We start from the raw sequence: 57,671 nt of genomic DNA on the forward strand, positions 1-57,671 counted from the left end.
TCCGTTGCTATCCATGAGTAAAGTCATGGATAGATCATTTCTGGGAGAGCGGCATTATGAAGTTGCCTCTGCAGTTCGGGAACATCTGGCACGATACCATGAGCTTGAAGACATCATAGCCATGCTCGGTGTGGAATCACTATCTGAAGAAGATCACCGAATTGTATTGCGAGCACGCAGACTTCAACGCTATTTAACCCAGCCTTTTCATGTGGTGACAGAGCACACGGGAATCAAGGGCGTATCCGTACCCTTGGCCGATACGCTGACAGACTGCGAGGCTTTCTTGCGTGGTGATTACGATAATACACCTGAAGAAAAATGCTACATGCGCGGCACAATGAAGAATTCTGGTCAATGACCTCATTTGTTATCCATTTGCAAAGTCCTACTCAATCACAGCAGATTGAAGATGTAGCAAGTTTCGTAGGACAAGATGAATCAGGCAGCTTCGGGATTCAGGCCGGGCACGAGCGTATGATGACTATACTGTCCTATGGTTTAGCACGTTATCGCACGCGGGAAGAAAAGTGGATATATCTTGCTTTGCCAGGTGCTGTGGTCTACTTCGTTGGCAATGGGCTGTATATCACTACACGCCATTACTACTTGGACACAGACTACCAGCGAATCAGCAATGCGCTCCTGAAGGAATTAATGGACGAGGAAGAATTACTGCACACTGTAAAAGAAAGCATTACGCGGCTTGAGCAGGAAATGTTGCGGCGTATGTGGCAGATGCAACGCGTAGCCAGTTGAGCTATGCTGAAGAAGCAAATTGGATAAGATGATGGGAAGCAACGATAAACTCAGGCACAAGGTGGAGCAGCAAGCCAAACGGATGCAACAGGCAGAAAGCGAACAAGATTCTTTAGTTGCCCAGACAATCTATCTGGGTACCCTTGCTTTACTCTTTGTGTTACCCGTCATTGGCGGCGCATACCTGGGTAACTGGCTGGACAATATGGATGCGGGTTATTCATACAAATGGACAGTCGGACTCATCGCGTTAGGTATAGGGGTGGGGATATTTAATGTCTATATGTTCGTTCGGGAGCACGAATAATGGAAAAGGCAGTGATACTGTTCCATATCGGACCATTTGGCATCTCAAATATTATCGTCGTTACCTGGGGAATCATGGTTGGGCTGGGTCTTTTCTCGTGGCTTGCCACTCGAAACATGGTACTTGATCCCGGCCCCTTGCAAACAGTACTGGAAGGCATTGTTTCTGCAATAGAAGATGCTATTCAGGCCGTATTGCCGCATAAAGCGCAAATGTTGCTGCCTTTCATCGGTACGTTATGGATTTATATTCTGATAGCCAACCTGATCGGCTTAATCCCCGGCATTCCCTTTCCTACCAGTAATCTGTCTGTCACTGCTGCACTCGCCACATTAGTGTTTCTTTCTGTGCCCTGGTACGGTATCCGCAGTGATGGATTCAGTACTTATATGCGACACTACATGAGTCCCAGCCCGCTTTTGCTGCCATTCCATATCATTAGCGAGATTTCACGTACAGTTGCCCTCGCAGTTCGGCTATTTGGCAATATGATGAGCCTTGAGATGGCTGCCTTGCTGGTACTTCTGGTAGCTGGCCCACTTGTACCCATACCACTACTAATGCTGCATATTGTGGAAGCGCTGGTACAGGCTTATATATTTGGTATGCTTGCGTTAATCTATGTTTCCGGCGCAATACAATCGCAAGAACTCACTAAAACTAAAAGTATTGCTACTTAGTGTGGCTTAGCCGTTAACTAAAATGAACCTTGCTAAGCTATTCTAGTAAATATAAAATGACTAGACTGACTAGTTTGTTTAAAGGAAATATCATGCAAATATGGCAACTTCAAGAAGCTAAAGCCCGTTTGAGCGAAGTAATTAAGAAAGCGCTTAATGAAGGGCCTCAGGATATTTCCCTGCGAGGTCACCCAACTGCAGTTGTGCTGTCCCACTCGGATTATGAACGACTGATCCAACCCAAACCCGGGTTCATCGCTTTTCTTAGCGAATCCCCATTACATGTTGTGGAACTTGAGTTGGACAGGGATAGCTCCCTTACACGCGAGGCTGGTCTTTGAGTTATCTGATTGACACTCATGTCATTTATGAACTTGTACGCGCGAAACCCGAAGCGCGTGTAGTGGAATGGTTTGACGGAATGCCTGATTCGGCACTTTACATTAGCGTATTGACGTTGGGGGAGTTACGCAAAGGCGTGGAAAAGCTGCCAGACATTGCTCGTCGTGAAAAACTACGCTTGTGGCTTGAGAATGACTTGCATAAATGGTTTGGCAACAATTTACTTCCCATAGATGCAGCCGTGGCAGACAGATGGGGACGGATGCTAGCCGAAGCGGATCGGCCTCTGCCCGCTGTAGATAGCCTGCTAGCTGCAACTGCGCTACAACATGACTTGAGGCTGGTAACGCGTAACGAAAAAGACTTTAAGTTTCCAGGATTGGTAGTAGTTAATCCGTGGAATATGTAAATTGAGTCATCTCACACTGAACTTACAGAACCAAAATTGCCCTTCGGCAATCTCTAGCGAACGAAAAGCTGATTCGCTCGCTTCAATTCTAACCAAAGAAACTAAATCGTAACGGAATGATTCATGAACGCACCAGATAAAATAATGACAGATGCACCCAAGGCTATTTATTTAAAAAATTACACAGCACCAGCTTACCTGATTGATACAGTTGATCTGCATTTTGATCTCTTTGAAGATCACGCCCGCGTTACTTCTCGCCTCGCCATGATTTGTAACCACGACCGCTCACAAGGTGCTAAACCGCTGGTGCTCCATGGCGAAAAAGTGAAACTGATTTCAGTGAAACTAAATGATCAGCTATTGCCAGCTGCGGGTTATCAGGTTACGAATGAAAATCTGACTGTTTCCGATCTGCCGGAATCATTCACACTGGAAGTTGTGACCGAGATCAAACCCCAGGAAAATAAAGCTCTGGAAGGGTTATATAAATCCGGTGGGCACTTCTGTACACAATGTGAAGCTGAAGGTTTCCGCAAGATTACTTATTTCCTCGACCGACCAGACGTTATGGCCAAATACACCACAACCATTGTCGCCGATACCAAGTATCCACAACTACTTTCCAACGGCAATTTAGTAGACCATGGAAAACTGGAAGGAAACAGGCATTGGGCAAAGTGGGAAGACCCATTTAAAAAGCCCAGCTACCTGTTTGCGCTGGTGGCCGGTGACCTGTCTTTTTTGGAAGATACATTTGTTACATGCTCCGGTCGTAGTGTTACGTTGCGCATATATGTAGAACATCACAATCTGGATAAAACCGAACACGCCATGCATTCCCTTAAAGCAGCCATGCGCTGGGACGAGGAAACTTTTGGACTGGAATACGATCTGGATATTTACATGATCGTAGCAGTAGATGACTTCAACATGGGGGCAATGGAGAACAAAGGCCTCAATCTGTTCAACTCCAAATACGTGCTAGCTAAACCAGAAACCGCTACTGATGCAGATTTTGACGGGATTGAAAGCGTAATAGGCCATGAGTATTTTCATAACTGGACAGGCAACCGCGTGACATGCCGAGACTGGTTTCAACTCAGCCTGAAAGAGGGTCTCACCGTATTTCGGGATCAGGAGTTTTCTGCAGATATGTCATCCCGTGCGGTAAAGCGCATCAACGATGTACGTTCGTTACGCACCATTCAGTTTCCGGAAGATGGGGGCCCTATGGCGCACTCTGTCCGCCCGGATTCTTATATTGAAATCGGTAATTTCTACACCAGCACCATCTACAACAAAGGTGCGGAAGTCATACGCATGATGCACACGCTACTGGGGCAAGAGGGCTTCCGCAAGGGTATGGATTTGTATTTTGAACGCCACGATGGCCAGGCTGTTACCACCGATGACTTTGTTAAAGCCATGGAAAGTGCTAACAACAGGGATCTCACCCAGTTCAGACGTTGGTATACTCAGGCAGGTACACCTGAAATAACCACAGAAGGACAATACGACCAAGAAAAACAAGTGTATACGCTGACAATTAAACAAACCTGCCCTGCCACACCGGGTCAGCCACACAAAGAACCCTTTCATCTGCCAATCGCAATGGGTTTGCTGGATGATCAGGGTAATGATGTGCCATTGCAACTGGAAGGCGAGACACAAGCTGCAGGAACATCCCGCGTACTGGAATTATGTCAGGCAGAACAGGACTATCGTTTTATCAATGTCGCTCAGCAGCCCCTGCCATCATTACTCCGAGGTTTTTCAGCACCGGTAAAGTTACACTCAAAAACCAGCCACGAAGCATTAGCCTTTTTGCTTGCCAACGACAGTGATGCCTTTAACCGCTGGGAAGCAGGCCAACGACTAGCGGGGGAAATTATTTTAGGATTTGTCGCTGCATATCGAAACGGTAAAGAAATGACCTTGGACGATACTTTTGTGCAAGCCGTAGCCAAATCCCTCGAAAGCAACCTTGATCCGGCACTGGTAGCGCAATTACTTACCTTGCCCAGTGAACTTTACCTGGCCGAATTAATGACCACAGTAGATGTAGAGGGCATCCATCTAGCAAGAGAATTTGTTCGCAAAACACTGGCAGAGCGCCTTAAAGGCGCTTTTGAGAAAACCTATAAAACCAACAGTGATTCTGGTGCATATCGCTTTGAATCAGAAAGTGTAGCTAAGCGTAGCCTGAAAAACCTTGCTCTCAGTTATCTGATGACACTGAATGACACCGCATCTCGCAGGCTGTGCATGCAACAGTTTGAAACTGCCAACAACATGACTGACAGCATAGCAGCACTTATTACACTGGCTAATCAGGATTGTGCAGAACGGGTGCCTGCCCTTGCGGCATTTTATGAAAAATGGCGCCATGACCCGCTGGTACTGGATAAATGGTTCGGACTTCAAGCAATGTCTCAACTACATGGAACGCTGGCAGAGGTGCAAGCATTGACGCTTCATCCGGCATTTGAAATCAAGAACCCAAACAAGGTTTACTCGTTAATCGGTGCACTTACGCGCTCTAACCCGGTACGATTCCATGATGCTTCCGGTGATGGTTACCTCTTTCTGGCAGATAAAGTACTACAGATCGACGCTTTCAATCCATCCGTTGCAGCACGCATGTTGGGTGCGCTCAGTCGCTGGCGCAAGTTTGATGAAAAACGCCAGATATTAATGAAAGCACAACTGCAACGCATTTTGGCTCAACCTGGTTTATCTAAGGATGCCTATGAGGTTGTGTCTAAAAGTCTTGCATAGTACATTGTTAAGTAATAACTAATTAGTATTATTTGTGGGGCTTTTTGACTTGGGAAATGGATTGAATTTAGAAAGTTATTGGGCTGATGGTTATAATCACCCTTTGATTAATATGAATCAGGTTTATATGAAGTACTCTAGCCAAAATATATGAATATTTTTTAAAGTACAGTCTGTAACATATTGTTATTAAATTATTAACTTTAAGTTTAAAAGAAAAAATTTACGCCCTCTCCCCTAGTGGGAGAGGGCTGGGGATAGGGGTACATAATACCTAACCACCTCTCCCGCATTTCCCATTACGTTTTAGAGATAACCATATGATTCCAGACAAGAATAAAATCGGCAATAAATCGGGAGTAATACATGAGTGATATGACCTTGTTTACAGTACTTTCCACGTTGGGTGCATTGCTTGCCATTGCGATTGGCGTCATGTTTCCGGCCATTGCAATGGGGCGCGCCATCAGTCAGGCGTTAGATGCTTTGGCGCGGCAGCCCGAGGCAGAAAAAGCCATCACCCGGACCCTTTTCATCGGGTTAGCCATGATCGAATCACTGGCAATTTACGTGCTGGTAATCGTGTTGCTAGTACTCTTCAGGAACCCGCTATTGCAATACCTGCTTCCTAAATAGCCCATTAAATCAGGATGTAATCTGTGGAACTGGATTGGACAACATTTTTTCTGGAAATACTTAACTTCCTGGTCCTGGTATGGATCCTGAAGCATTTTTTTTATCGCCCGGTACTGGCCGCTATCAATCGACGACGATCGTACATTGAGGAAACACTGGCAAATTCAACAAAAATTCAGGAAGAAGCCTTAACCCTGAAGGCAGCAAATGAAACGGAGCGTGCAGCGTGGGATAAAGAGCGTGATGCTCTTCATATCAAGCTAACCGAGGAAATAAATGCCAAACGCGAGCATATGATGGCTGAACTGACAGAAGAAGCCGAACAGATACGTGAAAAAAATCGCGCTTTAGACGATAAACGACAACAAGAATGGCAACGCGCAACTGAAGAAAGAGCACTGACCCAGGCTACTCAATTTACCGCCACACTTCTATCACGCCTGGCTTCACCAGAACTGGAAGCCAAGCTGTACGCTTTACTGATTGAGGATTTACAAGAATTAACACCAGCGGAAGCGTCATCACTCTTATCCACTTCCAAACTTTCAGATTTACTCATTAAAGTAGAAAGTGCCTACCCTTTGAGCCAATTACATCGCACAGAATTAAGCGAACTTCTAACTGAGCTAATCGGCCAAACATTACCAGTTAATTTCAGCGAGAACCCCACGCTTCTCTGTGGTTTGCAAGTCAGCATAGGCCCATGGATATTGCATGCCAACCTGCGTGATGAGCTCGCTTTATTCAAGGACTCCAGGCACAGTGCTTCCTGAAAAAAAACTATCCGAAAACTCGCATTCTCCACTTGATATCCGTAAAGAGTGGCTAAAGAGCTATCAATTCCGCACACGTATTTCAGAGCAAGGCACGGTTATTTCGGTAGGTGATGGGATTGCCTGGATAATCGGTTTACCTTCAGCCAAAATGGATGAGATCATTAATCTGGCAGATGGTAGTCAAGCATTGGTCTTTCACCTGGCGAAAGAGCGAATTGGCGCTATATTGTTAAAGCAGACAGAACAGCTTACAGCAGGTACAACCGCCTATCTTTCAGAGAAAAAACTCAGCATAGGCGTGGGGGATGGGTTGCTGGGGCGCGTCGTTGATTCCCTCGGCACCCCGCTGGATGGTAAACCTGCGCCAGACCTTGATTGCCAGAGGGAGTTAGATACCCTCTCCCCCCCCATCATCAGCCGTGATTTTGTCAATACACCCTTGTATACCGGATCGAAAATTGTCGATACGCTGGTACCTATTGGCAAAGGGCAGCGCCAGCTGATCATCGGCGATAATGGAACCGGCAAAAGCGCACTGGCGCTAGATACGGTAATTAACCAAAAAGATAAAAACGTACTCTGTGTCTACGTACTCATTGGGCAAAAGCGCTCTTCAGTGGTAAGCACTATTGAAACCCTTCGCCAGGCAGGGGCGCTGGAGTACGCCACAGTGGTGGTTGCCGAAGCTACTGCTATGCCGGGGCTAAAATACCTTGCCCCTTTTGCAGGTTGCGCGATAGCAGAGGCATGGATGTGGCAAGGTAAAGATACGCTTATTATCTATGACGACCTCACTACCCACGCGCGCAGTTATCGGGAACTCTCACTGTTACTGCGCAGGCCACCAGGCAGGGAAGCCTATCCGGGCGATATTTTCTATCTTCATGCGCGGCTTCTGGAGCGTTCAACCTGCCTTGCATCGCACCACGGTGGCGGTAGCATGACAGCTTTGCCTATCGTTGAAACAGAGCAAGGGGAAATTGCAGCTTATATCCCTACTAATCTCATTTCCATCACCGATGGACAGATTTACCTGGACACACAACTATTTGCTCAGGGTTTTTTACCGGCCATTGATGTAACCAAATCTGTTTCCCGCATTGGCGGCAAAGCACAGCATCCCATTATCAAAAACGAAGCTGGCCGAATGAAGTTGGATTATTTGCAGTTTCTTGAGCTGGAAGTGTTTACCCGATTCGGGTCAAGACTGGAGGCAAGCATGGCCGCAAGAATAAAACGCGGACAAACCCTCAGGGAACTGCTTAAGCAAGAGCGGCTTGCCCCGCTATCAATTGAATTTCAAATGGCCTGGCTTGTTGCCCATAACGAAGGATTATTTGATAACCTCGATCGCGCTCAAATCGTAAAACAACTTAAACGATTGCAGCAAGATGTAGAAACATCCGGGATGAAGCTCGCGGACGGCAAAGAGCAATGGCACAGCGCAGTCCATCTATGGCTGACTGAGAATACCCATGAGCAGACGGCGTAACCTTCAACAGCGGGTAGAAAGCCTGGGGGAAATTCAGAGCATTATGGGTGCCATGAAAAACCTGGCATTTATGGAAACCAGAAAACTCGCTCAATTTTTAACGTCCCAGCAACAATCAGTTGCTTCAATTGAACTGGCCGCAAACGATTTTGTCAGTTTTTATGGCAATACCTTGCCCCAGCATAAAGCAATAAACGAAGTGTATTTAGTCATTGGATCAGAACGTGGATTCTGTGGTGACTTCAATGAAAAACTGGTTGAAGTGGTATTCTCATACCAGCCAGATATGACGATCCAACCTCCTATTGTTGCAATTGGCAACCGGCTTGAGTCCAAGCTTCGCAACCAACCTTCTTTGGTAACAATCATTGAAGGTGCCAGCGTAACGGAAGAAGTAGAGCCCATCATCACCCAAATAGCTAACCGTCTGGTAGAAATGCAAAAGGCGCTGACACAAGGCACTGTACTGGGGGTTACAGCTTTTTATCATAGCGACGAAGCAAACGGTATTAAAGTTCGGCGCCTGTTGCCATTACCCAAAACCACACAACCTGATCTGCATTATTCTCACCCACCGCTACTCAACCTTGCACCGTTGGAGTTTTACGCAGGGCTCACAGAACACTACCTCTATGCAGCCCTCCACGAAACCATATACAGCTCGCTCATGGTAGAAAACCGCTACCGGCTTGAACACATGGATAACGCCATTCGCCAGATGGATAAAAAACTCAGCCAACTTAAATTAAAATACAACGCCCTGCGACAGGAAGAAATCATAGAAGAAATTGAAATCATTATGCTCAGTGTAGAAACGCTGACGTCTTCAACAACTTGAAACTATTTGAGAGCTCAACTCAAGATACGAGCGTAAAATTCTTCTATTTCTTCAAATTATTTCTATAGTTAAATAAATCAGGTTAAAGTCAGCCAATTCCTTGCTGCTTGGAAAATTGTGACAATCAATGTAAATTACGGGTATATATTTATGCCTTTACTGCAAGCTCCCTGACGAAAAAGTAAAGAATGCCTCAGTCTGATACACCAAGGAAAAGTTTTTGACACCAACTACCATTCAACTGATTGGCGCAACGTTATTTGCAGTTGCTCTCATACACACCTTCTCCACCAAGTTCTTTGAGCACTTGGCACATACGCAGCCGGCCCATGCCGGAATATGGCATTTGTTAGGTGAAGTCGAAGTGGTTTTTGGCTTCTGGGCAATGATATTAATGGTGTTCATGTTTGCCACCATTGGCACAACAGAAGCCATACAGTATATAGACTCGCGCAATTTCACAGAACCCATGTTTGTTTTCGCCATTATGGTAATCGCTGGCACTCGTGCAGTCCTTCAGGTAGCTATGGCTGGCGTGCGTATGGTAGCTCGGGCTATCCCATGGCCTGGCAGCATGAGTTACTATTTTACCGTTTTAGCGGTAGTGCCCTTGCTGGGGTCGTTCATTACAGAGCCTGCTGCCATGACACTGGCTGCCATGATTCTGGCGGACCGTTTTTATTCCAACGGCATCTCATCGCGCCTCATGTACGCGACTTTGGGTGTGTTGTTCGTTAATATATCCATCGGCGGTACGCTTACATCGTTTGCCGCACCACCTGTACTCATGGTTGCCAGCACATGGGGTTGGGACGTGGGCTTCATGATGACCATGTTTGGATGGAAAGCTGCCATTGCAGTGGTTATCAATGCATTAGGTGTTACTTTGCTGTTTCGCAAAGAACTGACCGGACTTTCCATGAATGCCAAAGTCAGCAATGATCCTCCGGTTCCTTTGCCTCTGGTACTGGTTCATCTTGCTTTTCTCACAGGAGTGGTTGTTTTTGCTCATCACCCCGCCATTTTTATGGGCATGTTTCTCTTCTTTTTGGGTGTTTCCAGCGCCTACCAACGTCATCAAGAGCGCCTTATTCTGCGCGAAGGGTTGCTGGTAGCCTTTTTTCTGGCGGGTTTGATTGTATTGGGTGGGCAGCAGCAATGGTGGCTACATCCTGTACTGATGAACATGAGCAGTGATGCGGTATTTTTAGGCGCAACTGTACTGACCGCTGTCACCGATAATGCGGCACTCACATACCTCGGCTCACTGGTTGATGGGTTATCAGATGGTTTTAAATATGCGCTGGTTGCTGGTGCAGTAACAGGTGGAGGCTTGACGATTATTGCTAACGCCCCTAATCCCGCAGGGATCGCCATATTGCGCAAATACTTTGAAGACGAAACAGTACATCCGATTGGGTTATTGCTCTCTGCAATACCACCTACCATTGTTGCAGCACTGGCATTCAAATTTTTGTAATGGGTAGATAACAGCTAGCGGTTGTAAGTGCTGTTTGAATGTATGACTTATGGCTTTATGCATACAGTGAAGCTAATAGTGTAAGCTAGCTGGCGCTAATTACCGGTTTGTATTCCACTTCAGGTTATAAGCCTTTCTACGGTTTTCGGCGTTAAGTAGAAAATCACGGCGTTCTTCATCTGTCGCCTGGCTCCATTGCATGATCTCATTCAGTGATCTAAAGCACCCCAGACAATCATCGTCATCATTCAGACAACAGTTACGAACACATGGGGATTCCACCCGATTTTCAAAATCATTCATGATTTATCCGGAAGTTACACATTCTATATTGGCTTCGGCTCAATTGAGTCGGCATTCAAGTCCTCAGTATAAGGCGCAGCAGCATATTGAAAGGCCACTGGGCCATCCGGCTCAGCATGCACAAACTGATGCACAAACTGATCTTTAGAAGTGATCATATCAGCGGCATTTCCTTCCGCCACCACCACCCCTTCATGAATAAAGTAAGCATAATCCGCAATCTTTAGTGATTCAGACACATCATAGGTTACAACAATTGAAGTCACGCCTAGCGCATCATTCAGTTGTCTAATCAGGTTAGCAATCACATTAAGCGAAATCGGGTCCAACCCGGCAAAAGGTTCATCATACATAATCAGCATCGGATCGAGCGCAATAGCACGAGCCAGAGCCACGCGGCGTTCCATTCCGCCGGAAAGTTCACTCGGCATCAAATCATGAGCCCCGCGTAAGCCAACAGCGTTAAGCTTCATCAACACCAGATCACGAATCAGACTATCAGGCAAATCAGTTTGCTCACGCATCGGAAACGCAATATTCTCAAAAACCGACATATCGCCGAACAAACCACTCACCTGAAACATCATTCCCATATCACGGCGCAACGCGTAAAGATCATCGTTATCCAGTTCATGAACAATCTTATCCTGGAATTTCACGCTGCCTTTAGCTGGACGCACTTGCCCGCCAATATGGCGCAACAAGGTAGATTTCCCGCTGCCACTTACCCCTAAAATGGCAACCACTTTACCTTTAGGAATAGAAAGATTAAGCCCCTTAAGCACCTCACGAGGGCCATAAGCAAAATGGAGATCTCTAATCTCAACCAAATTTTCTGGTATCTCGCCCAAACTCATCACCTTTGATTTTCAAATTTTAACAACCAGTCTGTACTGGGTGAACTAACCACATGAATAAAATACAATTTCAGCTTCATTTCACAGCGTTTTCAGATATAGCCTATTGATTTATTTAAGCCTATTCAAACAAAAAAATGAACAAAAATGCTAATCTGAAACGCCAAATTCATCGCAAAATGTTTGAAACTGATCCCGTGGCAATGCTGGGCTAACAAGGTAACCCTGAATTTTGTCACACCCAATTTCATTGAGCCGATCGGCTGTTTCCTGGTTTTCTACGCCTTCAGCAATGACTTCTAAATCAAAGTTGTGCCCCAGTTCAATGATGGCGCGGACAATTTTTTCATCGTCTTTATGTTGCAGCATATTTTTAATGAATGATAAATCAATCTTGATTTCATCCAGCGGCAACATGCGTAAATGAGACATTGAAGAGTATCCGGTACCAAAATCATCCAGTGAAAGTTTCACCCCTATTTCTTTCAGACGCTTTAGCGTATCAATGGATTTTTCATAATCATCCATGACAGCACTTTCGGTAATTTCAACAACGATCTTATCCGCGGGTACATTCCATGTTCGCAATGCTTGATCAACAAACTCAGGCAGTTCACGTTCTTGCAAATTGCTTACTGAAAAATTAATGGACATTGTTAAATCCAGCCCGGCTGCACGATTTTCAGACCATTGCCTGAGTGCAGTATTCACAACCCAAGTTGAAAGAGATGAAATTAATCCGGATTTTTCCGCAACAGAGACAATAATCCCTGGCGAAACATAGCCTTTTGCACCATTTGTCCAGCGCAATAATGATTCTGAGCTAACAATCCGTCCCGTTCTCAAGTCGACTTGAGGTTGGTACCACAAGCTTAATTCATTTTCCGCCAAGGCCTTGCGTAAATCCATTTCCAGCTCAAACATAAATCGATTTAACTGTTCATGAGCCGGATCAAAGATTACAAATGATTCCTTACGGACAATCGCTTCCTGAGTTGCTAACATGGATTGTTTCAGCAACTGCTCTGCTTTGCTCCCATGTTCAGGGAACAGTGCAATACCTACTCGAGATAACGGATAAACTTGGTGGCCATCAATTTCAATGGGTAATTCCAGCATACGCTGAATTTTATTTGCAGCCAAAACCGCTTGCCCTTCGCCAAAAATACCCGGCAAAATCATGCAAAACTCATCCCGCCCAAGCTTGCCAAGAATGTCTTTGTCGCGGAGCACGTCCTGCAGGCGAAATCCCAGTTTATGGGCAAACATGTCAACTGCACGATATCCCAGCAAACTATCCAGCTTGTACATGCCATCAATTTTCAAAATCAGCAGCGCAAGGCGCATATCGGAAAGTGCGTTTGACGCAATTTCAGACTCCAGGCAATCCAGCAATTGAGTGTGGTTACTAATCATGGAATTCTGCAAAAAAAATTCTTAGGAATAATATTCTCTGGGATCAACACCATACATGCCGTACTCCAGAGTCCGAATAATTTGATAAGGAATCTCTTCTACGGTTTTTGGCTGGTTAATTAAATCAAGCGCAGCAGGATAACTGTAAGGTTTTTTATTGCCATCAAGGATAACCAGCACCCTGGGTAAAAGGCGACGCACACGATTCTGCGCAATCACGATAGCCACTTCACCTGAGTTTAATTCCACCAGGCTACCAACAGGGTATATACCTATGCACTGGATAAATTGCTCTACCAAGGCACCATGAAAAAACTTGTCTTTCCAATCATATAATCTTTGCAGCGCATCTGACGGAGAAATAGGCGCTGCATAAGGTCTTGAGCCGGTAATTGCCTGATAGCAATCCACAATGCCAGCCATACTGGCATACATACTGATTTCATCGCCTTCCAACCCCTCTGGGTAACCACTTCCATCTTGTCTTTCATGATGATTAGCAATGATATCCAGCACATCAGGAGAAATCTCATGAGAAGATTTAACCACCTCTAAACCATATTCCACATGGCGCTTAACCAGCGCATACTCTTCCAAACTTAAACTGCCTTTTTTGGCTAACAAACCATCCGGCAGTTTGATTTTGCCAACATCCAGCAGTAACCCACCCATTCCCAAAAAACAAAGTTGAGGTTTAGGCAATCCCAGACTTCGTCCAAAAGCAATCATGTAAATCGAGACATCGATTGCATGACCATAAGAATAAGTGTCTTTTTCTCGCAGTTTAGTCAGTAAAAGCATTGCGTCCGGATTGCGAGAAATACTATCTACCATGCTTGTGATGTTTTCTTTGACCTTCTCAGCATCCAATGCCCGGCCATTATGGACATCCTGGATTATGCTTCGGACAAACTCACTGGACCTGAAATGAATTTCCTTTGCAACAACCAACTCTTCTTCAACAGCGGCCTTATCTTCGTAAACAACCGTATCAAATTGCCAAATATCACTGACAGCTGTCTTGCTATTAGTTGCCTCAGCCTTCTTTACAGGCACTTTTGCATCCACATGAGGTGGCTGAGAACGAGTGCTGTTTTGCGTTACATATTGAATGGATGATGAAGCATTAACAGCCCCTTGCCTGGGAACAGGGGTAAAATCTGCGCCAATGATCGGGTCAATAAAAACAAATTCACATAGACGTTTAAGCTGCTCAATATCTTCTTCTGATTCGATTTGAATGCCCTCTAATAAAAAAGGCGAATCAAGCCAAGGGCGGTCAAGCTCACACACATACATGCCTGGAGCCAAATCAGAAACGAACACTTTCTTTTTCAATATACCTTCCTAAAATAGAATTGTTCCATACATTGGATAATTTAAGAAACTGTCCAAATAAAGAGTATACCCAAAGGGTTCATTCAGGAGTAGCAGATAAGAACCACAATCAAGACCCAGTTTAAAATCCACCCGCCTCGGCTTTCGGCCGAAAGGAAAATATAAAAATGATTTTAATAGAAAAAAGGCGCATTTTTAATAACAAACAATCTGTATTGTTACACGCAAATATATGAAACTATGGGGTTTTATTAAATAACCTCACATATCCAGCGGACTGGTCACGCCACGTCCCCCCTTGTTTAACACGTGGGTATAGATCATAGTGGTCTGCACATCCTTGTGTCCAAGCAGTTCCTGAACAGTTCGAATATCGTAACCCGACTGCAAAAGATGCGTTGCAAAGCTATGGCGCAGAGTATGGGGTGTAGCCGGCTTTACAATACCTGCCTTCTGCGTGGCAATCTTCATACTGCGCTGAACCCCTTTTTCATCGATGTGATGCCGGCGTTTCAATCCAGAGCGAGGGTCTACTGAAATCTTGATGGAAGGAAACACATATTGCCACCCCCATTCCTTTGCTGCATGAGGGTATTTTTTGGCAAGCGCATATGGCAGGTAAACCTCACCATAGCCCTCAGCCAAATCTTCTTCATGCAAGCTGCGAACCTTGAGCAAATGTACTTTTAGCGGTTCAGCCAAAGATTCAGGCAACATCGTGATTCGGTCTTTAAACCCTTTGCCTTCACGAACAATGATTTCACGTCGATCAAGATCAAGATCTTTCACCCTTAACCGAACACACTCCATTAATCGCATACCGCTGCCGTAAAGTAATTTACCTAATAAGCCATAAGTTCGAGGCATGTGAGCTAAAATAGCTTTGGTCTCAATAGGTGATAACACAACAGGCAATCTGCTTGGTGTTTTAGCACTTTCGATACTGTCCAGCCAGGGAAGCTCTATATCCAGAACTTCTCTATATAGAAAAAGAATAGCGCTCTTAGCCTGATTTTGTGTTGAGGCTGCAACTTTACCGTTTACAGCCAGGTAAGTTAGAAATGCTTCAATCTCATTTTTACCCATATCTTTTGGATGGCGCTTTTTGTGAAACAGGATAAAACGCCTCACCCAATCGGCATAAGTATCTTCAGTTCTTATACTATAGTGCTTAAGCCGTATTTTATTCCTAAGCTGGTCAATAAGCTTTGGCTGAACAACAAGATGGTCCATAATGATTTACTAAAAAGTGGTGTATAAAACGGCATAAAAATACCAAGTGATTAAATAATAACATTATATTATTGACGACGGCATTTTTATACACCACAATGGTGCAATAAAAGGCATTTTAGGGTGTATAAATCGACATGACAAATTCAATCTATTGAAAATAATAAGGAAAAAATTGAAAAGATTTTTTATACACCTTCATGTCGCAGAAAAGTACACCTTTAGGGTGTCTACATTACGTTAGAAGTTTGCAAAACCTGGTCAGTTGAAATTAATTTTCGTGCTGGGTTCGGTTCAGTTTTGTAGTGTTACTCTTCGATGATTCTGCCTCATCCGTTTGCGCCACGCTGACAGTACTTTTTTGCAGTTTGGTGTCAACGTAGCTTCATCAAAGTGCGTAGCGTGGTGCAAGCCGGTCACGAAGTTGAGGGTTTTGCGAGTTTATACAAGTTATTGATTTTATTGAATATATTTTACATTGGTTCAACGGTTTGTTGAGCGTGTGGTGTAGGCTCTTCTAACCCGTCGTTCAAGCGGGACTGCCGAAAAGCGCGGCAGCCCCTTAACTTTACGTTAGACCTAATCATTTAATGACAATAAAACCCCGCACAATTTGGTTGCTTATCGCGAATCACTTTCTGTCGTGGTTATTAGTTTTCTTTTTGTTGGTTGGTTTCGATTTTTATCTTGTCCCAAGTTATTTTTATATGGGCTGGTCTTTTTCCGGTGGCGAGCTTCCTTCGCTAGTTTGGTTTTATAGTTGGGCCATTTTCTTTTGCTTAATGTTGGTGTACTTTGTGCTCCTGCGTATAGTTTCAGGTCTAACTTTACGTTCAAGAGGGACGCCGCAGAAGCGCGGCGCCCCTTAACTTCACGTTATACCGCTTAGGAAATTACTACAGTGCTACATCTACCTAAAAGCCCTACCCGCCAAGAAGTCCTGAGGTTTATTTCGGATTCCGCCAGCTATGGCAATCTGGGAGCTTTCATCGGTGCAGGTTTTTCAAAAGCAGTTCTAAACGACGAGTTCAATGAAATAGCATTGTCATGGGGCGAACTTTTAGAGAAAGCATCAGTGAAGCTTGAGGTTGATTACGATGCAATATGGAAAACAGGGGTAAGTTACCCAGAAATCGCATCTTCTATCTGCAAGCTACATGCAGAGCAAACTGAATGCGACTACGCGCAGGCCTTAAGCCGACTAAAGCGAGAAATAGCAGCACTAACCAGCTGGTATCCTGACAAAGAGAAGAGAGAAGAATTCTCGAAGTATCTTGAATGCCTTTCTCCGTCATGGATTATTACAACGAATTACGACATGGTAATTGAAAGCCTATTGACTGGCAGGTCAATTCCTCTTGGGCCGAATGACTCCCTATCATCACCAAATGGGGTGATTCCGGTTTTTCATCTTCATGGCTTAAGAACGAACCCTGAAGAGATTATTATTTCGCAGGAAGATTATGTTTCACTTTTCAGGCCAAGTGAATATAGACAAATCAAGCTGGCGTTAACAATTCGAGAGTCGACAACATTGCTCATAGGCTATGGCCTTGGTGATGTAAACGTACTCACAGCACTTGATTGGTCGAAAAACGTATTCAAGGGCGGCGAAGCCACTTACCCCAATGATGCCATACAGCTGCTTCGAAAAGACAACCCGAATGAAAAACCATATAGGGACAAGAACGGCATCGTCATTGTAGAGACGGAAGATATTGCTGAATTCTTCGAAGAATTCATCGATGTCCGAGAAAAAGAATTGGAGGACAAGAAAAAGGAGCAGAAGGCTTTGACGGATCTTGCAGGCCAGCTTGACGAGCCTGACGGCGCAATGATCGAAAAATTTATTGATGACGACAAATTCAGGTTAGAAATACTAAATGTTCTCTCAAAGTTCTCAATTCACCTTATTTCTGGCTTTGTCTCTTTTTTGAATAAATGCATTGATGAGACATGGGCACGTTCTGAGCCACAAGGTGCATTCGAGGGGTACAACCAAAATCTAATAATTATTTTAGATATTTTGACTTCCTTTCCGATCAACCGCTTTCCACCCGCACTGTTTCAGACGGCGGCTTATGGTCTTCAACGAGTTGGGTATTTCGTCGGCAATGATGGGGGCAAATCCTGGTCAGCGAAGAAAACGTGGGACAACCGCAAGAATGAGTTATCAATGGAGGTCGTTGCTGAGCTAAAAAGCATTGCCGACCAACATGGCTACAACTATGTCAAGCGGCTAGTGAAGACTATCAATGTATAACATTTCGTTCGAGCGGGACTGCCGCGAAGCAGCCCGCGTCAGCCCCTCAACTTTACGTTGAGGCTGTAGAAAAACCCCCTTTCCTGCAAAAACCCCTGCAAATTTCCACGCAATATGCAATAATGACATTGTCCTATTGCATGCAAGGCAGACAAAGTCATGGCACGGTTCAAACCCATCCACAAAGGCCTGAAACTCCTGCCGGTCGATTTTGACCGGCAACTCATTCCCGGCAGTTTTGAATACGCGCTGTGTCATCTGGTGGATCATGAACTCAATCTCTCCGACTTTCATGCCCGTTATAAGAATAATGACGAAGGCGCCTCTGCCTATGACCCTGCCGTGCTGATCAAGATCATCCTGCTGGCCTATAGCCGTGGCCTCATCCACAGTCGCAAGATCGAAGCGGCCTGCCGTGAGAATGTGCTGTTTATGGCGGTATCCGGCGACAGCCAACCCCACTTCACTACCCTGGCGGCTTTTGTATCTGGCATGGGTGACACCATCGCCAAACTGTTTGGGCAAGTCCTGCTGATCTGCGACCGCCAGGGGTTGATCGGGCGGGAGATGTTTGCCATTGATGGCGTTAAACTGCCGGCCAATGCCAGCAAAGCGAAGTCAGGGACCCGTGCTGACTATCAACGTCAGGTGGACCGGATGGAGCGTGCAGCTAAGCAGATCGTGGCAAAACACCAATGCACCGATGCGGCCCCAACCGATGAGGCGATCATGCTGCGCGATGCCCGCAAGCTGGAACGCCTGCACAAAGAAGCGCAGCAACTGCGCGACTGGCTTGTAAAGAACCCCCATGATCGCAAGGGCAGTAAGAACAAAGTGCGGCTGTCGAATCTCACTGACAATGAATCTGCCAAGATAGCCACGAACAAAGGCGTCGTCCAAGGTTATACCGGGGTGGCGACTGTGGATGAGCAGTCTCAATTAACAGCATAAATAGGACTGAACCGGGGTATAAAGTGACTTTAAATAGCGTGGTAAGTTGTTCAGTAAATTGCATAAAGGTTCCGGTTAATATCGCTATCTAAGTGCTTATGATACTTGAGCTGGTGCATGAAGAAACTCTACTGGAGCCAACTGAATAGTTTGGTACGGCATATCAATGCCTGATTTGCGAAATGCTTCAAAAAGACGCTCTCTTAATTCAAACCGGCGTGAAATATGTTGCGTTTCATCATCAATCCACACTCTGAACTGGGTGGTAACATTGTAATCGCCAATCGCAGTCACCACCATTACCGGCTCGGGTGTATTCATAAAGCGTGGATCATCTTTGATCACATCCAGAAAAACTTTACGAACATGGTCGAATTGTTCTCGTGGACCAATTGTCAGTTCAACATCAATTCGCAAATGGGGAAAATTTGTGTACGAGGCTACGGCAGAATTTGCCATCACCGAATTGGGAATCGCCAGCATTTTTCCGTCAGGCGTAACAATCCGTGTCGAGCGCATAGTGATATTGGTTACCTTGCCGTATTTGCCGTCGATTTCGATTAAATCACCCAATACAAACGGCCGATCCCAAAAAATGAAGATGCCGGATATCAGATTGGATAACGTATCTTTAGCTGCAAAGCCCAACGTTAAACCCAACACACCCAGACTGGTTAGAATGGAGGTCACATTAAATCCGATTTCATTTAATGCAGTAATCGCACCTACCGTCAGAATGCCAATTTTAAGCACAGATTGAATAAAACCAGCCAGGGTTTCATCCAGTTTGGCGCGGGTTCGGAAGAGCCGAAAAGCATTGGAAAGGCCTTTCCAGACAATATAAAACACCAAGAATGTCACTACAGCAGTAATCAACTCCGGTAAAACACGCGACAAATAGGAACCGATAGCCTCAGGACTAAACCTGTCTGCCAAGTGCTGGAAAATCTGTTCCATGTATGCTTTCCTCACCGTTTAATAATTGTAAAGTCGTTTTATTTATTCAGGAACTAAAGCCCGCCCATTGTACCCCGAGCACAAAAGTAGCTGAAACTGAGTTTTCTATTCAAACACGGTATTTTTTTCTTTGCCAACCCAGCGCAGTATTACTCAACACTGAGTTCTGCATCTGAGCCATGGCCGACTTATTGCCAATAATATGCTGTGTTACTATCACACAGGAAGTAGATACATATGCACGCACCCATTTTCTGATTTTTCATGAAACTGCTTTATTCTCAATAAAGGAACAATTATGGCCATTCCATGGCTTATTGTACTCAAAAGCGTTCCTTGGACTGATGTCATCAGCAATGCTCCCAAGATTGCAGATGGCGCAAAGAAACTCTGGGGTGCTATCGGTAAAAAACCTCCAATTTCTGAGATGGACACCTCAAACGAGAGCCCTGTTCTTACACCCGAAGCGCATGAACTTATATTGCTCAAAAAACAGCTAAAGGTTATAGAATCGGCAACAGCTGATCTGCATGATCAAATGCTTGCCTCAACCGAACTGATTAAAGCGCTTGCAGAACAAAATGCCCAGCTAATAAAACGCATAGAGGAAAACCGGATTCGGATTCTATGGCTGGCAAGCATTGTTGTTGCCTTCGGCATTATGACAGTTATCAATTTGGTACTTACGCTACGCTAATGATGTGGATTATTTCTTCAGCTCAGCGAAATGTTTATAGCGCTCGCTACGCATAATTAAAATGATGGGAATTGCGATGGATATTAAGAATGGACTGGTTTTATTCTTATATTTTAAAAGATGGTGCTGGCCAACCTATCGGCTGGGAACAAATTAATAACTGGACTTCTGCGCAAGGTATTTTGTGGCTTCACCTGGATTATGCAAGAGACAGGACTGCGATTACTCAGGAAGAACTCAACAGTCATCTTTCTGAACAAATGAATAAGACAATGTATATACTCTCAATTGTTGCTGCAATATTTCTTCCGTTAGGCCTCAGTACTGGTCTGTTAGGAATTAATGTTGGTGCGATTCCCGGCACGGATAATAAATTTGCCTTCGTGTTTGGCAGTATGTTTCTTGTGGCATTTGCCTTTGTTCAGATATTTATTTTTAAACGCAAAAAATGGCTTTAAGTTAAATTGTAAAAGTTTTGTACTGTGAAATGCTCAGGTGAAAAATTATAATAAATTTTTTTAAAGGTTAGGTAATGAAAACAGCCTCTCAAAACAACGTCTCGCCTCGACACTTTTTGATTTTATTTGCTCTGACCATTGCACTCCTGATAGTAATGAGCCACTCGCCTCAAAGGCATTTTAATATTATCAATGTGAACGTTAATGAAGCCAAAGCCCTTATTGACAGTGGTGCCCTGGTCATTGATGTGAGAGAAAAGAAACAATTTGATTACCGCCATATTCCCGGTGCCATTTTGATACCTGTAGCAGTTCTGCGCAGCGGTATACCAGCATCTATCGCCTACGCTAAAGATAAACCCATTGTTGTTTACTGTGGCGATGGTGTGACACATGGACCGGAAGGTACAGAACTGCTGAATAAGGCAGGCTTTAATAAAGCAGTTAATATCCAGCCTGGTATTGAAGGTTGGGCAGGTGCCGGTCTGCCGGTTAAGAAGTAGTCAACCCTATACTTATCGTAGATTATCAAATCCACCGATCGCGCTTGGCATTCGGTGGATCAATGCAATTACAAACTCTTCTTTATCTTCAAAATATTCATTAACTTCAATCCACTACACATCTCTGAAAGCATAATTATCAATTTATCCTATACTGAAGATCGTCACAAGATATCGGCTGCTACTTCAGATAATGACGTATTTCTCAAGCTGCTTATGTCTCAGGCGAAGTTCACGCAATACTTCACTTGAGACGCTGACTGTTAGGCACTGATGCTCTGAGTAAATTGCCTAACCGTCTCTGTGATAGTTGTTCTTTGTAAGGCATTGATTGCTTTTAACTTAATCAATATAAATTCATATATTTAATGGGAGTAGACTTTATGGCTGTAACACTTTATGAACGGCTGGGTGGTTCTGATGGTATTGCAAAACTTGTTGATGATGCTGTTGATGCACACCTTAATAATCCCCTTGTACAGACCCGCTTTGCAAATACAAAAGACATTGAACATGCAAAAATGATGTCTCGGGAGTTTTTTTGTGCAGGTGCCGGCGGCCCAGAGTCCTATACAGGGAGAGACATGCTCACTACACACAAGGGCATGAATATCTCTGAACAGGAGTTCATAGCAGTAGTTGACGATATTCTCGGTGCCATGGATAAGAATAAAGTGGGCGATGTTGAGAAAAAAGATGTGCTTGCGATTCTCTATTCTCTTAAGGGTATGATAATTCGCGTGTAATAAAATATGACATGTAATTTTTATAAACACCTTAACACTTGATGACACTAGAGCCACTTTCCGTGAACCGACAGGCTTTTACCAATCGGCCAGGTTGAAATTTGATGCTTGACTAACTATCGCTAGTGCGACTATGAGCAGAAAATCACTTCCTTTATCCAAGGTATATGGCTTACTCGAACCCGGGCCGGTGGTTTTAGTCACTACTTTTCATCGTGGACGTTCAAATATCATGACCATGTCGTGGCACACCATGATGGAGTTTGAGCCACCGCTGGTAGGTTGTGTTATCAGCAACCGTAACTATTCATTCGGTTTGTTGAAAGCATCCAGGGAATGTGTCATTAACATTCCAACTGTAGAAATAGCTGAGAAAGTTGTAGGATGTGGCAATACGTCCGGTGAAAATATAGATAAATTTAAGTTATTTAACCTCACACCAAAATCTGCTGCACATGTCGGTGCACCAATCATAATCGAATGTTATGCAAATCTGGAATGCCGGGTAATAGATACTAAGATGGTTACAAAGTATTGCTTCTTTGTAGTTGAAGTCATCAAGGCCTGGATTGACCCCGCTGTAAAAAACCCGCATACGATTCATCACCTTGGAGACGGTAATTTCATGGTTGCCGGTGAAAAAATCAAGCTAAAGTCGAAAATGAAGTAGCGCCACGGCTAACTCTGATTGATTAAAAAACCTGTTACGGCTTAATTTACCCCGCCTATTTACATCACAATCATCTCGTAACATATTGTAAGTTAAGTATTTAGTTTCCGATATGGGATATCTGATTCTTGACACATATATTTAAACTGCATACAATAATAACATTGTCATTTTTGGCATTTGGTGTGTTTGATATAGCGGTTGATGTTATGGGTTTTCTTAATCTGTTTTGCTAAACAAAATAGTCGAATGGCCCGTGTTGCTCAAACGATGTTATTCAACAAATCGTATTATTAAAATCAATGATGCAGAAATATATATCATAAGGAAAGTAAATGAACATCTCTAAAAAGGTCATGTTTGCTGCAATCGCCATAGCTGTGATGCTATCAGGCTGTGCAACACCACCTCCAAAAGAAGCAATCAAAAAAACGTATGCTGTTCAGGGGCAAAAACTGGAACTTGGTGGCACATATCAACCCAAGTCAAAAGAATTGATTATTACAATCAATAACGAACCCATTATGAAAGGGACCTTCCCACCCTTCACACCAACCATGAAATTAAATGGCAAATACAAGAATTTTCAAATTTCGGGTGATTGCTATTTTGGCTCTGTTTTGGGTTCCCAGAAAGGCTTGGTGGGTATCATTGCTGGCGCAGTTCAAAGTGGAAACAGCAAGACTTCTGATAAATGCGATATGTTGGTTGATTCAAAAGCTGCGGATTCTCTGTATTTCTAACCCGTCTCTTGCCCTGCACTGGCGCAAAAATCCAGTGCAGGGCACCCTATTTGGCTTTACCTTAGCCATGATCACTTTAACACAGTCATCATGGGGCAATTTGGAAGCAAATAGCCTTATACTCCTCCGGTTTTTTTCTGTTGCACCCTTCCAACTTTATTGAAACATAGGTATTGGATTGCCACAGCAATTTTTCGCATACGTATTAAGCGGTTCCAACCTCAGCTCCTATATAATTAATAGCCAGCGGTTGATCAAACTATAACCATATATTGATGAAGATAGCCGCTTGTGACAAGATACATAGATGTTTTCAAACTGAATTCAGTTAATTATAAGCATTACTCGGAATCCTGAAGAATGTTCTCGGCAATTAAAAAATCAGTTCAACATGAACTATCTCTGGTCAAAATACAGTCAAATATTCTGGCTGGTTTAACTGTCGGTGTCATCGCGCTGCCCCTTTCCATGGCTCTGGCCATTGCGAGTGGCGTTCCTCCTCAACATGGGCTTTACACGGCAATTGTCGCAGGCATTGTCATTGCATTGACAGGCGGCTCCCAAGTGAATATTTCGGGTCCGACTGCTGCTTTTGTTGTGGTCCTGTTACCGATTGTTCAGCTTTACGGTTTTGGGGGGTTGCTGGTCAGTGGATTTCTGGCGGGGGTTATTCTAGTGCTGATGGGTGTTGCCCGCCTAGGCCAGTTAATTGAAATCGTTCCTTATCCAGTAACTGTTGGATTTACAGCAGGAATTGCTGTTGTCATTGCGACGTTTCAGATAAAAGATTTTTTTGGTTTAGATATTTTATCTTTGGATGGTCATTACGTGGATAAGCTTATTTTGCTTATCAAATCGTTGCCGACAATGCATTGGCAGGAAACGCTGATTGGTATGATTACTTTAGGTATTCTGATAGTTTGGCCAAAGATGCGCTCAAGAATACCAGGACATTTGGTCGGCTTGATTGCCGGGTCGGTCATTGCCTGGATTTTCAGTCTGATCATCAGCGATTTTTCGGTTGCCACAATCGGCAGTCGCTTTCATTACGAGATTAATGGCGTTACAGGCAGCGGGATACCCTCTGTCCTTCCATCATTTGAATGGCCTTGGAATTTGTCTGGTGCGGATGGCAAACCGATTGGTTTCAGTTTTGGCTTATTAAACACACTCGTCGCGTCAGCCTTTACCATTGCGGTACTTGGCGCCCTTGAATCATTGCTCTGTGCGGTAGTGGCGGATGGCATGTCCGGAAAAAAACATGATCCCAATGATGAACTGATCGGACAAGGCATTGGTAATATGATTGCACCATTATTTGGCGGAATACCGGCAACTGCTGCAATTGCCAGGACAGCCGCCAGCATCCGGGCCGGGGGTTCTTCACCAATTTCTGCTGTAGTACACAGCCTGTTTATTATACTGGCTATCATTTTGCTTGCCCCTCTGCTTGCTTACATACCCATGGCCTCCATGGCGGCACTGCTGCTTATGGTTGCGTGGAATATGAGCGAAACAAAGCATTTTATCCGGACTCTCAAAATTGCCCCGAAAGATGACATTGTTACTTTGCTTACCTGTTTTCTGCTAACGGTTCTCTTTGACATGACCATTGCTGTGGCAGTCGGGATGGGGCTGGCAGCGATGCTATTTATACGCAGAAGTATTGATCTGGCTGAATACAACGTTATTCATTCAGAACATGAGAAAGATGTTGATTTGCCAAAAGAAATAGTCATTTATGACATAAACGGACCGTTATTTTTCGGATCTGCCCAGAAGGCAATGAAAAATATTATCAAGATTTCGCCGGAAGTCAGGGTAGTTATTCTGGATATGTCTGAAGTAACCATGATTGATATGAGTGCAATTGTCGCGATGGAGTCAATACTAGCCAATTTATCAGCCAGTAATGTAGGGCTGGTGATTAACAATTTACAGCCTCGTATGATTCTGAAGCTGAGACGTGCCGGCGTTAGAACCCAGACCGGAAAACTGCACTTTTCAAGATCAATGGTAGACGCGCTGGAAAAGGCAAAAGAAATACGCAAAGAATTATTGTTATGACAATAAGGTGGAGATCGCTGTCGCATTCATTTGCCTTTATGCGTGTTTGCACCTTGTTCAGTGCAATAAAACAGCACACACAGTGGTATATTTAATCTGGATAAAGCAGAAAGCCATGTTATTTCAAATCTCCCTCAACTAGCTGCACTTCCACTTGAAGCTTCAATCAAATTGGGTGCTCCGGGGTAAACTGTCAGATGCGGGAAGGGAATTTCGATGCCCTTCTGGTCGAAAGCATATTTCAGGCGGCGCAGATATGCTCGCCGGATTCCCCATTGTTCCAATGGTTTAACTTTAAAGCGACACTTTAACATCACGGCGGAGTCGGCTAATTGGTCAACACCAGCCATTTCAAGATCATCCAGAATTTTTTCCTGATATTCGGGGTCTACACAGTGATGCGCCAACTTCACGCATAATGCTGATAGCACTATCAATATCTTCCTTGTAAGCAATGCCGACATCAATGACGGAGTTGGAAAACTGACGGCTCATATTGGTTACCGTAGTAATTACGCCGTTTGGAATGTAATGGACATTACCTGAGCAGTCTCTGAGACGGACATAGCGCAATGTGACTTTCTCTACCAGGCCTGATTTTCCAGCGGCTTCGATGACATCACCCTGGCTGATCTGATTCTCAAGTAGTAAAAATAATCCGTTAAAATAATCTTTGACCAGACTTTGCGCTCCAAAGTCTATAGCAAGGCCCACTACTCCAGCTGTCGCTAAAATGGGCGCAATAGAGATGCCAAACTCTGAAAGCATCAGCATACCGGCGACAACCGAAATAAGGACCGAGGCGATATAGCGAAACACGCGTCCCAAGGTTTCTAATCGTTTGTTCTCTTCCGGGCTGTCTGTTCGATTGCACATATAGGAACGGAATGAGCGGATTACCCGATTAGCAAGCCGCAACAGCAATGATGCCATAATCAGAATCAACAGCACATGAATCAAAGATTGCACTAAGCCAGCGTATTCTTTTAAGCCGATAACGTTAAGTATTTCCTGCATTGTTTGTGATTACCTCTAAGCTAAATTTTCCCCATGCAATTGCGCTGCAAGGGGGCGGAACTGGAGTTGGTAGAACATATGCAAATAACGCGATGTTTCTTCTCTTTCGAGATCACTGATATATTTCCAGAAACCGTAAATTCGGGAAAGCGTCATCATGCGTTCTGCGTATTTTTTCCAGGTATAACGGGACTCGACCCTTACCAAAGCACCATCTGATATACGCTGCCATTCCTGAGGGTTTTTACTGCATTTTTCGAAGAAATCCGCCATTAAATCTGCGCTGGCAGCGCCTTCATTTGGATCAATATGAAAACCGGATTTGTTATTTTGAATGATTCCAGCGGACCACCATAACGCGTGGCAAAAGTTGGCAAACCTGATGCCATGGATTCAATAATGGTCAAACCAAATGCCTCGAACAACGCAGGCTGGACGAAAATACCCTTATGGTCAGCAACAAAACGGTATATTTCACCGGACAGATTTTTTTCAAGGCGTATCCCCAGCCAGCGCATTTGCCCATCAAGCTGGTGCCGATCCATCAGTTTGTGCATGTTGCGTATTTGTGCTTGCTCTTCGTGGTCACGAGATTCTTCGGGTGTGACATAGCCACCTATCACGACAAGATTTGCGAGTTCACGTAGCCGAGGTGAGCTGCCATACCAGTCCACAAGGCCGGTAAGATTCTTGATTCGGTCTAGTCGCGCCATGGTAAAAATAATGGGTTTGTCTTTGTTTGTCAGCACGCCGCGAGTATGGTCGCGTGAACTGCCGAAAATGTATTCTTCAATTTCGGGATGCAGGGATGTGAGGCGACGCTGTTTTTCTGTGTAAGGAAAATAAACATCTGCATCTGCGCCAGGAGAAACAATATTGAATTTAGGGTCAAACAGATTGATACCATCAATAACCCGGTACAGTCCCGGCATGGTAAAAGAGCGATAGCTTTCGTACTGCCCGACAGAATCTGCAGTCCCTGCAATCTCCTGATACGTGCTGGTTATAATGAAATCAGCCTTGTTCATGGCAATCAGATCGGCGGTGTATTGGCATGAAAAGTGATATTGGGGATCGTTTTCCTGCCAGTACAGGTCAGAGTGAAGATACTTGGTTTTTTCAAGTGCATGGGCGATATTGCATTGAGTGACACCCAGACGCTGGCTTAAAAGTGATGCCACCAGATTACCATCAGAGTAATTACCAATAATGAGATCAGGACGACCACCAAGTTCTGCCAACGCTTCCCGTTCTACATTACGGGAAAAGTCCTCCAGATGAGGCCATATTTCAAACCGTGAAATCCAGTGACGTATAATTTCGCCGTTCTGTTTGTGAAACGGCACACGTAAAATCCAGGTGTTGTCACAGCCGTTCACTTTTTCCATGCGCTGGTTGCAGGTTGTGCCTTCTGAATCCGGAATTAGTCGGGTAACTATCAGGATTTTTGGCTCAACAAAGACGCCTTGCACAGCCAGACGCTCGCGCATTTCACTCTCAAGCGCACGCACCTGATCCAGAATGTAAACGACCTGTCCGCCAGTATCTGGCAAACCAAGGACATTATCTTGCCCAAAATAGCCGTGTGGCGACATTATAAGTAACCGCGAGATCATTGGTATGCGCGAAAGGAATGCTTCCAGTGCTACAGGTGAAGGCGCTTCCAGTATATCCACCAGTAAATTCATGGTATCAACGACACGGCCTGCACTATTGCCCCAACCGGGCGCAAAACCCATTTTGTGCAGGCTGTCTTCAAATTCAGCCAGGGGGGTTCCACCGTCCATACGTTCTATTTTTGATATAGATTTACGCAACGCCTCTCGCAAGGCTGAAACAGAATCAAATTCTCCGTTAATCATCAGCGGTTTGCCGTCTATAGAATGCACTTTAAGAAAATAAAGCAATCGCGCTTCACCTTCATGTACACGCTGGAACATGGTGCTGGAAAGTTGCCGATTAAGAAACATCACACCCTGCCCGATGGACTTTGCCTCTTTTAAATGGGGAAAATTGCGACCGAATGGCCCAAAATCAATTTCAAGCACAGGATCCGGGTTTTCAGAAGAATGGACTTGTGATTCTTTAAACTGCAAAAATTCTGCACTACTGATTTCCTCGGCCACCATATGATCGAGGTGAATACGCAGATAACGCCATTGAGCAATCCGCTCGCGCAGGGCAAAATAGGCCCAAGGCTGTTTGAAAACGCCTTCCTGCAAGTGCTGTACCAATTCATGCAACGTTGTATCACACAGCGCTTTTTTGTCTGGTTCTGCACACATCTGCGAGAATTCATGGCGCAAATCTGATTGCAGCAAAAAAGGTCTGTTTTGTCCGAAGTAGCGACGTAGCAGCGTATAAACTGCATCCCGGTTTTCTTTAGTGTAAAGAATCAAATCATCAATCATGCTTCAGTTGCCTGTCATGCTTGCCTGAGAAATTGCCAAACTGGTAGTTTCCGATCCCTTCCATAATGCCCAATGCGTTACCTGCTTCAGCAAAATAGACCTGATGCTCGCCCCTGAGTGGTTTGAGTTCCGGGCTGTGATTGCCAACGATTACGGCAAGGGTGTCTCCGATCATCATTTCTGCGTCATTTCCTGAATCTCCGGCTACCAGGAAGGCATTCAACGGCAATCCCCATTTGTAAGCAAGATAGCGTATAGCCTGTCCTTTTGAAGCGCGAGCCGGCAAAACATCCAGGTAAGCCTGGTGCGAGTAAATCAGATTGGCGTGTAAATTCAATGCGCGCAGATGGGCATAAATCTTTTTAAGTGGCGGCAGCATATCGGGAATGACGTTATAACTTATTTTGTATTCACGCTGATTTTCACGGGTTTGAAGTTTGATTCCCGGGATGGCTTCAAGGGCGATCATCAAGGCATCTCGCCGCCATTGGTGACGGATATGTTTTTCCCATCCTGTATCAGGACGCAGATCAGGGCCATAATTGATTTCTGACCCTACAGAGGTAATCAGTACATCCGGCAAGGGTACACGCCATTCCTTCAGTACTTTTACTGCGCTATCCAGATTACGCCCGGTTGCGATCCCAAATGCAATTTTTTCAGCATTTTCTCTTAACCATGCAATCAGCTGGTTCAATCCGTTCTGATTGCCGATGAGAGTATTATCAATATCACTGACGAGCGCTTGCTTGACCAAGGGTAGGGGCGATTTTCCCTCGTGCAGGATTGCAGCATGTTCCCGTCGCACGCGTTTGCGCTCTTTATGTATTAATCGACTTACAGACTTGAGATATTTTGTAACATGGGCATCCCAACTATAATGCCGCTTCACCCCGTTTACGCCATTTCGCGCCCAGCTGCGCCAGATTTTCGGGTTTCCCAGCGCTGTTTTCAGGGCGCTGGCAATGGATTCGGTATCGAGGGGATTAATTAACAAACCATTCCGACAGTTACTGATAATATCGCGGGGGCCACCATCTTCCGTGGCGACGATCGGCAGCCCGCTTGCTGCAGACTCGATTAAAGTCAGCCCAAACGGCTCGGTCAACGCCGGGTTAACAAACAGGCCCCGCCTGCGAGCTGCCAGACGATATAACTCAGGCACATCATCCATCTGGTGATGCTTGGGCAAGGCAACCTTGCCCCACAAGTCATACCGGTCCAGTGCGAATAATAAATCTGAAAGTTCTTTCTTCTGTGACTCTTCCATAGTCTGAATATCATCTCGATTTCCAGCCACAATCACCAGATTTGCTTTTGACTGGAGTTCCTCATCCTCTCCATAAGCAGCTATCAGACGTTGCAGGTTTTTGCGTGCATCTGGACGGCATATAGTAAGGATCATCGGCTTTTCAGGCTCTTCCAGAAAACGATCTATCATTTGCACAACCGAATCTTGAATTTTACGTCGACCAGGTGGAGAAAAACGTGATGCATCTGTGCCAGGTGGAATAACGATAGAACGTTGCATATCAAAATTCTTGTATATGCCATATTGTTCAACGGCTTCCTGTCGTGTACTGGTGACAATCATGGAGGCATGGCTCAATACTTCTTCTTCGGCGGAAATACGCTGCGCAAAGTTAAACTGACGTTCCAGAGATTGTTCCTTACGGCCTGTATCAAGCATGCGTTGCAGCTTGCATCTTCCCAAAGAATGCCCGGTGTGTACCTGCGGAATGCCCAGCAATTGCGAGAGTTGGCGTCCTACATAACCCGCGTCAGCATAATGCGTGTGAATGACATCCGGCAGTTTTTCCTTGCCACGCAGATAGTGGAGGCAACGGTCAACCAGATGATCCAGATGTTTCCATAAAAGTTCTTTGCGAAGATAACGTTTTGGCCCAAACGGCAACCGGACTATACGGACCTTGGGCCCGAGTTTTTCTTCAAGCAACGCATAATCAGAAGACACTTCCGGATCACTGATCATACGGGTAAGCAGGTCCACGCGTTCGACCCCGGGATTGCGCCCCAGGGCACGTGCCAGTTCAACGACATAGGTAATCTGACCGCCGGTGTCTGCGTCACGTCCCAATTCCAGATCATGACTACGAATTAAACCGTGCAAGCTAAGCATCAGAATGTAAATTGGCTGTTCATTCATGAATGGTCTTCCTTTTTTAAACTCCATGCCGTTCGGAATGGGGCGTAAAATTGATCGTCTTGTGGTATGGCACCACGAATCCCGCATATTGCTCGTGCGAATTGATCAGCTCGCTGCAGAGATTGCTCTGGAGTCCACTTTTTGAATAAACCAAGAATAAAGACAGAAGCAAAACCATCTCCTGCACCAACAGTATCGGCAATATGTATATCGGGTTGTGTGGCATCAGGTTGCAAATCAGTAATAGCGCCTGATTCATTACGTAACCAGGCGCCCTGCTCCCCTTTTGTTACCAAGACTTGGCTTATATTAAATTGCTCTGCCAATAATGCAGCTTTCGTGGTTTCATCTGTTCCACCAATACGTAGCAGTTTTGAAATGTGCAGTAACTCCTCATTATTCAGTTTGATTATATTAGCCTGGTTAAGAGAGCGTTTCAGGGTTTTAAGGTCGTACCACGGCTCGCGCAGATTAATATCCAGAAAACGGGGAGCGATTGCACTTTTGAGTAAGGAACCCAGCGCGCGTCGAGATGTAGGATGGCGTTGTGCAAGCGTACCGAAATATACAAGTTCCGGCTGCACTGCCAGTGCAATCATGCGTGTCACTCCGGCATGAATATAGTCATAGGCCTGTTCGGATAAAATTTCAAACCGATGTCCACCATTTTCCATATGGACCATCACCTGACCAGTGGGGTGAACAGGGTCAGGCTGTACTCCACGAATGTCCATCCCACGCTCTGTCATGGCCCCTAGCAGTTCATCGCGTAACTTGTCATTACCAGTACGCGTGATCAACACAGGATGAAGGCAAAATGCTTGCAAATGTCGTGCTACATTAAATGGTGCCCCACCTAGTACATTTCTGTCAGGAAATTTATCAACTAACACTTCACCAAATAATGCAACGGTTCCGGTATGGGGGGAAGGTATTGCTACGTTATTATTTTGTATCTCTTTCTGAGATGAATCTTGCATGTCAGTGTGTTACACCTCGACTTAGATTAAATATGTAATTTTGTACATAACCTTTACAGTCTCTCACAAAACAGAGTCATTAATCAAATTTGCTAATATCGCATAATATTGATTTATAACAAATAATTTGTTTTTATGAATTAACTGACGATAGAATCAAGCAATTTTTTGGGTATAATAAAGGCAAAAAAACTTGGTAGTTTTTTCTGTCTGAAATATATGTAGTGATAACATCAAATGCGCTCTTAACACCCACACAACGCTATTTACGCACTGATTGTTCAAAGCGCTAATTATCATCAGTCGCTATTACATAACGAGAGATTACACATTTAAGATTAGATGGATTTAACGTCTTTTCAAGTAACATTTATTAATACATCACAGCATAAAACAATGATATCTTTCTGAAAAATATAATTAATTCAGCAATAAATTTTGAGAATAACATGAATAACCCGTGCCGGTCGGCACGGGTAGGAAGTACAGCTTTACTTATTTTGCTTCTTCGATTTTTGTGACCGTCAGGTCTCCGTTTATGCTCTCTGCGACAAAATTTACTTTGTTACCTGACTTAACTTGTTCCAGCATGGCAGGGTCTTTCACCTTAAATACCATAGTCATCGCCCCCATACCCAAATTATTCAAGGGACCATGCTTAATCGTAATTTTCTTACTGGATTTATTTACTTTTCTAATTATACCGTTAGACATGCTTGTTGATGCCATTTCGGGCATATTAGCAGCACCTGGCATACTACTTTTTCCCATATCCATGGTTTCTGGCGTCATACCTTGATGCGGAATGGTACCGGGTTTCACTGACGTTTGTTCTGCCGCGTTAACAATTAAAGGTAAAGCAAATACCAGCGTTAATGCGATTGAATGAATTTTTTTCATGTATTTCTCCTAAGGGTTGATTTATTTTCCGTTGTAATTCTGATAAACGCTGGCATTACCATCAGTTTTAACCAGCAAAACTTGATAAGGGTCGCTACGCGGACCTTCCATACCAGGTGACCCAGCTACCATGGCAGGAACGGCAAGGCCCGTTGCTTTGGGTTTTTCTTTAAGCAATCGCTTGATTTCCCTCGCTGGGACGTGACCTTCAATGGTGTAACCGTTAATGCTGGCAGTGTGGCATGAACCATATTTCATAGGCATACCGAGCTTTTCACGGTAAACGGATGTATCCTGCACGTTGTGCACATCCACAGCGAAACCATTCTGCTTCAAGTGCTCCACCCATTTTTCACAGCAACCGCAAGTGGGAGATTTGAAAACCGAAATTGTCTCACCCGCAAACGCTGCTGAAGGAAGCAATACCGCCGCCACAAGCAACACGCTGACCAAAAGTTTGTTAACAGTCTTTAAAATAGTATTCATCATGCTTTTCCTCCTTTAGGTGCTTTTACTGGATCAGGTACCGGGCCGTTCCATTCTGAAGCCACGGTACCCTTCGGATGCTTGTACCAGCCTGGATCTTTGAAATCGCCACGTTTGATGCCTTCATGAACTTTCACTACGCTGAACATACCGCCCATTTCTACCGGTCCAAATGGTCCCTGTCCGGTCATCATGGGTAAGGTATTATCTGGCAAGGGCATAGACATCACTGCCATGTCGGCCATACCATCCTGCCCCATTGCCATATAGTCTGGTACGAGCTTGGTGATCTTCTCCACTACATCCTTGGTTTCAACATTGATGGAAGTCGGTACCGAATGCCCCATAGCATTCATCGTGTGGTGAGATTTGTGGCAATGAATAGCCCAATCACCTGGATAAATTGCATCAAACTCAAAAGCGCGCATTTGTCCTACCGCGCAATCTACAGTCACCTCCGGCCAACGTGCTGCTTTGGGAACCCATCCGCCGTCAGTGCAAGTCACTTCGAAGTCATAGCCATGCATATGTATCGGATGATTGGTCATGGTGAGATTACCAAAGCGAATCCTGGCGCGATCGCCTTGATTGATTACAAATGGATCGATACCTGGAAATACGCGGCTGTTCCAGGTCCACATATTAAAATCTGTCATGGTGTTGATTCGAGGTGTGTAGCTTCCAGGATCAATATCATAGGCCGTCATGATGAAGATGAAATCCCGGTCAACCCGATGATGATTCGGATTTTTGGGATGCACAACCAGTGAGCCGTACATACCCATGGCCATTTGCACCATTTCATCGGCATGAGGATGGTACATGAACGTGCCGGATTTTTTCATCTCAAATTCATACACAAAAGTCTTGCCTGGCGGTATTTGCGGCTGGCTGAGACCCCCTACTCCATCCATCCCGGCAGGCAGGATAATGCCATGCCAGTGGGTGGTGGTATGTTCTTTGAGTTTGTTAGTGACAAAAATACGTACTTTGTCGCCCTCTACACATTCAATGGTCGGTCCCGGGCTTTGCCCGTTGTATCCCCAAAGGTGCGCATTCATTCCCTCGGCCATTTCGCGGACGACCGGTTCAGCTATCAGATGGAACTCCTTCCACCCATTATTCATGCGCCACGGTAATGTCCATCCGTTAAGGGTGACAACCGGATTATAGGGACGGCCATTTGGAGGAATGAGTGGTGGCTGTGTTGTTGCGACAGTTTGCATGGGTGCTTCAGGCACTGAAGCGGCACCTACTTTACTGACTATGCCAGCACCTAGTATGGTTGCACCTGCGGTGCGAATAAAATTTCTACGAGAGTTCATGTCATTTATCCTTGTTAATTAATGGCCGCCGGATGATTCGCCAGGCATGGCTGTATCGCCTGATGTGCTCATGCCGGAATCTGTTCCTGCCCCCAATAAAGCCATTTTCAGATTTGTGTCAGCCAACCAGAATTCGCGCAATGTGCTTATGTACGCATTAACGCTCAACACCTGTTCCCGCGCATCAGCAAGCAATTCAAATGTGCCGATCAGCATGCCGTTGTAACGCAGCAGGTTTTCCTCCGAAATTCTTTTGCGCAACGGCACCAGATCGTCACGGTAATGTCGGGAAATATCGTAAGCGGTTCTGTAGGCTGAATAAGCACCTCGGGTTTGCGAACGGGCATTCACAGCTATCTCAGCAACTCGGTTAACCGCTTGCATGTACATGGCTTCTGCTTTCGCCACCTTGGCATCACCCCAATCAAAAATCGGAATTTGAAGCTCTACTTCATACCCGGTCTGATTAGGCTCGCCTGCGGTGCTTTTATTAAGGTAACTGACATCCAGCACATTGATAAAACGGGTGGCTTTAGTTAAGCCCAGTGATTTGGCCAAGCCTTCCACTTCCTGTTTTGCCATTTGAACGTCCATTCGCTGGGACATCGCAGTTTGTTCCAGATTGTTAATTTCTCTTGGTGCGGCAGGCAGATCAGGTAACCGCTCAGAAAGGGTAAACTGTGCGCCTGCTCCCCATAGCCCCATCAACCGGGTCAGCTTTTCTCTTTCTGATCTGGCGGCTTGATGAGAACGTGCAACTTGCGACATCACCTCCACATAAAAAACTTGCTGTCTTGCCTGGTCCAGCTTGCTCCAGTTTCCCACTTTGGCCATCCTGTCTGCCAGTTGCGCGCTCGCTTCTGCCGCATCCCTGACATCATCCATGTAACGAGCGGTTTGCTGTGCTGCTACCGCATCCAGATAAGCTCGTCGCGTATCTGCTGCTATGCGCATAACTTCACCAGTAACACGCCGTTTAGTCTGATCAAATCGACGTTGCTCAAGTGCAGTTCGGGTTGGCATCGTTAACAAACCAAAAACATCAAAGATGAACTTTCTTTCGTATTCGAAAACGTTTGCTTTTTCAAGGCGCTGAAAAGAAAAGCCAGGATTATGCAAGCGTCCAGCCTGCACCAGATCAGCCTCAGCGATTCCAAGATTTGAATAAGTCGCTTGCAAACCTGCATTGTTGAGCAATGCTACTTGAACTGCATCGTCTGCTGTCAGGGGTTTGGCTAAAATTGCAGTGACTTGAGCATAGACCTTCTGCCTGTCTTCATCGGTCTTGACCCATTTTACTTCCTTGCCAAGATGCTCCTTGGCGACTGATTCAACGCTATTGAACCCGCCATCAGGCGAAAACGTGGCGCATCCACCCAGTAGCGCAACCAGTGTGATGCCTGCCAGCAATCTGAGTTTCGTAGACGGTTGTTTTTTATTCGTTATCATTTCTGACTCCTACATGTTGTGCATGTTATGCATTTGGTGTCCGGCTTTTCCGCCGTTTTGTTTTGGTGTGTCCTTTGTGGCCGGCATTTTCATATTGCCCATATCCATAGGCTCACCATTTTGCTTAGTTGCATTTTGGGTCTTAGTCCAGTCTTGAACATCACTCTCTTGATAGGAAAAGAACTGACTGAAACTGGATTTGTAGACATATGGCGGCACAGCCGCATTGGCATCGGCCGGGTCTGGAGTTTGGGCCCACACTATGGAAACTGGCAAGGCCAGAGTAGCTGTAGCTAAAAGCTTAAGCAGGAACTTCATGGAATACCTCATTCATTGTTGAAATCTGTGTGCGAAACAGTGCTATATATTCACTTGTAACGCACGGAATAACAGCAAGTTCAGCTATAAAAACAGCAAACACGTGCTATAGCGAACAAGCTTTCAATGAAATGAGGTTTGAGGAGGGCGTTCAGGGCCGTCCGGGAAAAAACTGGGATAGGGGTGATTCAGAAAAGCAACAGGCTGTGATGCGGTAAAGTGGTTCGCAAAAACGTGATTATTGAATATGTTGGACAGTGCACCTGTACAGCAGGCACCGCATGTGCTGCAAGTATCAGCTTTTTTATCGTGATTGCTGTCATGGCGCTTGCCATGGTCATGGTGATGTTTCATCGTTGATGCATCATCCATCTGATACATTACAGCATTCGCATCATGATTATGACCCTGGCCGTGCACAAGCATCACTGATGCGAAACTGCGCAGCGGCAGTGTCAGCAACAATGTTACGAGTAAAAAGGCTTTAAAGGTTTTCGTCATGTACTTGCTTAGTATTGCGTATCGTTTTTAATATACCACTATTCTTAAGTTCGTCCAATAAATCCCCAAAAAGTTCATTTTGGCACGTATGTCGAGTTATTTTTTACTTAATATCCCGATTTAAGTTCAGCTTAATCAGTAGCATCACGTGATGATGGCATAGTTAAACTCGTTTACTTACCACAAAGACATTCTCAATATCAAAACGTGTTTTAAGCCAGTTTTTTATACGAATTTTAGTGGCATTACGTACAGTGACACGCGCTTCAAGATATACAATCAAAGTATCGTCAGTTTTAGATTCAATAGCCGATTTATCAGCTGCCTTTGTGTTTTCTGGCATGTTTTTACCGTGAGTGATCAGCACATTTTTTATTTCTGGATATTGGGCCTTTAACTCTTCACGTACTTGAACATACTCACTGACTTGTTCAGCCTGTTTACTACGGGTGTCTTTTTCATTCCGTATAACATCTTCAAGTTGCTGTATTTTAGCATTTTTCGTTTCAAGCAAATGCAGGCTGTTACGATAAAGATCCTGTTGCACTTCATTTTTCACCATACTTAAATCAACGCTATTTTCTTGTTGCAATGGATGCACTATCAGTTTTGTGTTTGCTAGCTGAAATTCAGAAAGCTGAGCGTTTAAACGCTCTAGCGTCGCTTTATCAAGTTCTTTACCGGCAATTGTCAGGGTGATTTCATGGCTTTTAGGGTCGATGTTTTTTTCCAGAATAAACAGATTTTTTTCTGAATGCGTCATCATTTTCAGATAACGGTTAGCATCTGTTTTAAAAACTTCCTCCTGCACAAGATTGAAAGCTAGATAAACACTAGGGACAATCGTGACGATAATGGCTGTGTAAATAATTAACCGTGCCTGTCTCTGGCTTGCAGGCGATGGGAAACTTAGCCTAGGCAAACGTAATAATTTAGTAAACAGCAATGCGGATAACGCAATATAAACAGCATTAATAGTAAACAGATAAAATGCACCAAGAAAAAATATAGGCTGGCGAGTTGCGATACCGTACCCGGCTGTACAAAGCGGCGGCATTAGCGCTGTTGCAATGGCCACACCGGGAATCACTGTGCTTTTTTCTTTGCGTGTTACACCTATGATACCCGCCATTCCGCCAAACAAGGCAATCAGCACATCCCATAGATTAGGTGCGGTGCGCGCCAATATTTCAGATTGTGCCTGAGTGAGAGGCGTTAACGCAAAATAGAGTGTAGAGGTCAGCAGGCTGAGAAATATAAATATGCCCAAACTACGGGCTGATTGCCTGATAAGCTGGAAGTCGTCTACCCCTGCTCCGTATCCAATGCCCATGATCGGGCCCATTAGGGGGGAGATCAACATGGCACCAATAATGACGGCTGTAGAGTTAACGTTAAGGCCGATAGAGGCTACCAGAATGGCAAACATCAAAATCCACAGATTGGTTCCCCGTGTTTTGACACCATGTCGGATACTGGCCTCGATATCCGCAGGTTCATCCATGTCCGAGCGCAAATCAAATAATTTGCGTAATTCGCGTAAAAAAAGGTGCTGACGGGTCATGGCTGAAATATATATTCAAAAATAAAAGTCGAAGATTATATGTTAAACGAGATCGTAATTGGGTACTAAGGTATCAGTATTTTACATCATGCTAAACAATTATGATCAGCAAATAAATAAGCATAATAATGCAACCAATCAATGATTTGTTTGTTATAGTAAAAAGGCAATACTTTGTAATATGAACAGAAAAATATTTATATAATAATTGGAGGTTTCATGAAAGCATCACATTTTGTACGCACACTTTCAACCGTGGCTCTCTGCACAGCTGTTTTATCAGCACCATTGGCTTATGCCGATCAAAATGGTCAGGAAAAACCACAAAAACTGGCTGTTGATGAAGTCAGTGGTGATTTGTCAGTTATGGTTTTGGGTTCAGGTGGACCTATGGCCACTGCCAGCGGCCGTGCAAGCGCAGGTTATTTGATATTTCTTGACGGTAAACCGCGCATCTTGATGGATATAGGCGGTGGCGCATATCAACGCCTTGCAGCAAGTGGTGCCAATATTAAAGACTTGGATATTGTCTTGTTAAGCCACCTGCATATCGACCATACGGGCGATTTATCTGCTGCAGTAAAAACCATTTACTTTCACAACAAGAGCGCAGGAACGTATCGCACAGCACCCATCCGGATATTTGGCCCAGGTGCAAATGGCGTCACCTTTCCCAATACGCAAATTACGCAATATCCTGGTTCAAGTGAATACGTGCATAATCACTACGACATGCCAGCCGGTGTGGAACGTTACCTGAATGCATTTGCACCTGCTATCAGTGGAGGCGACTTCAAATACACGGCAACTGATGTATCCCCTGCCATTGCGAGTGCCGGACTGCCACCGCCAGTACAAGAAATTGTCAATGAAAACGGACTTGTGATCAAGGCGATTGGCGTTTTCCATGGCCCTGTACCGGCTTTGGGATTTCGTATTGATTACAAGGGGAAAAGCATCGCCTATTCCGGAGATACCAACTCCAAAACAAACAATATGATTACGCTATCCGAAGGTGCGAACATGTTGATTTACGACACAGCAATTACAGACACCATGCCGGACATTTCAGTTAATCCCAAAGATGCCCTGTTTTACCAATTGCACACTACACCTAGCCGCATGGGTGTCGTCGCACGGCAGGCTCATGCACAAACATTGGTGTTATCTCACCTGACGCCCATTACCGAGCCACGACTGGATGAAGTAAAAACCCTGATTCGTGCACAGGGCTACACGGGTAAAATCAAAACCGCGAAGGATTTAAAAGTTTACAATCTTCCTGACTCATCCGACATGTAATTGGCAATTCACCAATTGGTTTTACTTGCCCGGCACTTCACCGGGCAAGCTCGTTTTTATTCAAGCGTTTCAAAACCACCACATTTTGCTTTCATATCATGAAAAATTTGAACACATAGCCTGATTATAAGTTTCGATCCTACCAAAAATTGGTGCTTTGCCATTTGACAGGGGCGGAATGGTCTATGATACTTAGATTCTAGCGTTTAATTTTCCATCATAAGGTTTAAACCACCGGCTTTAGCCGGTCAGCTTTAGCTGCGATAATATGCCGCATGAAGGGAGGTGCGTCATGGAATGCAGATAAGGTAGCCATACGATTTTTCAAATTGAGTATCACTTTGTATGGGTGACGAAGTACCGTTACAAAGTGCTGAGAGGAGAGATTGCGGAGCGAATTCGGGAGTTGGTGCGAGAGACCTGCGAAGCCTTTGAGATCAGGATAGTAAAAGGAATGGTGAGCAAGGATCATGTGCACATTCTGGCTAGTTGCCCACCGACCATGGCGCCAAGCGAGATTATGAGGCGGATCAAGGGGCGCACATCGAGCGAGCTGTTCGAAGAGTTTCCACACCTGAAAAAGAAATATTGGGGCAGGCACTTTTGGGCAAGAGGGTACTTTTGTGCCACGGTAGGCCAGATGACGGAAGAAATGATTGAGCAGTATTTGGAACATCACTTTGAGCCGAGACCGAATGATGATTTCAAAATGGAACCCGATTAAGACGCGTCGTTCAGGCGACGCGTATCCGGACTTTCAGTCCGTAATTCAAACCCACCGGCTTTAGCCGGTGGTTGTTTAGTTTCTAATCTTCGTAATCTTTAAGTCATCGTTGAAGTCTATTATTACATTACCAAATTTGTTCCCGCACAGTTTAACTCCACTAATCAGAAAAAGAAAAACTCCCGTGACCCTATTTCAAATTATTGCTGTACTCATCTCTATGGCTGCTATAGCCAGCTATCTGAATCACCGTTTTCTGCGTTTGCCTTCTACTATTGGACTGATGGTCATTGCGCTACTGATGTCTCTTTGTTTTGTTGCACTTGGCAAGTTGGGGCTGGTTGAACTCAGCCATGCGGCTGCATTCATTCGCTCTATTGATTTCAGCGAAGCACTGCTCCATGGCATGCTCGCATTTCTACTGTTTGCAGGTGCGCTGCACGTAGATCTTTCCGATCTGGCGAGCCAGAAGCTGCCGGTTGCAGTTCTGTCTACGGTAGGCGTTGTTATTGCGACATTCATTACTGGTGCGCTTTTCTGGTTGGGCATTCACGCACTGGGAATAGATTTGCCATTCATCTATGCTTTGCTGTTTGGCGCGCTTATTTCCCCGACCGATCCTATTGCCGTACTTGGTATTCTCAAGAGTGCAGGCGCACCCAAAAGCCTGGAAATAAAAATCACAGGTGAATCATTATTCAATGACGGTATAGGCGTAGTGATCTTCCTGACCATTCTGGGCATTGTGGTCAGCGGCCACGAACCTGATTTCTCCCATATTGCTTTATTTCTATTAGAAGAAGCTGTCGGTGGAATAGGACTGGGGCTTAGTCTGGGTTGGATCGTTTACCGTTTGCTGCGTTCTGTAGATAATTATCAGGTGGAAGTTTTACTCACCCTTGCTTTGGCCGCTGGCGGATATTCTCTAGCAGAAGTCATTCATGTCTCCGCCCCGATAGCCATCGTGGTTGCAGGTCTGGCAATAGGCAACCATGGCAGGGCTTTTGCCATGTCGGAGAAAACACGCGAACATCTGGATCCGTTCTGGGAATTACTGGATGAAATTCTGAACGCGGTGCTATTTGTTTTGATCGGGCTGGAAGTGCTGGCGGTCACACTGGACTGGAATACTGTTGCAGCTGGAATCATGTCCATTGTGGTCGTACTGATCGCACGTTTTATCAGCGTATCCATCCCTGTATTGGCAATGCAATTCAAACGTACATTTACCAAGGGTGCGATCAAAATACTTACCTGGGGTGGCCTGCGCGGAGGGATTTCCATAGCATTGGCTCTTTCACTACCCCCTTCAGAGTATCGTGATCTGATCCTTGCCGTTACCTACATGGTTGTGGTCTTCTCTATCTTGGTACAGGGCCTGACACTTGGTCGCGTCATTCGCGGTAAAAAATCCAAGGCATAATAAACGTGTGACATAGCTAGATGCTATGTCACACCGCACCTGACTCTATTTCAAATACCTTTCCCAGTTTTTCTCTCATATCATTTTTGCTATCAAAACTAACTCGCACGCTCATATCAGCATTACTTTAAATACGTTAAGTTTGTGTTAAGAAAGTCAGCGTACAGTTCATCTCAAGCAAGTTTCTTTTTGAGGTGAAAAGCTATGGAAACAATCACATATGAACGCAGAAAAACATACGATGGTGTATTGAGGCTGATCCATGCATGGAACGGCATCGCCATTTTATTCATGATCATTACCGTACTCCTATCAGAATTTTTCGGAAACGGTCCTGGTGAAAAAACGCTTTGGCTGATACATATCTACGGCGGCTATGCGCTGGTTACTGGGCTTGTTGCACGCCTTGTGTGGGGGATAGTCGGGCCAAAGCATGCACGCTTTTCTGATATGTGGTACCCCAGCCATTGGTGGAATGCAGTGCGTTCGTTTAGCCTGCGTTCACCATCAGGTTTCGGCCATAACACACTGGCAAGTGCTGCGTACCTGGCAGTGTACGCTATATTATTTATGATGGCAGCAACAGGACTTTCTTTGGCTGCAATCGAGCACAGCGTCGGGCCGCTTTCACCCTGGTTAGCTGACAGTGCCTGGCTCAAGGACCTATTCAAAGAGCCTCATGAGTTTGGCTACAACGTAATTATTGCGTTCATCGTTGTGCATATTGCAGCCTTGATCTGGCATGAATGGAAGGACAAAACACCCACGGCACAATCCATGGTGAGTGGTTATCAGTATCGAGTATCTGAGTCAGAGGAGAAAAATCATGAGTAAAGCTTTCTGGTTAATCCTGCTCATGCTGAGTACCAATGCACATGCGGCAAGTCCTGCTGAAACACTGCAGAACTATACAGCACAGGCAAAACAGGAGAACCCTACCTTCGGAACATCTTCATCAAGCAAAGGCGATGTGTTTTTTCATGCTACTCGCCAACATAGTAACGGTGACAAGGTCAGTTGCGCAACATGCCATACCGACAATCCAAAACAAAATGGCAAAACACGTGCCAACAAGGAAATTTTACCTATGGCGACTAGCGCCAATGCCCAGCGGTTTACCGATTTAGCTAAAACAGAAAAATGGTTTCGCCGTAATTGTCAGGACGTATTGGAGCGAACCTGTACAGCACAGGAAAAAAGCGATTTCATTGCGTACCTCCTCTCTATTAAATAACAGGATCGATCATGTTGATACGTAAAACTTTACAATTAGGGACGCTGATTGGTGCTATTTTTGCTACTGGGTATCTTCTGGCAGACGACCATGAAGGTGGCGGAAACCGCTCATTACCCATCGTCTCAAACCAAAAATGGCAAGCCGAATGCGCAAGCTGCCATATGCTATATCATCCAGGTTTGCTGCCAGAAAGGTCCTGGCGCAAGCTGATGGGTGGTCTGGATAAACATTTTGGTGAAAATGCCAGTCTGGATAAAGCAACCCAACAGGAAATTTTGCAATTTCTGGCAACCAATAGTGCTGATCACAGCGGCTCACGCCGTTCAGCCAAAATCGCCAGTTCCATACCGGCGAAGTCTGTGCCAATACGTGTTACTGAAACTGCGTATTTTCAGGGAAAACACGACGAAATAAGCCCCGCAACATGGAAAAGTCAAAAAATAGGTAGTCAATCCAATTGCATAGCGTGTCACAGTGGTGCTGAAAAAGGCAATTTTTCTGAGGACAATGTTCGCATTCCTCGTTAACGCTGTTAATCTATGCCTGATACCAACGATGGAACATACATGCGGTTATTATTAGTTGAAGACGATACAATGCTTGGAGACGGCGTGCGCGCCGGTCTTATGCAGGAAGGGTTTACTGTCGACTGGGTACAGGATGGTGCCTCAGCTCAGCTAGCCATCCAGGCGGAAACTTATTCTCTGATAATCCTTGATTTGGGTTTACCCAAATTGTCCGGACTGGATTTACTCAAGCAATTACGTCAATCCGGCAACACCATACCAGTACTCATTCTGACCGCACGAGACACAGTGGCTGATCGGGTCAAGGGTCTGGACAGCGGCGCAGATGATTACCTTATTAAACCTTTCGATCTGGACGAGCTATCCGCACGTATCCGTGCATTGCTGCGTCGTAACACCGGGCGCGCCACCCCGCAAGTCATTCATGGCAATATTATGCTTGACCCTGCAGCCCATTCTGTCACTTCCTCTGGCATACCAATAGAACTTTCCACACGTGAGTTTGCCGTATTGCAAGCCTTGCTCGAAAATTCGGGTCGTGTGATGTCGCGGGAACAACTAGAGCAACAACTTTATGGCTGGAACGATGAGGTAGAAAGTAACGCGGTTGAAGTTCATATTCACCACCTGCGCAAAAAACTCGGTACAGAACTGATACGCACCGTACGCGGTGTCGGCTACATGGTGGATAAGGCAAAAAATGTCTGAACAAGCCCCAATCTCCATCCGACGCCGCCTGCTTACATTGGTAATTGCTACTGTTGCCGTACTTTGGGCGATCACTGCCATCATGAGCTATATCAGGACTCACCACGAAATAGACGAATTATTTGACGCACAATTGGCGCAATCTGCTCATGTCCTGCTCGCTCAATCAGGGCATGATTCAGATGAAATTGAAATAGAATTTGACGAGCAATTCCACAAATATGAAAAGAAAATTGCCTTTCAAATATGGGACAAAGAAAACAAACTGCTCCTGCGTTCCAACAGCGCACCCATATCGCCACTCTCCGCTACCAATGATGGCTTTAGCGATATCCAGATTGAAGGCCATCCATGGCGTATATTTTCTCACTGGGATGCACAACATAAATTGCACATTCAAGTAGGAGAGCGGCACGATGTCAGGAATGAACTGATTCAAGGCATTGCCGTGCAACTACTCTACCCTATCCTGTTCGCCCTGCCCGCACTGGCATTCTTGATTTGGATCAGCATTAGTCAGGGGCTTTCCCCGATCAAACGGGTAGCACGCGATGTTGCGCAACGTGCTCCGCAGCATTTAGCACCCCTTGACACAAGCCATGTCCCTGAAGAAATTCAGCCCCTGACTGATGCGCTCAATGGATTATTTGCTCGTTTGGAACAAGCATTCGATCACGAACGTCAATTCACAGCCGATGCTGCCCACGAACTGCGCACCCCGCTAGCTGCGCTAAAAACCCAGGCCCAGGTCGCTAAACGTGCTACAGATGATGCAACCCGGCAGCACGCGCTGGAACAACTCGACCTTGGCGTAGACCGCGCTACCCACTTGGTGGAGCAACTCCTGACACTTGCCCGGCTAGACCCGGAAATAGGGCTAGGCAAGCGTGAGCCAGTTGATCTGCAGGGATTGGCAGTCAGTGTTTTAAGCTATCTGGCTCCTGAAGCTATCGCCAAGCATATTGATTTGAGCCTGACACCGCACTCATTAATCAATGTATCAGGAGACAGTGCCGCACTAGGTATACTCCTGCGAAATCTGGTAGATAACGCTATTCGCTACACACCAGAAGGCGGTAAGATAACAGTTGAAATTATGACAGAAAACGGCCATACAGTTTTGAGCGTTACTGATACCGGACCGGGGATTACCGCAGAAGATCAACAGCGGGTATTCGAGCGTTTTTACAGAGGAATGGGGACACGAGCTATGGGAAGTGGGCTGGGTTTATCTATTGCAAAACGAATAGCTGAATTACATGGCGCTGTAATTACACTAGGCGCACCGAAAAATGGTTCCGGATTACGTGTGATGGTTAGTTTTCAGTAATGAGCAATGTAAAATTTTAGCAAGCTCAGCTAATATGAAAAGTTATTCCAACATAATCTATAGAACCAGTCTCGAACTATTTTCTCGTCACTGTCGTTGAAAATAGGGTCTACGAATTTATTTTGCATCTCGTATAGGTAATATATTAACTTCGCTTCAAGCCCCTTAAAGACGATCATACTGAAGCCACTAAGGGTCTGCTCAGTATCATATAGCGGTCTGCCCAGAACAAGAGCATAATATGCCACATGTGCAAATCAGCTTTTTATGTAAGTGGTAAATTGAATTGTAAATTGCCCTTCTGCACTCAATATCGTTTACTCGATACAGGTTGATGACCTAAATATTTATATAAATGGTACGCACTAAAATGGATCGGTAACCGAGGCAATATATTGAGTAAATCGGCTAAGATCTGGAAGGTATTCAACTTCCACTCATGAAATTTTAGCCATTGTTTCTAATGGCAGAATACTGAAATAATAATTACTCTGGCGGGTGAATCCGATATTCATAAGGAAGCTCATTTGAATCCTGTTGTTGATTATATGCTTGAGCGGCCAGTTGCCGGATTGAGCGTGAGAGACCTGAAAGCGAATGCACGACTAAAAAAATTTGCTCTGGCATTTTGTGTACTGGCTATCTTTGCTTTGTTTATCACAATGACAATACCTCCGATCACGAAGGTGGCACATGGGCAAACTAGCATGCTGGCGGTGCACTTGTTGCTGGAGCTGTTCGCCATCATCATTGCTATCCATGTAGTAACAATATCATGGCATACGTTTGACACAAAATATGAGCACTCCGCCAATATTTTGATCTGCGGTTTTTTAATTGTTGCCAGTTGCGATCTTGTGCATGCTCTTACCTACGAAGGGATGCCACCTTTCCTGACCGAGAGCAGCACTCCGCGAGCGATCTTTTTCTGGCTGATGGGGCGCACTTTTGAAGTTGTCACCATGTGGTTGCTCGCGATCAACTGGACTCTTCCTTTGTCACGCAAGCTATCACTACTGTTAGGGGTCATGATTTCAGCCCTGCTGATATGGTTTGGATCCTACAGTATAGAAGCGTTCCCAGTTACTTTTATAAATGGCCAGGGTGTCACATCATTCAAGGCATACTACGAATATTCGCTCTGTCTACTCTATATTGTTGTAGCTATTTTATTGTGGCAGCGTGCAAACCGCAGCGGCGAGACCAGATATTACTTACTGGCCGTGTCATCCTTTGTAATGGGTATCGGTGAGATTTCGTTTACTGCTTATGTCGCACCATCTGATTTTCAGAACATATTCGGGCATGTCTACAAAGTGGTGGCTTATGCTCTGCTTTATTGGGCTACCTTCATCATAAACATCAGGGCGCCATTTGAAACGGTTCGTAAAAATGAAATGCGATTCCGCTACATGCTTGAAACCAGCCCAATCGCAGTTCGAATTACTGATTCCTCGAGTCACAAAGTCATATTTGCTAATCAACGCTATGCAGAATTGATTAATTTGCCACGAGAGCAGGTTGTTGGAACAGATCCAATACTTTTCTATTTAAATCCACAGGATTATAAAAATGTTCTCCAGCAGCTCGAAAAAGGATTCTCGGTTACTGACAAGATGGTTGAGTTAAAAATTCCCGGCGCACAAGCGGCCTGGGCTTTGGCTTCTTACTTCATGCTGGAATATGAGAATAAACAGGCAGTTCTAGGCTGGTTCTATGACGTGACAAACCTCAAGGATGCTGAGGCTAAAATTCAACATATGGCATTCTATGATGCACTGACTCAACTTCCTAATCGTCGTTTATTGATGGACCGCCTGAATCAGGCGCTTGCAACGAGCACCCGCAATGGACAATATGGCGCGGTACTATTTATTGATCTCGATCGATTCAAAACCATTAACGATACGAAAGGTCATGAGATTGGAGATTTGCTGCTTATCGAAGTAGCGAAAAGATTGCAATACTGTGTACGAGAAGGCGATACTGTGTCGCGATTGGGTGGCGATGAATTTCTGGTTGTGCTGGAAACACTCAGCACTGATACCGACGAGGCAGCAATTCAAGCCGAGATGGTTGCTGAAAAGATTCGCGCGACCTTGAGCGAACCTTATATGCTTAAAGAACGTTCTTGCTACACCACATCGAGCATTGGCATCATTTTGTTTACTAGTCATCAGGAAAATCCTGATGACTTGCTGCGATATGCCGACACGGCGATGTATCAAGCCAAAACGAGTGGCCGCAATACCATTCGCTTTTATGACGCTTCTATGCAACTCGCCATTGATACCCGCGCAGAACTGGAAGATGAGATGCGCCTTGCACTCAAAAATCAACAATTTTGTCTTTATTACCAAATTCAAGTGGACAATTTGCGCCATTCCATTGGCGCAGAGGTGTTATTGCGTTGGCAACATCCTGAACACGGTTTGATATCTCCTGCCCAATTTATCCCATTAGCCGAAGAAACAGGTCTAATCATCCCGATAGGGAAATGTGTGCTTCAAATAGCCTGTACACAACTTGCCGCGTGGCAAAATGATGCATTGACCCGCGACCTCACGCTGGCGGTAAATGTCAGTGCAAAGCAATTTCATGAAGTGGATTTTGTTAACCAAATGCAGCAAGTATTGCTAGAGAGCGGCGCAAACCCATCGCTATTAAAGCTGGAATTGACCGAAAGTACCATGCTGGAAAACATCGAGGAGACCATTGCCAAGATGCGTGAAATTGAAATGCTTGGAGTGAGTTTTTCGATGGATGATTTCGGCACCGGTTATTCTTCGTTGCAATATCTGAAACGCTTACCATTGAGTCAAATCAAGATTGATCAATCATTTATTCGCGATATTGTAAGCGATGCTAACGATGCTTCCATCGTGCAAACCATCATCGCCATGACTGAGACACTTGGATTAAACGTCATTGCTGAGGGCGTAGAAAATGAAGAGCAGTGCCAATTTCTCGAATTGCGCGGCTGTCATGCTTTCCAAGGGTACTTATTCAGCAAACCTGTGCCATTGGATGAGTTTATGATTTTCCTGAATAACCGGAGCTAACAGCTAGGTGACAAGGGCGGATTCAACCCTGAAGTGCCACGTTTTTAACGTGAATTTACGAGCTGAACTGAAACACTTATACAATATAATCTGAAGAAATAGATTGTGGACTAATTTCTAGATATTGTAGTAGATAATTATCATCTACAAATTTATTTCGAAATCTTCACAGGAAAAACATTAACTTACCTTCGTGCGCCCTTTCGGACAGCGTTGGCCTTGACGTAAAAGGTCTATTAAGTCGACAGAATCAGAAATACATTTATCTTGTGCAAGTACTTTAACACGTTCAACTTGACCCCTGACTCCCCTGAGCTTGAAGAATAAGAGCGAGGAACAATAACTCTCGCGGGTTTAGATCGGAAACCACCCAATAGACCATCCCACCCTCGGCCCAGTGCAACAACTGATAGCCTTGGCTCGACAATGTCTTCACTGCAATGTTTTGTTTGTTGGCGACAGGCCAGATATAAACATTAATTAGATGCTGGCGATGACGATAAACCAGCGCCGCAACCGACCGATGATCGAGGTAGTCGAGTCTGCCGCCCACCAGCGGGAACCCTTGCGCGGTCAGATCACTGACGGTTGGTGAAAAGTCTAGCTTGCCGTTAAACCAAGGCTTTACCGTATGATGATCAGAAGAAGTGACGTCAGCAATATGATTAACCATCAATGAACGTACATGGTTAGAAACCACGTCTTCCGCGAGCAGGTCATTGGGGGAAGGTATGGCCAAATAGAAGCTGACACTCAATGTAAGGGCAACAACCGAGGTGATCGCAGTGCCAAAACTAAACCAGTTGAATGGTCCTAACCATTTCAAGGCAGGCTTTCCCGACCGCCCAGAATGAGCGTTATCCAAAGGTAACGCAGCTCTGATATGATTTTCAAGATGGTTAGGCGCTTTGAAATAAGTAGCGTGCTTTTTAAGTGCGCCGCGCAGAGCATTCTGGCTTGCTAATTCGTTTTGGCAAGACAGACAGCCTAGCACGTGATTATCGACCTCGATAGACTCCGACACACCCAGTTCCTGATCCACGTAGGCTGGCAATAGCGCCAAGATTTCTTTGCAATCCATCACTTAACTCCTTCATTTATCCGCGCAAGATATTCCAGCAACATTTTGCGGCCACGCGCGAGACGCGACATCACCGTTCCGATGGGAATACCCGCAACAATGGCAATTTCCTTGTAGGATAAATTTTCCAGTTCTCTCAATACTAATATCTCACGAAACTCCAAAGGCAATTGCTCCAGAGATTGGTTTATTTGCCGTTTATCATCATTTCGCGCCAAAATTGCTTCGGGATTGTTGTCTGCCTGATTGATCAATGTGGCCGAACCCTCTGAATCAAGGCCGTGAACCTCTTCGTCGAATGGCGTGTTCTTTACATGCTCGCGGTTTTGTTGCAACCAGGTGTAGGTGGTATTCCTGACGATAGCGAGCAGCCAGGCTCGCGCATCTTCCCCATGGCATCCATCGAAGAATTTGTAGGCGCGCAAATAAGCTTCCTGCACAATATCTTGTGCATCCTGGTCGCTGCGACTCAACCAGCGCGCCAGATTGTAAGCCATATTCAGATGCGGCAATACAATCTCTTCAAATCGCCGTGCTTTCATTGCTTCAGTGGCCGCCATTTATCATTATCTTCAAAGTGCAATACCAATCATTAAACCATTTTATTCCATAACCAGTGTTTTAAATCCCGATTCATGGTCATTGAATAGTCACAAAGCTTTCATTATCTCGATAATGACAACGCAAAAAATAACGACACGCGTTTGCAAACACCTCAATCAAATCCAGCCAATTTATTTACGCAATAATACTTTTTCTAAATGAAGGGAATAAATAATCCACAGAAACGGTATTGCACGTTACTACCCATTAATTTCTAGATAACCTAATTAGGAGCACAGCATGAAAAAAACAATAAACCGTCGTGATTTTTTCAAATTGGCTGGACTAGGCGGTGTGGTATTCGCCTCCGGCCTGGGCAATTTATCCAGTGCTGCCAACAAAGCCGGAAGGGAGGGTAACGCTTACGACGATTTCTACTTCGTCCAATTATCAGACATGCACTGGGGATTCGAAGGACCACCCAATCCAGACGCTAAGGGCACATTGAAAAAAGCCGTTACTGCGGTCAATAGTCTGGAGCTACAACCGGACTTTATTGTATTTACCGGCGACCTGACCCACACTACCGACGACCCAAAAGAGCGCAGGAAACGTATGGCAGAGTTCCGTGATATCGTGAGTGAACTGAAAGTTAAAGACATTCGTTTCTTGCCGGGTGAACACGATGCCTCACTTGACCGGGGCGAGGCCTATCAGGAATTCTTCGGCAAGACCCATTATACCTTTGACCACAAAGGCGTTCACTTTATTGTACTCGACAATGTTTCAGACCCAGGCGCTATCATTGGTGAGGAACAATTACAGTGGCTCGCGGCTGATCTGAAACAATTACCGAATGATGCAAAGATCGTGGTATTTACCCACCGCCCATTGTTTGATCTTTACCCGCAATGGGACTGGGCCACTCGCGATGGAGCCAAAGCCGTGGAGTTACTTATGCCACACCCCAATGTCACGGTTTTTTATGGGCACATCCATCAGGAACACCATCACATGACGGGTCATATCTCCCACCATGCTGCCAAATCGCTCATATTTCCCTTGCCGATTGCCGGTTCGCAACCCAAACGCGCACCTCTACCATGGGATCCAGCACAACCATACAAAGGATTAGGGTTTCGCCGGGTCGAGGCAGAGGTTAAAAAAGCCGAATACGCTATTACAGAATTCCCCTTGTCTAAAGGATAGCGTCATGAAAATAAAATCAGGTAGATTCAAGATTTTCATTCTGGCTGCTGCGGTTGGTACAGGTTTGTTTGGTGCTTTTGTGAATGCTCAAACAAACCCAACAAACGAGCAAGTTATCCAGATTGTGGCAAAAAAATTCAATTACGCACCAAACGTCATTATGTTGAAAAAAGACAGGCCGGTCGTACTGGAGTTCACCACACTGGACGTCGTGATGGGCTTCAACGTACCAGATCTTAAAATTCGCACCGACATTATTCCTGGAAAAGTCTCACGGGTTCACTTAGTACCGGACAAAGCAGGGACTTTTCCGTTTGTTTGCGATATATTCTGCGGCAGCGGCCACGAAGATATGTCAGGGAAAATTATCGTAACATGATGATATTAATAATATTTATTTTGTAAAAATAAAATATTGGAGGACATTATGACTAAAGTCGTTTTGGCACATGATTGCTTGCCAAAAAATTTCTAACACATCATCAGCAGAAAGTGGGCTCAGGGCAGGAAGTTATTGCACTAAAACGCACTAAACTTCCCTCTGTATTATTCAGTACGTTGATACATCTTCAGATAAGCTGTTTTCTCAATCGGCATCATTTTGGCTACTTCCAGAACATCCTCCAAATGAGAAGGTGTGCTGACCCCGACCAGTGTCGTGCCTAACCCAGGAGTTGAACGGTTGAATTGCAACGCACGCTGGGCGTGGTTTTTTAATTGAGACATACTCTGAAGAACAGTATCAGTACACTGCGTTGCCAAATGCCCCTTAAACATCGTGTGGCTAGCCATGAGATAAACTTTGAGCTGATGGGCAGCCTGAAAAGTTCCGGCTATATTCCCCTGCCCTGTTGTCTGGCTAAAGCGGGTAAAGCCTTCCAGCATGACCTGATTAAACGGCATTTGTACTACTTTAAAGTGGTGCTTGGCCATCACATCGCCCTGCACAATTTTGGCTGCGCGCTCAGCCAAGCCTTGAAGCGAAGTGATAGACTGAAACAGCTTATCGTCCGTTTCAACACGAAAACCACTAAAGGTTGAAATACCGTAGTAACGAATGCGCCCATCTTTCACAGCTTGTTCCAATACAACAAAAATTTGTTCCAGTTTTTTATTCAGCATTTCTTTCCCGATTCTCGGGATATGCACTTCCGGCTGATCAATCAGAAATGCGTCCAGCGTTTCAACCCCCATGGCTTGGCGTGATAGCTCTAGTTGAAAGGCGATATAACGTGGATTAAGCAGATGTGCCTGGGTGAGATCATCCAGATTGCCGAGGTTTTTCTTCACAATTTCCGCATCAAACCATGCGGCCATATCCTGTGGCGGGCCCTCTTTAAAAGTAAGAAAACCACCTTTGGAAACCAGAAATAACTCTTCCCTGCTGACGCCGGCTTCAAATGCCTTTCTAAGCCCCATGCCAACTGCACCCAAAGAACGTCCATAGCGGTAATGGGCGCCAGTGTCGATCACGTTGATCCCGTTTTGCAACCCTTTGCTGATAATTTCAGCATATTGCCCATCTACTTCATCGGTTGCAGCACCCGGAAATGTACCAAGTCCGATCGAAGAAAGTTTCAGATGCAAATTGATAAAGTCGCTGTAATGGCCTTCAGCGCAATTTTTGCCAAAAGTCTGGGTGTACCGCTCAGTTGCTTCGCGCGTAGCAAAGCCGGGAATCAAATTTGTTTTCATAGGGTTGTTTGTATCACCTGGATTTCCAGGTTTTATTACCTTGGTGATGACTCAATTATTAAAGAATGGATGTTGTTGAAAAAGCGTAATCAATTTTGTTATTTCATCCCGTACCGGCTGTAACTGAGGATGATCCAATCTTGAAACAAACAGGTTTTCAAAATAATCCTCATCTTCATCCATATCCCAGTCAACAGCACGGAGCAATTCGCTGCCTTGGGGCGGAATTTCAACGGGCAATTTTCGCCCTGAAAGCAGCGCCCAAAGCCCAGCCCATGCTCGCGCCAGTACCAGTGGATGATACCCCCCTCCGCCCGTCACAAGTAAGCGCGGCGTACCATCAGGATGCTGGGGTGCTGAGCGCATGATTTTATCAACTGTTTCCAGAAAACACTCAGTAGATATCTGGAATTTGCCCAGCGGGTCAGCTGCCAGCATATCCGTGCCGGCCTGCAACACGATTGCACCCGGTTTGAATTTCTTAATTACAGGATACCAGACAGCGTCAAACACCGAACGATACTCTGCGTCGTGAGTGCCCCGTGGTAACGGCACGTTAATCGTACTGAATTCGCCTTGCGGAGTTCCATAATCTGATAGCTGCCCTCCATTAAACGGATAAGCGTAGGCTGCATCCATGTGCAATGATAATGTCAGCACTTCAGGATCATTGATAAAAGCCTCTTCCACGCCATCCCCATGATGGGCATCAATATCAATATAAAGCACCCGCCAGCCTTCTTGGCGCAAACGGGTGATACCCAGTACCGGGTCATTAAAATAACAGAAGCCCTGGGCCTTATCAGGCCGTGAGTGATGCATGCCGCCAGCTGGATTAAACCCGATTCGACCATTGATCACTTCTTCTGCTGCCTGCACACTGGCACCAGTTGCGGTTGCCGGAATCGTGAAAAAATTCTCAAAATACGGGTTTTCCAATGTTCCCAACTGATGTATCTGGCGATATTCATTTTTTACGCGACCCAGTACCTCGGCTCGTTTAATCGCATCGATATAGTCTGCCGTATGAAACCAGGCCAGTTCATAATCGGCCGCTTTACGAGCAATTTTATATTCGTCCTGAGATAGTGCATGGTAGGCATTGATCAAGTCAAAAGTTAGCGACACTCTGGGAATAGCCAACGGATGATTAGAACCATACATTTTACGACGATATTTAGCGGCACCAATAAAAGTGGCTTTTTGCGTAGGTTCTGAGGGATTTTCGCTAAATTTTTCCATTATTTATTCATTTTCACTAGATACACCATTAAGCATTGAGTCAGGAGCAGCGGTGTAAATGCAGTGAGCTGTCATCGCCTTAATCTCAAATAAACTTCCGGCAGTTTTTTAGGGAGATCGTTGATGTGGTCCAGAACCAGGTAATGGCCAGGTCCGAATATCTGCGGCAGATATTTGTTACCTGATGCATCCAGCGTGATGCAGAATGGATGTACGCCGGAATCTACGGCTTCTTTAACGGCCATACGCGTATCTTCATGCAGATAGCGTTCATCGCCGCCATCGTCGTAATCAGCCGGCCGCCCATCAGACAAAATCAATAACAACCGGCGATGGCTAGGGGCATCATCAAAGCGTTTTACTGCATGCCGGATTGCTGTACCCATACGTGTTGCAAGCCGTCCAGAAATTCCACCAATGGTAGCGCGGATAGGCGTAGTTAAAGACTCATCAAAATCCTTGATCGGATAGTAGCTGACATTGTCTCGGTATTTGGAAGCAAAGCCGGCAATCGCATAGGGATCACCTACTTCTTCCATACTCTCAGCAAACAGCAATAATCCGGCACGAATACCATCTACTACCCTGCCACCTCCATCCGGGTGTTGCGCCATAATTGAAGTGGAAATATCAGCCAGCAATATGACTGCAGTATCTCTATGTTGCACCACTCTCTGGCGATAGATATTGGCCTTAGGGGACATACCCGCCCGCTTCTCGGCGATATACGACATGGTTGCTTCCAGATCCAGTTCATCGCCATCAAACTGGCGCCGCAACGGTGCCATGCGGGTTGGCTTTTGGGACTGAATCGCGCGTTTAAGTCGCTTTAGTGCAGGTGCATACTGAGCTAATAAGCGCGTTGCTTCTGCCAGGTTTGTCTCATCCAGTTTTTTTTCCTGCACCCAAGCCCAGTTTCGCTTATAACGCCCATCCCGGTAATCCCATTCCTGATAGGGCGTGCCTTTTTCGCTTAAGCCATGCCCCTTGGCGTAGCCATATACTTTGGCCGGCTGGGGTATACCCACACCTACTCGACCACCGGAGCCCTTGGTCTCTTCGGGGGGAATATCAAAATCCGGATCATCACCTTCCGCTGCTTTAGGAATCTCCCGTTGATCAGGATTAGGGCGGATTTCGTCATGGGCTACAACATCATCTTTATCCATCTGCCCGGTGCCTAACTCAGCACGATCCATTTCAGCTCTTGGGTAAACAGGTCGGGCAGCATTAGGTGATCGCCCAGGCAAGTAGGCTTGCTGCCGCTCTTCCAGCGCAACAGGGGGCAGCGTTGTGCTGCTATAAATCTGATTGGCTATACGGAAAGCGTCCACAATGGTAGCCGTTTCATTCAGCAATGGCTTCAGATCACTTAACCAGGCAGAAACATTACCAGCATCAACCGGTGTTTGCGCATAACGCAAGCTTTTCAGGGCAACTTGATAATATTCACCAGCAGCAGATTCTGGCAAAGGTTGCTGTTCAGCCGCCCGGATCATGCGGGCAAGATAGTTCGGCACAATTTGATGAATACGCCAATCAATCCGTAAATCTTCGCAAAGATCGAAAATCAGCTGAAAACGCAGCATATCTTCGCCATAAGCAGCAAATAGCGGACGCCAGGTAATACGCTGATCGGTATCCAGTGGCGGGTGTGCCATACCTGCCGCCTCAAATAGCGCTTCGATATATCGGCGTTCGTAAGAATAAAAAACCAGATGCCCTGCCGTATGCAAAATACTCAAAATCGCATCATTACGACTAGGCATGGCAATCGGCACAAACAGCGCGGTGCCATCCGTTTCAACAAATGCACGACCTTTGTCTGGCGACCAGTTTCCCTCCAGCAAATCAAACGATTCACCAAACCAGGCAGCAATCAGCAACTGTAATAGCCGCTGGTGATCGGTCATGCGGAAGCCGGGCAAGTTTTCCAGCAGAATGGCAATACTTTCTTCAGACTCCAGCTTAAAGAAAGCTTCACCACGCACTCTGCCAGCCTGAAGAATATCTGCTCCTCGCCTGGCCCAAGGCACAACAGCATCGATACCCAGCAAATTTCTTACTCGGATGGCACCACCTAAATAGGTGCCTAATGCCAGCCTTCGAGTAGAAAACAGATCTTCCGCTGGTTCCAGCAGTTCTTCCAGCCCTTTTACACCAAGATTGCTTGCCAGCTCCTGTATGGGTGTACGGAAATAAATGCCACCGCTATCCAGGTGCCGCTCACACCAACTTAATCCAATTTCCACCCAGCGCGCTTCACCTTCCTTGCCCAAGATTTCATAGGCATCGGGAAGGTTTAGCATAAAACCGTCCACTGCTTTCCAGGAGGCGCGCCACTGAGTAAATTTCAGGGCTTGTTCAGTCCAGAACAGTACTTCTCCACTGGCCTTTACAGCAAGGGCACTACCTCTGATAAAGGCCTTGCCTGCATCACGGTCATGCAAAAACATGGCTTTACATGCTTTTACCCACACTAATGTGACTTCTTCACCCTGTGCCTCAATAACTGGCAGAGCCTCAGTCGTGTCACGGTGCGCAACAAAACTGATTTCAGCCAACTCATGAAGTACTTGCTGGATGGCGCCCAGTATTTCGTTATTAGCAGTAATATTAATTACTCAAAATGCGCACGGAAAATTTCCATTAACGCTTCTGCCAGTTCCGGATCATCCGTTATGGGATTGACCATCGCGGCACGGCAAGCCTCAATTGGCGCAATACCTGCACTCATCATGTTTGCCGCATAAACCAAAGCACGTGTA

At 45.3% G+C, this 57,671-nt stretch carries 56 protein-coding genes and 1 pseudogene (2 of these 57 running past the window's edge); 32 read left to right on the forward strand and 25 right to left on the reverse strand.

Annotation, left to right across the window (positions count from 1 at the left end):
* From atpD to EDC63_RS01235, 12 genes are all read left to right on the forward strand, one after another.
* Window positions 1–361, forward strand: the final stretch of a protein-coding gene (atpD, locus tag EDC63_RS01180; protein ID WP_223248440.1) for a F0F1 ATP synthase subunit beta. 1,040 nt of this gene lie to the left of the window's left edge; the window shows 361 of its 1,401 coding nt (coding positions 1,041–1,401); its start codon lies beyond the left edge, outside the window; its stop codon occupies window positions 359–361.
* Window positions 358–759, forward strand: coding sequence for a F0F1 ATP synthase subunit epsilon (locus EDC63_RS01185; RefSeq protein WP_124947767.1), 402 nt, complete (start codon window positions 358–360; stop codon window positions 757–759). Before atpD ends, EDC63_RS01185 begins: the two co-directional genes overlap by 4 nt.
* 31 nt (window positions 760–790) lie before the next feature.
* Complete coding sequence (locus tag EDC63_RS01190) at window positions 791–1,066, forward strand: AtpZ/AtpI family protein (RefSeq protein WP_124947766.1); 276 nt, start codon at window positions 791–793, stop codon at window positions 1,064–1,066.
* Window positions 1,066–1,746, forward strand: coding sequence for a F0F1 ATP synthase subunit A (locus EDC63_RS01195; RefSeq protein WP_124947765.1), 681 nt, complete (start codon window positions 1,066–1,068; stop codon window positions 1,744–1,746). Before EDC63_RS01190 ends, EDC63_RS01195 begins: the two co-directional genes overlap by 1 nt.
* A gap of 92 nt (window positions 1,747–1,838) precedes the next feature.
* Window positions 1,839–2,087 (forward strand): type II toxin-antitoxin system Phd/YefM family antitoxin, encoded by a 249-nt coding sequence (locus tag EDC63_RS01200; RefSeq protein ID WP_124947764.1) that lies wholly within the window; start codon window positions 1,839–1,841, stop codon window positions 2,085–2,087.
* Window positions 2,084–2,497: a type II toxin-antitoxin system VapC family toxin gene (locus EDC63_RS01205; protein ID WP_124947763.1), complete on the forward strand. Its 414-nt coding sequence runs from the start codon at window positions 2,084–2,086 to the stop codon at window positions 2,495–2,497. The genes EDC63_RS01200 and EDC63_RS01205 overlap by 4 nt, the downstream gene beginning before the upstream one ends.
* Window positions 2,498–2,620: 123 nt before the next feature.
* Window positions 2,621–5,278: an aminopeptidase N gene (gene pepN / locus EDC63_RS01210; protein WP_223248439.1), complete on the forward strand. Its 2,658-nt coding sequence runs from the start codon at window positions 2,621–2,623 to the stop codon at window positions 5,276–5,278.
* 366 nt (window positions 5,279–5,644) lie between these two features.
* Window positions 5,645–5,914 carry an ATP synthase F0 subunit C gene (gene atpE / locus EDC63_RS01215; RefSeq protein ID WP_124947762.1) on the forward strand — a complete coding sequence of 90 codons (270 nt, stop codon included), beginning with the start codon at window positions 5,645–5,647 and terminating at the stop codon, window positions 5,912–5,914.
* A 23-nt stretch (window positions 5,915–5,937) separates the two neighbouring features.
* On the forward strand, window positions 5,938–6,687 hold the full coding sequence (locus EDC63_RS01220; RefSeq protein WP_124947761.1) for a F0F1 ATP synthase subunit delta: 750 nt from the start codon (window positions 5,938–5,940) through the stop codon (window positions 6,685–6,687).
* On the forward strand, window positions 6,677–8,182 hold the full coding sequence (locus EDC63_RS01225) for a F0F1 ATP synthase subunit alpha (protein WP_223248438.1): 1,506 nt from the start codon (window positions 6,677–6,679) through the stop codon (window positions 8,180–8,182). The genes EDC63_RS01220 and EDC63_RS01225 overlap by 11 nt, the downstream gene beginning before the upstream one ends.
* Window positions 8,166–9,020 (forward strand): F0F1 ATP synthase subunit gamma, encoded by an 855-nt coding sequence (locus EDC63_RS01230; RefSeq protein WP_124947760.1) that lies wholly within the window; start codon window positions 8,166–8,168, stop codon window positions 9,018–9,020. Before EDC63_RS01225 ends, EDC63_RS01230 begins: the two co-directional genes overlap by 17 nt.
* Before the next feature lie 220 nt (window positions 9,021–9,240).
* On the forward strand, window positions 9,241–10,500 hold the full coding sequence (locus tag EDC63_RS01235; RefSeq protein WP_124947759.1) for a putative Na+/H+ antiporter: 1,260 nt from the start codon (window positions 9,241–9,243) through the stop codon (window positions 10,498–10,500).
* 99 nt (window positions 10,501–10,599) lie between these two features.
* On the opposite strand, the gene EDC63_RS01240 is transcribed toward EDC63_RS01235, so the two are convergent.
* The 5 genes from EDC63_RS01240 to EDC63_RS01260 form a co-directional block, all read right to left on the reverse strand.
* A complete protein-coding gene (locus tag EDC63_RS01240) occupies window positions 10,600–10,803 on the reverse strand; it encodes a DUF1289 domain-containing protein (protein WP_124947758.1) in 204 nt (67 codons plus the stop codon).
* Window positions 10,804–10,826: 23 nt separating this feature from the next.
* Window positions 10,827–11,654, reverse strand: coding sequence for an ABC transporter ATP-binding protein (locus EDC63_RS01245; RefSeq protein ID WP_223248437.1), 828 nt, complete (start codon window positions 11,652–11,654; stop codon window positions 10,827–10,829).
* A gap of 156 nt (window positions 11,655–11,810) precedes the next feature.
* Window positions 11,811–13,076: a putative bifunctional diguanylate cyclase/phosphodiesterase gene (locus EDC63_RS01250; RefSeq protein WP_124947756.1), complete on the reverse strand. Its 1,266-nt coding sequence runs from the start codon at window positions 13,074–13,076 to the stop codon at window positions 11,811–11,813.
* Between the two features lie 21 nt (window positions 13,077–13,097).
* Complete coding sequence (locus EDC63_RS01255; RefSeq protein WP_124947755.1) at window positions 13,098–14,414, reverse strand: HD-GYP domain-containing protein; 1,317 nt, start codon at window positions 14,412–14,414, stop codon at window positions 13,098–13,100.
* Window positions 14,415–14,675: 261 nt separating this feature from the next.
* The gene (locus EDC63_RS01260; RefSeq protein ID WP_124947754.1) at window positions 14,676–15,647 is read right to left on the reverse strand and encodes an integron integrase; all 972 of its coding nucleotides are present in this window, start codon (window positions 15,645–15,647) and stop codon (window positions 14,676–14,678) included.
* Between the two features lie 901 nt (window positions 15,648–16,548).
* Here EDC63_RS01260 and EDC63_RS01265 point away from each other — a divergent pair.
* A complete protein-coding gene (locus EDC63_RS01265) occupies window positions 16,549–17,910 on the forward strand; it encodes an SIR2 family NAD-dependent protein deacylase (RefSeq protein ID WP_124947753.1) in 1,362 nt (453 codons plus the stop codon).
* A 159-nt stretch (window positions 17,911–18,069) separates the two neighbouring features.
* Window positions 18,070–18,852, forward strand: a pseudogene (locus EDC63_RS01270) (transposase); the annotation flags it as partial.
* A 105-nt stretch (window positions 18,853–18,957) separates the two neighbouring features.
* On the opposite strand, the gene EDC63_RS01275 reads toward EDC63_RS01270, so the two are convergent.
* Window positions 18,958–19,818 carry a mechanosensitive ion channel family protein gene (locus tag EDC63_RS01275; protein ID WP_124947751.1) on the reverse strand — a complete coding sequence of 287 codons (861 nt, stop codon included), beginning with the start codon at window positions 19,816–19,818 and terminating at the stop codon, window positions 18,958–18,960.
* A 298-nt stretch (window positions 19,819–20,116) separates the two neighbouring features.
* Here EDC63_RS01275 and EDC63_RS01280 point away from each other — a divergent pair, with 298 nt between their 5' ends.
* From EDC63_RS01280 to dauA, 7 genes are all read left to right on the forward strand, one after another.
* The gene (locus tag EDC63_RS01280; RefSeq protein ID WP_124947750.1) at window positions 20,117–20,515 is read left to right on the forward strand and encodes a hypothetical protein; all 399 of its coding nucleotides are present in this window, start codon (window positions 20,117–20,119) and stop codon (window positions 20,513–20,515) included.
* Window positions 20,516–20,604: 89 nt separating this feature from the next.
* Window positions 20,605–20,973 carry a CorA family divalent cation transporter gene (locus tag EDC63_RS01285; RefSeq protein ID WP_124947749.1) on the forward strand — a complete coding sequence of 123 codons (369 nt, stop codon included), beginning with the start codon at window positions 20,605–20,607 and terminating at the stop codon, window positions 20,971–20,973.
* Between the two features lie 74 nt (window positions 20,974–21,047).
* Window positions 21,048–21,476 (forward strand): rhodanese-like domain-containing protein, encoded by a 429-nt coding sequence (locus tag EDC63_RS01290; protein WP_124947748.1) that lies wholly within the window; start codon window positions 21,048–21,050, stop codon window positions 21,474–21,476.
* Window positions 21,477–21,859: 383 nt separating this feature from the next.
* Complete coding sequence (locus tag EDC63_RS01295) at window positions 21,860–22,222, forward strand: group I truncated hemoglobin (protein WP_124947747.1); 363 nt, start codon at window positions 21,860–21,862, stop codon at window positions 22,220–22,222.
* A 133-nt stretch (window positions 22,223–22,355) separates the two neighbouring features.
* Entirely contained in the window at window positions 22,356–22,892 is a 537-nt protein-coding gene (locus tag EDC63_RS01300; protein WP_124947746.1) for a flavin reductase family protein, read from the forward strand.
* A gap of 335 nt (window positions 22,893–23,227) precedes the next feature.
* Entirely contained in the window at window positions 23,228–23,635 is a 408-nt protein-coding gene (locus tag EDC63_RS01305; RefSeq protein ID WP_223248436.1) for a hypothetical protein, read from the forward strand.
* A gap of 360 nt (window positions 23,636–23,995) precedes the next feature.
* Window positions 23,996–25,702 (forward strand): C4-dicarboxylic acid transporter DauA, encoded by a 1,707-nt coding sequence (gene dauA / locus EDC63_RS01310; protein WP_124947745.1) that lies wholly within the window; start codon window positions 23,996–23,998, stop codon window positions 25,700–25,702.
* A gap of 134 nt (window positions 25,703–25,836) precedes the next feature.
* Here dauA and EDC63_RS19065 read toward each other — a convergent pair whose 3' ends face one another.
* From EDC63_RS19065 to EDC63_RS01365, 13 genes are all read right to left on the reverse strand, one after another.
* Complete coding sequence (locus tag EDC63_RS19065; protein WP_306307891.1) at window positions 25,837–26,052, reverse strand: mechanosensitive ion channel family protein; 216 nt, start codon at window positions 26,050–26,052, stop codon at window positions 25,837–25,839.
* A 7-nt stretch (window positions 26,053–26,059) separates the two neighbouring features.
* On the reverse strand, window positions 26,060–26,719 hold the full coding sequence (locus tag EDC63_RS01315; protein ID WP_306307890.1) for a mechanosensitive ion channel family protein: 660 nt from the start codon (window positions 26,717–26,719) through the stop codon (window positions 26,060–26,062).
* Between the two features lie 15 nt (window positions 26,720–26,734).
* Window positions 26,735–26,992 (reverse strand): hypothetical protein, encoded by a 258-nt coding sequence (locus EDC63_RS18690; RefSeq protein ID WP_223248435.1) that lies wholly within the window; start codon window positions 26,990–26,992, stop codon window positions 26,735–26,737.
* On the reverse strand, window positions 26,992–29,130 hold the full coding sequence (locus EDC63_RS01320) for a sucrose synthase (protein WP_223248434.1): 2,139 nt from the start codon (window positions 29,128–29,130) through the stop codon (window positions 26,992–26,994). The genes EDC63_RS18690 and EDC63_RS01320 overlap by 1 nt, the downstream gene beginning before the upstream one ends.
* Window positions 29,123–31,297 (reverse strand): HAD-IIB family hydrolase, encoded by a 2,175-nt coding sequence (locus EDC63_RS01325; RefSeq protein WP_124947744.1) that lies wholly within the window; start codon window positions 31,295–31,297, stop codon window positions 29,123–29,125. The genes EDC63_RS01320 and EDC63_RS01325 overlap by 8 nt, the downstream gene beginning before the upstream one ends.
* Window positions 31,294–32,277, reverse strand: coding sequence for a carbohydrate kinase family protein (locus tag EDC63_RS01330; RefSeq protein ID WP_124947743.1), 984 nt, complete (start codon window positions 32,275–32,277; stop codon window positions 31,294–31,296). The genes EDC63_RS01325 and EDC63_RS01330 overlap by 4 nt, the downstream gene beginning before the upstream one ends.
* A gap of 495 nt (window positions 32,278–32,772) precedes the next feature.
* On the reverse strand, window positions 32,773–33,177 hold the full coding sequence (locus tag EDC63_RS01335) for a copper-binding protein (protein WP_223248433.1): 405 nt from the start codon (window positions 33,175–33,177) through the stop codon (window positions 32,773–32,775).
* Window positions 33,178–33,198: 21 nt separating this feature from the next.
* Window positions 33,199–33,666, reverse strand: a complete 468-nt coding sequence (locus tag EDC63_RS01340; RefSeq protein ID WP_223248432.1) for a DUF411 domain-containing protein — start codon at window positions 33,664–33,666, stop codon at window positions 33,199–33,201.
* The gene (locus EDC63_RS01345) at window positions 33,663–34,988 is read right to left on the reverse strand and encodes a multicopper oxidase family protein (RefSeq protein ID WP_124947742.1); all 1,326 of its coding nucleotides are present in this window, start codon (window positions 34,986–34,988) and stop codon (window positions 33,663–33,665) included. The genes EDC63_RS01340 and EDC63_RS01345 overlap by 4 nt, the downstream gene beginning before the upstream one ends.
* 18 nt (window positions 34,989–35,006) lie before the next feature.
* Window positions 35,007–36,437, reverse strand: a complete 1,431-nt coding sequence (locus EDC63_RS01350) for a TolC family protein (protein WP_124947741.1) — start codon at window positions 36,435–36,437, stop codon at window positions 35,007–35,009.
* Between the two features lie 9 nt (window positions 36,438–36,446).
* Window positions 36,447–36,755: a hypothetical protein gene (locus EDC63_RS01355; protein ID WP_124947740.1), complete on the reverse strand. Its 309-nt coding sequence runs from the start codon at window positions 36,753–36,755 to the stop codon at window positions 36,447–36,449.
* A 123-nt stretch (window positions 36,756–36,878) separates the two neighbouring features.
* Window positions 36,879–37,256, reverse strand: coding sequence for a hypothetical protein (locus EDC63_RS01360; RefSeq protein ID WP_124947739.1), 378 nt, complete (start codon window positions 37,254–37,256; stop codon window positions 36,879–36,881).
* 163 nt (window positions 37,257–37,419) lie between these two features.
* On the reverse strand, window positions 37,420–38,820 hold the full coding sequence (locus EDC63_RS01365) for a DUF389 domain-containing protein (RefSeq protein WP_124947738.1): 1,401 nt from the start codon (window positions 38,818–38,820) through the stop codon (window positions 37,420–37,422).
* 219 nt (window positions 38,821–39,039) lie between these two features.
* On the opposite strand from EDC63_RS01365, the gene EDC63_RS01370 reads away from it, so the two are divergent.
* From EDC63_RS01370 to EDC63_RS01410, 9 genes are all read left to right on the forward strand, one after another.
* Window positions 39,040–40,122 carry an MBL fold metallo-hydrolase gene (locus EDC63_RS01370; protein ID WP_124947737.1) on the forward strand — a complete coding sequence of 361 codons (1,083 nt, stop codon included), beginning with the start codon at window positions 39,040–39,042 and terminating at the stop codon, window positions 40,120–40,122.
* 319 nt (window positions 40,123–40,441) lie between these two features.
* A complete protein-coding gene (gene tnpA / locus EDC63_RS01375) occupies window positions 40,442–40,846 on the forward strand; it encodes an IS200/IS605 family transposase (RefSeq protein WP_223272270.1) in 405 nt (134 codons plus the stop codon).
* Between the two features lie 184 nt (window positions 40,847–41,030).
* Window positions 41,031–42,269 carry a cation:proton antiporter gene (locus EDC63_RS01380; RefSeq protein ID WP_132920862.1) on the forward strand — a complete coding sequence of 413 codons (1,239 nt, stop codon included), beginning with the start codon at window positions 41,031–41,033 and terminating at the stop codon, window positions 42,267–42,269.
* 204 nt (window positions 42,270–42,473) lie between these two features.
* Window positions 42,474–43,103 carry a cytochrome b/b6 domain-containing protein gene (locus EDC63_RS01385; protein WP_124947736.1) on the forward strand — a complete coding sequence of 210 codons (630 nt, stop codon included), beginning with the start codon at window positions 42,474–42,476 and terminating at the stop codon, window positions 43,101–43,103.
* A complete protein-coding gene (locus tag EDC63_RS01390) occupies window positions 43,096–43,503 on the forward strand; it encodes a DUF1924 domain-containing protein (protein ID WP_124947735.1) in 408 nt (135 codons plus the stop codon). Before EDC63_RS01385 ends, EDC63_RS01390 begins: the two co-directional genes overlap by 8 nt.
* Before the next feature lie 11 nt (window positions 43,504–43,514).
* A complete protein-coding gene (locus EDC63_RS01395) occupies window positions 43,515–44,033 on the forward strand; it encodes a diheme cytochrome c (RefSeq protein WP_124947734.1) in 519 nt (172 codons plus the stop codon).
* 39 nt (window positions 44,034–44,072) lie between these two features.
* On the forward strand, window positions 44,073–44,741 hold the full coding sequence (locus EDC63_RS01400; protein ID WP_124947733.1) for a response regulator: 669 nt from the start codon (window positions 44,073–44,075) through the stop codon (window positions 44,739–44,741).
* Entirely contained in the window at window positions 44,734–46,071 is a 1,338-nt protein-coding gene (locus EDC63_RS01405; RefSeq protein WP_124947732.1) for an ATP-binding protein, read from the forward strand. Before EDC63_RS01400 ends, EDC63_RS01405 begins: the two co-directional genes overlap by 8 nt.
* Before the next feature lie 527 nt (window positions 46,072–46,598).
* Complete coding sequence (locus tag EDC63_RS01410) at window positions 46,599–49,133, forward strand: bifunctional diguanylate cyclase/phosphodiesterase (protein ID WP_124947731.1); 2,535 nt, start codon at window positions 46,599–46,601, stop codon at window positions 49,131–49,133.
* A gap of 289 nt (window positions 49,134–49,422) precedes the next feature.
* Here the strand turns inward: EDC63_RS01410 and EDC63_RS01415 are convergent, their stop codons facing one another.
* Entirely contained in the window at window positions 49,423–50,214 is a 792-nt protein-coding gene (locus tag EDC63_RS01415) for an anti-sigma factor family protein (protein WP_124948017.1), read from the reverse strand.
* Window positions 50,214–50,774, reverse strand: coding sequence for a sigma-70 family RNA polymerase sigma factor (locus EDC63_RS01420; RefSeq protein ID WP_124947730.1), 561 nt, complete (start codon window positions 50,772–50,774; stop codon window positions 50,214–50,216). Before EDC63_RS01420 ends, EDC63_RS01415 begins: the two co-directional genes overlap by 1 nt.
* A 283-nt stretch (window positions 50,775–51,057) precedes the next feature.
* Between EDC63_RS01420 and EDC63_RS01425 the strand changes: the two genes are divergently transcribed.
* The gene (locus EDC63_RS01425) at window positions 51,058–51,966 is read left to right on the forward strand and encodes a metallophosphoesterase family protein (RefSeq protein ID WP_124947729.1); all 909 of its coding nucleotides are present in this window, start codon (window positions 51,058–51,060) and stop codon (window positions 51,964–51,966) included.
* A 4-nt stretch (window positions 51,967–51,970) separates the two neighbouring features.
* Window positions 51,971–52,345, forward strand: coding sequence for a cupredoxin domain-containing protein (locus EDC63_RS01430; RefSeq protein ID WP_124947728.1), 375 nt, complete (start codon window positions 51,971–51,973; stop codon window positions 52,343–52,345).
* Window positions 52,346–52,512: 167 nt separating this feature from the next.
* On the opposite strand, the gene EDC63_RS01435 is transcribed toward EDC63_RS01430, so the two are convergent.
* From EDC63_RS01435 to EDC63_RS01450, 4 genes are all read right to left on the reverse strand, one after another.
* Window positions 52,513–53,661: an aldo/keto reductase gene (locus EDC63_RS01435; protein ID WP_124947727.1), complete on the reverse strand. Its 1,149-nt coding sequence runs from the start codon at window positions 53,659–53,661 to the stop codon at window positions 52,513–52,515.
* A gap of 51 nt (window positions 53,662–53,712) precedes the next feature.
* Window positions 53,713–54,903, reverse strand: a complete 1,191-nt coding sequence (locus EDC63_RS01440; RefSeq protein ID WP_124947726.1) for an acetoin utilization protein AcuC — start codon at window positions 54,901–54,903, stop codon at window positions 53,713–53,715.
* Between the two features lie 71 nt (window positions 54,904–54,974).
* Complete coding sequence (locus EDC63_RS01445) at window positions 54,975–57,467, reverse strand: nitric oxide reductase activation protein NorD (protein ID WP_223272266.1); 2,493 nt, start codon at window positions 57,465–57,467, stop codon at window positions 54,975–54,977.
* A gap of 56 nt (window positions 57,468–57,523) precedes the next feature.
* Window positions 57,524–57,671 carry the 3' portion of a CbbQ/NirQ/NorQ/GpvN family protein gene (locus EDC63_RS01450; protein WP_124947724.1) on the reverse strand. 695 nt of this gene lie beyond the right edge of the window, so the window shows 148 of its 843 coding nt (coding positions 696–843); its start codon lies beyond the right edge, outside the window — the gene reads right to left on this strand; the stop codon is at window positions 57,524–57,526.

The sequence above is a fragment of the Sulfurirhabdus autotrophica genome (assembly GCF_004346685.1).
Taxonomy (GTDB): Bacteria; Pseudomonadota; Gammaproteobacteria; order Burkholderiales; family SMCO01; genus Sulfurirhabdus; species Sulfurirhabdus autotrophica.

Coding starts and splice junctions, on each gene's coding strand:
- EDC63_RS01185 (WP_124947767.1), top strand. CDS start 358: ATGACCTCATTTGTTATCCATTTGCAAAGTCCTACTCAATCACAGCAG.
- EDC63_RS01190 (WP_124947766.1), top strand. CDS start 791: ATGGGAAGCAACGATAAACTCAGGCACAAGGTGGAGCAGCAAGCCAAA.
- EDC63_RS01195 (WP_124947765.1), top strand. CDS start 1,066: ATGGAAAAGGCAGTGATACTGTTCCATATCGGACCATTTGGCATCTCA.
- EDC63_RS01200 (WP_124947764.1), top strand. CDS start 1,839: ATGCAAATATGGCAACTTCAAGAAGCTAAAGCCCGTTTGAGCGAAGTA.
- pepN (WP_223248439.1), top strand. CDS start 2,621: ATGAACGCACCAGATAAAATAATGACAGATGCACCCAAGGCTATTTAT.
- atpE (WP_124947762.1), top strand. CDS start 5,645: ATGAGTGATATGACCTTGTTTACAGTACTTTCCACGTTGGGTGCATTG.
- EDC63_RS01230 (WP_124947760.1), top strand. CDS start 8,166: ATGAGCAGACGGCGTAACCTTCAACAGCGGGTAGAAAGCCTGGGGGAA.
- EDC63_RS01240 (WP_124947758.1), bottom strand. CDS start 10,803: ATGAATGATTTTGAAAATCGGGTGGAATCCCCATGTGTTCGTAACTGT.
- EDC63_RS01250 (WP_124947756.1), bottom strand. CDS start 13,076: ATGATTAGTAACCACACTCAATTGCTGGATTGCCTGGAGTCTGAAATT.
- EDC63_RS01260 (WP_124947754.1), bottom strand. CDS start 15,647: ATGGACCATCTTGTTGTTCAGCCAAAGCTTATTGACCAGCTTAGGAAT.
- EDC63_RS01275 (WP_124947751.1), bottom strand. CDS start 19,818: ATGGAACAGATTTTCCAGCACTTGGCAGACAGGTTTAGTCCTGAGGCT.
- EDC63_RS01280 (WP_124947750.1), top strand. CDS start 20,117: ATGGCCATTCCATGGCTTATTGTACTCAAAAGCGTTCCTTGGACTGAT.
- EDC63_RS01285 (WP_124947749.1), top strand. CDS start 20,605: ATGGACTGGTTTTATTCTTATATTTTAAAAGATGGTGCTGGCCAACCT.
- EDC63_RS01290 (WP_124947748.1), top strand. CDS start 21,048: ATGAAAACAGCCTCTCAAAACAACGTCTCGCCTCGACACTTTTTGATT.
- EDC63_RS01295 (WP_124947747.1), top strand. CDS start 21,860: ATGGCTGTAACACTTTATGAACGGCTGGGTGGTTCTGATGGTATTGCA.
- EDC63_RS01300 (WP_124947746.1), top strand. CDS start 22,356: ATGAGCAGAAAATCACTTCCTTTATCCAAGGTATATGGCTTACTCGAA.
- EDC63_RS01305 (WP_223248436.1), top strand. CDS start 23,228: ATGAACATCTCTAAAAAGGTCATGTTTGCTGCAATCGCCATAGCTGTG.
- dauA (WP_124947745.1), top strand. CDS start 23,996: ATGTTCTCGGCAATTAAAAAATCAGTTCAACATGAACTATCTCTGGTC.
- EDC63_RS19065 (WP_306307891.1), bottom strand. CDS start 26,052: ATGGCTGGTGTTGACCAATTAGCCGACTCCGCCGTGATGTTAAAGTGT.
- EDC63_RS01315 (WP_306307890.1), bottom strand. CDS start 26,719: ATGCAGGAAATACTTAACGTTATCGGCTTAAAAGAATACGCTGGCTTA.
- EDC63_RS18690 (WP_223248435.1), bottom strand. CDS start 26,992: ATGGCGGATTTCTTCGAAAAATGCAGTAAAAACCCTCAGGAATGGCAG.
- EDC63_RS01320 (WP_223248434.1), bottom strand. CDS start 29,130: ATGATTGATGATTTGATTCTTTACACTAAAGAAAACCGGGATGCAGTT.
- EDC63_RS01325 (WP_124947744.1), bottom strand. CDS start 31,297: ATGAATGAACAGCCAATTTACATTCTGATGCTTAGCTTGCACGGTTTA.
- EDC63_RS01330 (WP_124947743.1), bottom strand. CDS start 32,277: ATGCAAGATTCATCTCAGAAAGAGATACAAAATAATAACGTAGCAATA.
- EDC63_RS01335 (WP_223248433.1), bottom strand. CDS start 33,177: ATGAAAAAAATTCATTCAATCGCATTAACGCTGGTATTTGCTTTACCT.
- EDC63_RS01340 (WP_223248432.1), bottom strand. CDS start 33,666: ATGATGAATACTATTTTAAAGACTGTTAACAAACTTTTGGTCAGCGTG.
- EDC63_RS01345 (WP_124947742.1), bottom strand. CDS start 34,988: ATGAACTCTCGTAGAAATTTTATTCGCACCGCAGGTGCAACCATACTA.
- EDC63_RS01350 (WP_124947741.1), bottom strand. CDS start 36,437: ATGATAACGAATAAAAAACAACCGTCTACGAAACTCAGATTGCTGGCA.
- EDC63_RS01355 (WP_124947740.1), bottom strand. CDS start 36,755: ATGAAGTTCCTGCTTAAGCTTTTAGCTACAGCTACTCTGGCCTTGCCA.
- EDC63_RS01360 (WP_124947739.1), bottom strand. CDS start 37,256: ATGACGAAAACCTTTAAAGCCTTTTTACTCGTAACATTGTTGCTGACA.
- EDC63_RS01365 (WP_124947738.1), bottom strand. CDS start 38,820: ATGACCCGTCAGCACCTTTTTTTACGCGAATTACGCAAATTATTTGAT.
- EDC63_RS01370 (WP_124947737.1), top strand. CDS start 39,040: ATGAAAGCATCACATTTTGTACGCACACTTTCAACCGTGGCTCTCTGC.
- EDC63_RS01385 (WP_124947736.1), top strand. CDS start 42,474: ATGGAAACAATCACATATGAACGCAGAAAAACATACGATGGTGTATTG.
- EDC63_RS01390 (WP_124947735.1), top strand. CDS start 43,096: ATGAGTAAAGCTTTCTGGTTAATCCTGCTCATGCTGAGTACCAATGCA.
- EDC63_RS01395 (WP_124947734.1), top strand. CDS start 43,515: ATGTTGATACGTAAAACTTTACAATTAGGGACGCTGATTGGTGCTATT.
- EDC63_RS01400 (WP_124947733.1), top strand. CDS start 44,073: ATGCGGTTATTATTAGTTGAAGACGATACAATGCTTGGAGACGGCGTG.
- EDC63_RS01405 (WP_124947732.1), top strand. CDS start 44,734: ATGTCTGAACAAGCCCCAATCTCCATCCGACGCCGCCTGCTTACATTG.
- EDC63_RS01415 (WP_124948017.1), bottom strand. CDS start 50,214: ATGGATTGCAAAGAAATCTTGGCGCTATTGCCAGCCTACGTGGATCAG.
- EDC63_RS01420 (WP_124947730.1), bottom strand. CDS start 50,774: ATGGCGGCCACTGAAGCAATGAAAGCACGGCGATTTGAAGAGATTGTA.
- EDC63_RS01425 (WP_124947729.1), top strand. CDS start 51,058: ATGAAAAAAACAATAAACCGTCGTGATTTTTTCAAATTGGCTGGACTA.
- EDC63_RS01430 (WP_124947728.1), top strand. CDS start 51,971: ATGAAAATAAAATCAGGTAGATTCAAGATTTTCATTCTGGCTGCTGCG.
- EDC63_RS01435 (WP_124947727.1), bottom strand. CDS start 53,661: ATGAAAACAAATTTGATTCCCGGCTTTGCTACGCGCGAAGCAACTGAG.
- EDC63_RS01440 (WP_124947726.1), bottom strand. CDS start 54,903: ATGGAAAAATTTAGCGAAAATCCCTCAGAACCTACGCAAAAAGCCACT.